Consider the following 53,667-nt stretch of genomic DNA (forward strand, 5'->3'; position numbering starts at 1 on the left):
GCTCCATGCGGGGCTCTTTGTATCTACTGAACCCCCTCAGAATCCCCTGATATCCAGCCGCCACGGAACATGGCGGCATGGATATCGAAGCCCCCAAGCGCCCCCTGCGCCACGCCAGCGACTACGCCCAGGCCATCGTCGATGCCTACCCGGACGTCGCCCGCCAGCGTGAGATCTTCGCCCGCTGCCCGATCGAACTCCGGCCCATCGCGCGGACCATGGCCAAGGACGGCATCGCCCGCATCGAGGCGCGCCGCAATGCCGTCAAGGCGCACCGTGAGCTGCACCGCAAGGCAGCCGCCGCCGACCCGGCGCCGCTGAAGCCGACCCGCCGCATATCCGAACTCAAGCAATCCGCCCCCGAGGTCGGCCGCGCGCGCCTGGCCGAGCTGCGGGCGGCCATCGGCCACAAGGAGTCCGCATGACCCGCCCGAGCCCCCGCGGCATCCGCAACTACAACCCCGGCAACATCGAGCGCAACGGCACCCGCTGGCAGGGCATGGCGCTGGACCAGTCGGGCGACGCCCGCTTCATCGTCTTCAGCCATCCGGTGTGGGGCATCCGCGCCATTGCCCGCACGCTTATCACCTACCAGGACGCCCGCCGCGCCCGTGACGGCAGCCGCATCGACAGCGTCCGCGAGATCATCGAACGCTGGGCGCCGGCGCACGAGAACGACACCGCCGCCTATGCCAAACAGGTCGCCATGGCGCTCGGCATCGGCCCCGACGACGAGACGGTCGACGTCTACGACTTCGCCACCATGCACGCCCTGGTGCAGGCCATCGTCCGTCATGAGAACGGCCCCGGCCCGTTGCCCGGTGGCCACTGGTATGGCGACAAGCTGATCGCCGAAGGCCTCGCCCTGGCCGGCATCCTGGAGGGCGTGCGCCATGGCTGAGTGCAAGCACTGGAGCCGCAGCCGCACGCTGTGGGTCAACGCCATCGCGGCCGGCCTGGTCGCCCTGGAGGCCGGCACAGGCCTGCTGCAACCGCACCTGCCGGTCAGCCTGTACACCGCCGTGGCCGTCGGCCTGCCGGTGCTCAACGCCGTGCTGCGGGTGATGACGCACCAGGCGGTGCGCGCATGATCGCCCGCCTGCTGCGCTTGCTGGATGGGCTCTTTGGCACCCCGCGGCTGTGGGTACCCAGCTGCCGCTACCTCGTGCCCTTTCCGCCGGAGCGGCCGGGCAAGTCCGGCGTCGCCGCGGCGCGCCGTGCCGCCCGCAAGGCCCGCCGCCAGCGGAGGGCGCTCCATGTTTGAGCGCCTCACCAGCCTGCCGACCGGCGTGCTGCTCGCCCTGCTCGGCTGCCTTATCTGCGGTGCCGCTGGTGGCGGTATCGGCTACGGCTTCGGCTTCCGCCACGCTGAGGCGCTGGGCAACGCCGCCCTGCAGAACGAACGCACCACCCAGGCGCAGCAGGCGCTTGCCGCCGAACAGCAGGCCCGCATCGAGCTGCAGCAGCAGGTCACCCGCGCCAACGCGGCCGAGGCGCAGCTGCTCGCCGACCAGGCCACCCACGCCAAGCAAGTCACCGAACTGGAGGGCCGCATCGCCCATGTCTCCGCTCAATACCGCCGCACGCCCGGTCAGGCACCTGAGCCTGTGCCTCATTGCGTGTTCACTGTTGGCTGGCTGCGCGACTACAACGCCGCCCTCGGCGTGCCCGGCGCCCTGGCAGGCCCCGTTGCCAGCCGCTACGGCACAGCCCCCTTCGCCGCCCCCGGCACTGACGCCGAACTACTCGAAAGCGGCGTCAGCCCCGCCGACATCCTCGCCCACGCCCAGGACTACGGCCGCTGGGCCCGCGGCCTCGCCAGCCAGGTAACCGCCCTGCTCACCCTCCGCAAGGACGCCACCCCATGATGCTCCAGATGGAACTCAGCCAGCTGATCGGCTGGGCCGCCGCCCTGCTCAGCCTGTTCGCCACCGTCGTCACCGCCCTGGTCAAGCTCCTGCTGGCCCAGTTCGAGAAGCGCCTGGCCGATCGCTTCGCCGCCCAGGACGCCGCCCGCCAGAGCGCCAGCCGCCATTGGGAAGAAAGCTTCGCCAAATTGCTCGACCGCCAGGACAAGGAGGCCGAGACGGTCAAGCAGCTGGAGCGCGCCCTGATGCGCTTCCAGGCCGACCTGCCACTGGAGTACGTGCGCCGCGAAGACTTCGTGCGCAGCCAGTCGGTGATCGAGGCCAAGCTCGACGGCCTGGCCCTCAAGTTCGAAAACGTCCTGCTCAAAGGAGCGCGCCATGATTGATGCCGACAAGGCCCGCCGGGAAACCCTGCGCTGGTACATCCTGCTGACCCTCAACAAATCCCGCCCGGTAGACCCGCACGAGGCCGTGGTGCTGGCCACCATCCAGGGCATCTACCCCGACGCCACCGCCCTGGAGCTGCGCCGCGAGCTGGACTACCTCGCCGACCGCAGCCTGGTCACCCTGAAGAAGGAGCCTTCCGGCGTGTGGATCTGCGGCCTGACGCACTACGGCGTGGACATCGCCGAGTACACCGTCGAATGCCGCCCCGGCATCGCCCGCCCGGAAAAGTACTGGAGCGCCTGACATGCCCCCGCGCAGCAAGGTCGCCACGCTCCCGGCCGAGGTCAAGGCCTGGCTCGACCAGGCCCTGGCCGAGAACAACTTCAGCGACTACGAGGCCCTGGCTCAGGAGCTAACCGAGCGCGGCTATGCCATCAGCAAGTCGGCGCTGCACCGCTACGGGCAGAACTTCGAGGAACGCCTCTCGGCGCTGAAGATGGCCAGCGAGCAGGCCCGCGCCGTGGTCGCCGCCGCGCCGGACGAGGAAGGCGCCGTCAACGAAGCGCTGATGCGCCTCGTCCAGGAACACCTGTTCAAGCTGCTGATGAGCGAAGGCGACCAGATCGACCTGCCCAAGGTCGCCAAGGCTGTCGCCGAGCTGGGCAAGGCCAGCATCGCGCAGAAGAAGTGGCAGGCCGAGGTGCGCGCCAAGGCCGAAGCGGCTGCTACCGAGGTGGAGAAGATCGCCAAGAAGGGCGGCCTCGATGCCGAGACCGTCGCCGAGATCCGCCGGGAGATTCTGGGGGTGGCGGGGTGAAGTCAGATGTCGTTCTTGGTTCGTACAAAATGCGAGCATTTAGGGCAGACGAAACCATAGGCGCGCGGCTGCAGGATAGCTTTTGTGCCGCCATCCCAGCACGTACAGCAAAGATAGTGCTCCGGCTGCTCGACCGAAATCAGGGATGGCTTCAGCCGATATGCATAAGACCCAGTTTCAGGGAACTGGTAAAGAGCGTATTGCTCTTGAAGCTCCCGCTTCTGTTCGTTTTCTCGCCTTTCAGCTTCAAGCGCCTGCACTTTCTGAACAAGCTCCATCTGTTCAATTTGCGCCCTCATCAATTGCTGTTGAAGGTCCATAAGGCTGTTGGTCAGTTCAAAAACCCGGCCGCGAATCATCTCTTCGTCGCGAAGGGTCATCAGGCTTTTGCTGATCTCCTTGGCAGCGTTGGCGCTTGCTACAGCTGTCGAAAACCATTCGAACATCGGCACAGTCCCTCGCAGGTTATTTGGCACCGCGAGCCTACCACCGCGAGGCTTGCCGCATGAATATGCCACCAGTGCTGGACAACACTGCCGCCCTCGACATCCCCGCCGTCCTGCTCGCCTACCAGAAGAACTGGATCGGCCTGCGCGCCCCGCTCAAGGTCGGCGAGAAGTCGCGCCGTATCGGCCTCACCTGGGCCGAGGCTGCGGATAACGTCCTGGTCGCCGCCTCGGCGCGCAGCGCAGGTGGCCAGACCGTCTACTACCTCGGCTACAACCAGGACATGACGGTCGAATATATCCAGGCCTGCGCCATGTGGGCGCGCGCCTTCAACTACGCCGCCAGCGAGATCGAGGAAGGCATCTGGCCCGACGAGGACCCGGACAAGCACATCAAGACCTTCACCATCAGCTTCCCGTCCGGCTTTCGCATCGTCGCGCTCACCAGCCGGCCGTCCAACCTGCGCGGCCGCCAGGGCGTGGTGGTGATCGACGAGGCGGCGTTCCACCAGGACCTGCGCGAGCTGCTCAAGGCGGCCCTGGCCCTGCTGATCTGGGGCGGCGAGGTGCACGTCATCAGCACCCACGACGGCACCGACAACCCCTTCAACGAGCTGATCGAGGAGATCCGCGCCGGCAAGCGCAAGGGCATGCTGTTCCGCTGCACCTTCAAGGAGGCCGTGGCCGACGGGCTCTATCGCCGCGTCTGCCTGCGCAAGGGCATCGAGTGGACCGCCGAGGAAGAAGCCGCCTGGGTCGAGAGCGTCTATGCCTTCTACGACGACGCCGCCGAGGAAGAGCTGGACTGCGTGCCCAGCCAGGGCGGCGGCGCCTACCTCTCCCTGGCGCTCCTGGAGCAGCGCACCAGCCGCGACGTGCCCGTGCTGCGCCTGGCCTACCCCCAGGGCTACGAAACCATCGCCGAACACCTGCGCCTGGCCGACTCGCTGTCCTGGTGCGAGCGTGAGCTGCTGCCGCTCCTGGAGCGGATGCCACGCGAGGCGCGCAGCTTCTATGGCATGGACTTCGGCCGCAGCGGCGACCTGTCCGTCATCGTGCCGCTGCTGCAAGAGCAGGACCTGCGCCGCCGCCAGGCCTTCCAGGTCGAGCTGCGCAACGTGCCGTTCAAGCAGCAGGAGCAGATCCTCTTCTTCATCGTCGACCGGCTGCCCAACTTCCTCGGCGGCAAGAACGACGCCCGCGGCAACGGCCAGGCGATCGCCGAGGCCGCCGCCGTGCGCTACGGCCACACCCGCATCGAGCAGGTGATGCTCACCGAGGGCTGGTACCGCGACAACATGCCCCCGTTCAAGGCCGCGCTCGAGGACGGCACCCTCTACGACCTGCCGGCCGACAAGGACACCGTCGACGACTATCGCGCGCTCAAGGTCATCAAGGGCGTGCCCCGCGTACCGGACAGCCGCACCACCGAGAAAAGCGGCGGCAAGCGCCACGGCGACGCCGCCGTCGCCGGCGTGCTGGCCCATGCCGCCAGCCGCACCCCGGCCGCCCCCATCGAATACACCCCCGCCCCGCCCAAGGCCGACCGCTGGGCCGGTGGCGACGACGATCAACCCGGCAACTGGCAAGGCGCCTGGTAGGAGCATCCATGGCAATCGTAGACATCCACGGCAGGCCCTTCGAGAAGGAGGTGCTGCGCGAACAGCAGACCTCGCGCTTGGCCCAGCTGCACGCCGAATACGCCGAACACCCCTCCAGCGGGCTGACCCCGCCGCGCCTGGCGAGCATCCTGCAGGCAGCCGAGCGCGGCGACATCAAGGCGCAGTGCGAGCTGTTCCAGGACATGGAAGAGAAGGACGCCCACCTGCTCGCCGAAATGGGCAAGCGCCGCCGCGCGCTGACCACCGTCGACTGGACGGTGCTGCCGCCACGCGACCCCAGCGCCGCCGAGCAGGCCGAGGCCGGCTGGCTCAACGAAGTGCTGCAGGACCTGCCCGACTTCGAGGATCTCTTGTTCGACCTGCTCGATGCCATCGGCAAGGGCTTCGCCTGCATCGAGCTGGACTGGCAGCGCCTCGGCCGCGAGTGGCTACCCGCCGCCTTCAACTACCGCGAGGCGTCCTGGTTCCAGCTGGACATGGCCACCCGCAACGAACTGCGCCTGCGTGACGGCTCGGCCGAGGGCGAGGCGCTCAACCCCTTCGGCTGGATCGTCCACCAGCACAAGGCCAAGTCCGGCTACGTGGCGCGTGGCGGCCTCTACCGCGTGCTGGCCTGGCCGTACCTGTTCAAGAACTACGCCGTGCGCGATCTCGCCGAGTTCCTGGAGATCTACGGCCTGCCGGTGCGCCTGGGCAAGTACCCGGCCGGCGCCTCCGGCGACGAGAAGGCCACCCTGCTGCGCGCCGTGGTGAATATCGGCCACAACGCCGCCGGCATCATCCCCGAAGGCATGGCCATCGACTTCAAGGAAGCGGCCAAGGGCACCCATGACCCGTTCGACTGGATGGTCCAATGGGCGGAAAAGAGCATGTCCAAGGCCGTACTCGGCGGCACGCTCACCAGCCAGGCCGACGGCAAGAGCAGCACCAACGCCCTGGGCAACGTGCACAACGAAGTACGCCACGACCTGCTCAAGAGCGATGCCAAACAAGTCGCCACCACCCTGCGGCAGTACCTGCTCTATCCGCTCCTGGTGCTCAACCGCGGCGGCGACCGCGACCCGCGCCGCCTGCCGCGCTTCCAGTTCGACCTGGTCGAAGCCGAGGACATGGCCACCTACGCCGACGCCCTGCCCAAGCTGGTCGAGGCCGGCATGCAGATCCCCGTCGCCTGGGCCCATGAGAAGCTGCGTATCCCGCAGCCGGGTCAGGGTGATGCCGTGCTCGGTGCGCCTACAGCCGAGCCCAAACCGACCGCCGCCGCGCGGGTCGCCGCGCTCAAGGCCACCCCAGAGGTCGACCCGCTCGATGACCTGGCCGAGCAGCTCGCCGGCCAGTGGCAACCCGTTGCCCGCATGGCCGAGCCGGTGCAGCAGTTGCTTGCCCAGTGCAAGAGCCTGGAGGAATTCCGCGAGCGCCTGCCCGAGGTCATCCCCGACCTCGATGCCGGCCAGCTCGTCGAGCTGATCGCCCAGGGCATGTTCGCCGGCCACCTGGCCGGCCGGACTGGAGCCGTCTGATGGTCGAGCTGCAGGCGCTGCCACCCGAACAGGCGATCGCCTACTTCCGCCAGAAGGGCTACGCCGTCGGCTTCGACTACCGCGACGTCTGGCAGGCCCAGCATCAGGCCGCGTTTACCGTGGCCAAGGCCATGCAGCTGGACCTGCTCCAGGACATCCGCGCCGAGGTCGATCGCGCCCTGGCCGAAGGCACCACCCTGCAGGAGTTCCAGAAGCGTCTCATCCCCACCCTGCAGCAAAAGGGCTGGTGGGGCCGGCAGACCCGGCAAGACCCACTCACTGGCGAGGCGCGTGACGTCCAGCTCGGCAGCCCGCGCCGGCTCAAGGTCATCTACGACACCAACCTGCGCACCGCTCACAGCGAGGGCCAGTGGGAGCGCATCCAGGCGCGCAAAGCCACTTTTCCATACCTGCAGTACGACGGCGGCAACTCCGAAAATCCGCGCCTGCAGCACAAGGCCTGGGACGGCTTAGTCCTGCCGGTGGACGATCCCTTCTGGCAGAACCACATGCCGGTCAAGGAATGGGGCTGCAAGTGCCGCGTCTTCGCCCTGACCGCCGCGCAGTTGCAGCGCCGCGGGCTGGAGGTGGGCGAGTCGCCCAGGGTGCCCACCACGCCCTACGTCAACGCCCGTACCGGCGAGGTCCAGCAGATCCCGGCCGGCGTGCATCCCGCCTTCCATTACCCACCGGGGGGCCGACGCGGCAGCCTGGTCCAGCACCTGGTCGACAAGCTCGAAGCCGCCCCGGCAGTCGTTGCCCGCTCGGCCATCGCCGACCTGGTGCAGGGCGAGGCCTTCGCCGAGTGGTACCGCAAGCCGGCTGGGCGCTTCCCCTTGGCCCACCTCAACCCAGCCGGCCTCCAGCAATTCGGCACCCAGGCGGCAGTCGTGCTGCTGGCCGAGGCGGTCCTGCTCGACCAGTTGGCCAACCAGCCCAACGTGTTGATCGAGGACTACGCCCTGGTGCAACAGATCCTCGACACTGGCACGCCGATCCGGCAGGCCGAAGGCAGCCTCCTGTACCGCTTGGAACAGACAGATGGCTCGGCGCTTCTGCTGACGGTCGAGCGGTCAGGGGCGGCTGTGGTGGTTCGCAGTTTGGTGCGGTTGCTTCGGTAGAAAGCGATAACTCCTGCGAGCGCGCTGGTGGGGCGATTAGCGCTGCACGGCTACCGTGGGGAGGAATTAAGCGTTTGAGACGCGTAGCGGAGCGGCTAACGGGCTTCTAACGGTGCAAGCTCTTTGCAGTAGCAAGGCAGAACGGACGGTCATAGCCTTTTTTGGGCGTTAGCCTACTTTTCTATTGCTCGCCCAATACGCCATCATTACGCTTAGCGCGCCCGTTAGACGCCGAGCCAGGCTCACCGGGCCAGTGGCAACGGGACGTGCCAAGGGGGAGCCATGATCAATGATGATATTCAATACGTCTTCACCATAGACGTTCTTAAGCCAAGCACGGCCCCTATGCTTCGCGTCGCTCAGTACATGGCAGAACTCGCCAAACTGCTCGGGAGCGAAGCTGATGTTCACATCAATGAGATCCGCGAAAGCAGCCTCCGATATCATGTTCTCTCGGAACATGATGCTATCCCTCTAATTGACGATCGGCTGAAGACGGCCGAAATGAAGGGTTCGGAAGCTAACAAGCATTTCAACATCATCAACGTAATGCTACGAGCCGATAAGGCGGTCGCTCGCCTTGATCGCGTTTCGCCCACTCGCACCGCGCAGATAATCCAGTTTCCCGGCAGAGAGCTTCCCGTACCACGTACGTTTAAGGTCCGCCAGGAAGGCACTCTAGATGGATATGTGGTGAAGATCGGAGGCAAGGACAAGACCGCGCATGCGACCTTGGATGCCGGCAACGGCCGGTATTGGCGCTGCACGTTGGACCGAGAACTCGCGGCTGACCTCGCCCAGCATCTGTTCAAAACCCCTGTACGCGTTAGTGGCATATGCAGTTGGCTGCGTGACGAAGAAGGCGTCTGGACACAAGACTCGGATTTTCACGTGCGCGAGTTCCAGGTGCTGGTGGACGAGTCGTTGCCTGAGGTTTTAGACAAGCTCCGCGAAATAAATACGGATTGGACTGAGCCGGAAGTGCTCGCAGGCGGGATGCCCGCGTCGGGAGGTTCGAGTGATTTTGATTGATACGTCTGTACTGGTGTTCCTCATCAACCCGGATGCACGTCCACCGGTAGATGTGTCGACTGGCCAGCAAGTGACTCGTTGCAAGGAGCGAATTGAGTATTTCATCAAGCAGAACCGGAAAAGGAAAATCCTAATTCCGACCCCCGCTTATGCGGAAATTCTCGTGCGGGCAGGTTCAGAACTGGATCAAGTGATGTCCATCCTCAGCTCGTCAAGCGTCTTCAAAATCGAGCCATTCGACGAGTCGGCTGCTATCGAATGTGCCCTTCTTCAGCAGTATCAGGCGAAATGCGGGCCACGCATTCCAGTGGACGAAGCCGAAACCTGGGCGAAGGTGAAGTTCGATCTGCAGATCCTGTCAGTCGGCATTCGTCACGGGGCAAAAGAGATGTTTAGCGACGATAAGAAACTACGTCGAAAAGCCATGAAGCTGGGGATAGAGGTTAAAGGTATTGCGGACATGCCATTGCCTCCCGAAGATCCGCAACTTCGGATCGTCTATCAGGAAGCAGGGGCCACGGCAGGGCAATTCAGCTGATACGGCTCACGCCGTTCCGTAGCTAAACCACTGAACCCCCTCACTCTGCACTAGCCAAACCATGCCGCCGACACTGGCGGCATGAAGACCAAAGCCTCCCCCACCGCCGCGATCGCCGCCTGCATCTTCGAGATCCAGGCGGAAGGTCCGGCCATCCAGCTCTTCCCGGTCGGCGCCTTCAAGGCCCGCGACGGTCGCCCGCGTGATGTGGCGGCCGGCGCCTGGTTCATCGACGCCCAGGTCGCCCAGCGGCTGATCGCGAAAGCCGCAGCCCGCGCCACCGACGTCGTCATCGACTACGAACACCAGACCCTCAACAGCGCCGAGAACGGCCTGCCGGCTCCGGCCGCCGCCTGGTTCTCCGGTAGCGGTCTGGAGTGGCGCGAGGGCCAGGGCCTGTTCGCCACCGGCGTGCAGTGGACCGACAAGGCCAGCGCCATGCTGGCGGCGCGCGAATACCGCTACCTGTCCCCCGTCTTCACCTACGACAAGCAGACCGGCGAGGTCCTGGAGCTGCTGCACGTCGGCCTCACCAACTACCCCGCACTCGACGGCATGGCCTCCCTGCCGGCGCTGGCGGCTGCCCGTTTCGAACTGGCCATTCCGGCCGCCCCTTCCGCACAGGAGAACCAACGTGTGAACCGAGACCAACTGATCGAGGCGCTGGGCCTGTCTTCGGACGCCAGCGATGAAGACATCCAGACCGCGCTCACTGCGCTGAAGGCCAACGCCACCAAGGCGGACGACCTGCAGCAGTCGCTCGCAGCCCTCAAGGCCGAACGCAAGCCGGACCCGGCCAAGTTCGCCCCGATCGAGGTCGTCGAGTCGCTCAAGCAGGACATCGCCGCGCTCAAGGCCACCCAGGTGGAAGGCGAAGTCAGCCAGCTGGTGAAAGCCGGCTTGGAAGACGGCCGTCTGCTGCCCGCGCAGGAAAGCTGGGCGCGTGAGCTGGGCCAGACCAACCTCGCCGCGCTCAAGGGCTACCTGGAGAAAACCCCCGCGATCGCCGCGCTCAAGGGTCGCCAGACCGACGGCCGCCAGCCGCAGGACAACCCCCACGGCCTCTCCGACGTGGAGCTGCAAGCCGCCGCGCTGACCGGCCTCTCGCCCGAAGCCTTCGCCAAAGCCAAAGGAGCCTGATAGATGGCCGTCATTACCCCCGCCCTGCTGGTCGCGCTGCGCACCGGCTTCCAGGCCAGTTTCCAGGGTGCCCTGGAAGCTGCGCCGAGCGAGTTCAAGAAGCTCGCCACCGTCGTCAACTCCACCTCGGCCAGCAACACCTACGGCTGGCTGGGCCAGTTCCCGCAGCTGCGCGAGTGGATCGGCGATCGCGTGGTCAAGGACATGGCCGCGCAGGGCTACCAGATCAGCAACAAGCTGTTCGAGTCCACCGTCGGCGTGAAGCGCACCGACATCGAGGACGACAACGTCGGCATCTACAGCCCGCTGTTCGCCGAAATGGGCCGCGCTGCCGGCTCCCACCCGGACGAGCTGATCTTCGCGCTGCTCAAGGCTGGCCATACCAGCCTGTGCTTCGACGGCCAGAACTTCTTCGACACCGACCACCCGGTCTACCCGAACGTCGACGGCACGGGCGTCGCCGCCACCGTGGCCAACAGCTTCGCCCCGGCGGCCGATCCGGGCCCGGCCTGGTACCTGCTGGACACCAGTCGCGCACTCAAGCCGCTGATCTACCAGGAACGCACCAAGCCCGAATTCACCAGCATGACCAAGCTCGACGACGAGCAGGTCTTCACCGCTGACGAATTCCGCTACGGCGTGCGGGCGCGCAATAACGCCGGCTTCGGCTTCTGGCAGATGGCCGTGCGCTCCACCAAGCCCCTGGACGCCGCCAGCTTCCAGGAAGCCTACGACGCCATGCGCGGCTTCAAGGCCGACGGCGGGCGCCCGCTCAACCTCAAGCCGACCGTGCTGGTGGTGCCCACCAACTTGCGCGCCGCAGCCAAGGAAGTGGTCGGTACCGAGCGCCTGGCGGGCGGCGCCACCAACCCCAACTACGGCCTGGTCGAGATCCTCGACAGCGCCTGGGTGAACTGATCGCCACTGCCACGGATGGCCACTTTGCAGGAGATTTGACACATGGCCGCGAAGAAACCCGCTGCCCCGAAGGCCTCGCAATCGGCGCCCGTCACCGAGCCGCAGCCGTCTTCGACCGTACAGGAGATCCCGGAAACCACGCCGGGCTCGACGACCGAGTCGCCGGCACCCGTACCGGGCACCGAGCAGCCGGCTGCCACCGCGCCAACCACCGCTACCGAAGCCCAGGCTCCGGCTCCGGCTCCGGCTCCGGCTCCGGCTCCGGCTCCGAGCGAGTCTGCCGCACCCTCCGGCACCGACAAGCAGCCCGAGGCAGCAACCGAGGTCGAGGGCGTCTACGTGCGTGCCACGGTCGGTCGCCGCTGCCGTGCCGGCTTCTGCTTCGACCAGGGCGGCCAGGGCTTTGCCAAGGGCGTGCTGAGCGACGAGCAACTCGCCGCACTGGAAGCCGACCCGCTGCTCAAGGTCGAGCACTGCACCTTCTCGGCTGAAGAGTAACTGCCATGCCTTACGCCAGCGCCCTCCAGCTGCTCGCCCGCTACAACGCGGACGAGATCGCCCAGCGTGCCGATGCCAGCCTGCCGCCCCTGGTGGACGGCGAGCTGCTGCGCATCGCCGCTGCGGCGGGTGACCTCTCCAGCTTCACGGCTGAAGAGCAGGCCGCGGCTGCCGCGGCGCTGGCCAAGGTCGAGCGCGCCCTGGGCGACGCCGAGCAAACCATCGACACCTACCTGGGCGGCCGCTACCAGCTGCCGCTCAGCCAGACACCCGATGTCCTGGAACGCATCGCCTGCCAAATCGCCCGCTTCGTGCTGTTCGACGACGCCGCACCCGACCAGGTGAAGGCCCTCTACCAAGACTCCATCCGCTTCCTGGAGCACGTCGCCGCCGGCAAGGTCCAGCTGGGCCTGGCCAGCGACGGCAGCACCGCGCAGCCCTCGGCCGGCGCCGAGATGGTCAGCGGTGCCCTGGTGTTCGCCCGCGACAACAGCCGGGGGTTCATCTGATGGCCGTCAGCATTCGCATCAGCCACAACCTGCCGCAGGTCCAGCGCCTGTTCCAGCAGATCCGCCGGCTCGGCGGTGACCCGCAGCCGCTGCTCCAGGACATCGCCTTTCTCGGCGAGAACAGCACCCGCGAACGCTTCCGCAGCCAGACCGGCCCGGACGGCGAGCGCTGGAAGCCGAGCCTGCGCGTGCAGCTCAGCGGCGGCAAGACGCTGACACGCGACGGCCACCTGGGCGACTCCATCGGCAGCTACGCCAACGAGCGTTCGGCCGTATGGGGCGTCAACCGCATCTATGCAGCCATCCACCAGTTCGGCGGCACCATCCGCGCCAAGTCCTCGCGCGGCCTGCGCTTTCGCATCGGCGATCGCTGGTCGACCAAACGCCAGGTCAGCATCCCGGCGCGGCCGTTCCTCGGGATCTCCGAAGGCGATCGCCAGGACATCCTCGACCTGGTCGAGAACCACCTCGCCAACCTGGTGCGCCAGCGCGCGCCGGGAGGTGCCTGATGCTCGGCCATCTTGAAAGCCACCTGATCGACCTGCTCAAGGCCAGCCCGCTGGGCTCGCGCCTGCGCGCCGTCGACAGCCTGCCGGACACCCCGGACAAGGACCTGGTCAAGCGCTGGGGCGTGGACGCACCGGCCGCCTACGTGGTGGCCATGGACGGCACGCTGAGCCAGGCCCTGGCCACGCCGCAGTTCGTCGTCGTGCTGGTGGCGCGCAACGCCCGCAGCCACCAGGCCGCACGGCATGGCGACGGCAAGACCATCGGCCTCTACGAGATGCTCGATGCCGCCATCGCCGAGCTGCACGGCGGCGTCGCCGGCGATGCCAGCTGGGAGGTCACCCGCTACCAGTTCATGCAGGACGACGCCCTGCGCGACCAGGGCCTGCACGTGGCCCTGGTGCTGATCCAGGCCGACGTCGACCCGCCGCAGAAGGACGCTGTGAACCTCGGCGACTTCCTGGAGTTTCACGCCGACTTTGACATCCAGCCCTTCGCCACCGCGGCCGATCGCCAGCGCTGGGCCGCTGAAGACCACGCAGAGCCCGCGCCGGATCTGCACTCGCACATCAACCCGCAGGAGGGCTCATGAGCCAACCCGTATTCCTGGTGCCCGCCGAGGGCCTGAAGGTGCGCCACCCGCTGGGCGGGCACCTCAAGCCCGAGGGCGACTTCGTCGTGCTCGACAGCTACTGGCGCCGCCGCATGGCCGACGGCTCGGTGGCCACCGGCACCCCACCCACCCGCAAGCGCCAGGCCGCGCCGAAGGAGTAAGCCATGGCTGAGAATGTCAGCTTCAACGAGGTGCCCGATAACATCCGGGTACCGGGCATCTACATCGAGATCGACCCGAGCAAGGCGGTCAGCGGCGGCGCGGTGATGGAGCGGCGCCTGCTGCTCATCGGCCAGCGCCTGGCCAGCGGCACCGCCCCGGCCGGCGTGGCCATGCGCCTGGGCAGCCAGGCCAGCGACCAGGCCGCGCAGGCGTTCGGCCAGGGCAGCATGCTGCACGGCATGGCCAAGGCCGCACGTGGCGCCAGCGACTACGTCGACCTCTGGGCCATTGCCCTGGACGATGACCCGGCCGGCATAGCCGCCACCGGCAGCATTACGCTGACCGGCAGCCCGACCACCAGCGGCACCCTGGCGCTCTACATCGGCGGCAAGGTCGTGCGCGCCATGGTCGTGGCAGGCGATGCCGCCAGCGCGATCGCTTCGCGCCTGGCCGACGCCATCAATGCCGATGCCGACCTGCCCGTCACCGCCGCGGCCGAGCTGGGCGTGGTGACCCTGACCTGCCGCTGGAAGGGCGAAACCGGCAACGACCTGGACCTGCGCCTGAACTACTACGGCGAGCAGACCCCGGCCGGGCTGACCGTGGCGATCGCTGCCATGACCGGCGGCACAGCCAACCCGTCGGTCCAGCCGGTGCTCGATGCCATCGCCGGCACACAGTACTACAGCATTGCCTGCCCCTACCTGGACGGCGCCAACCTCACCGCCCTGGAAGGCGAGATGGCCGCGCGCTTCGGCCCGATGGACGTGCTCACCGGCCACGTGTTCAACGCCAAGGTCGGCAACCACGCCGCGCTCACCACCTGGGGCAGCGAGCGCAACTCACCGCACCTCAGCACCCTGGGCCTGCACGACATGCCGACCGCGCCGTGGGTGGCCGCGGCCGTCTGGGCGACGGTCGCAGAGTTCTCCGGTGCCAATGATCCTGCAAGACCGTTCCGTAGCCTGGCGCTGCCGGGCGTGCTGCCGCCGCCGGAGAAGAGTCGCTTCACCCGCGCCGAGCGCAACCTGCTGCTGTTCGACGGCATCAGCACCTTCACCGTCGATGCCGGCGGCCAGGTGCTGATCGAGACCATCATCACCAACTACCAGGTCAACAGCTTCGGCCTGCCGGACATCGCCCTGCTGCGCCTGGAAACCAAGTGGACCGCGGATTTCATCCGCTTCCGCTTCAACGCTGCGGTGGCCCGCGACTACCCGCGTCACAAGCTGGGCGACGTGGCCATTCCCGGCCAGGCCTACGCCACCCCGACCACGGTGCGCGCCACGCTGATAGCCGAAGCCGAGAAGCTGGCCAAGGAAGACGGCGTGCTCGAGGACCTGGAAGGCTTCAAGCGCGACCTGATCCTCAAGCGTTCCACCCAGAACCCCAACCGCATGAACGCCGTGCTGACGCCGAACCTGGTCAACCAGTTCGACATCTTCGCCGCGGCCGTGCAGTACCGCCTGTAAGGAGGCTCCATGCAGCATCACGGCCGCGCCACCATCACCTACAACGGCAAGCGCCTCTCCACCCGCGAGGGCGCCACCCTGAACCTCGGCGGCGTCGCCCGGACCCCGGAGGCGCTGGATGACGGCACCGTCGGCTATTCCGAGGCCACTGCCGCGCCCGAACTCAACTGCACCGCCCCGCTCAAGCAGGACCTGGACATCGAGGAGCTGCGCAACCTCACCGGCGCCAACGTCGTGTTCGAGTCCGACACGGGCAAGGGCTGGGTCATCCGCGATGCCTTCACCGTCGACGCCGTCAGCGTCGGCAAGGACGTCGCCCTCAAAATCAGCGGCCAGCCGGCCGTGCAACTGTAAGGAGCACACATGCAGCAGCTCACCACCAGCGGCAGCTTTCCCCACGGCCTGGTCATCGCCGGTACCACCTACATCCGCTTCGAAATGCGCGAGGCCCTGCTAGCCGACATGATCGAGGCGGAGGTCGAGTCCGGCGGGCCAACCAACGCCATCCACTACAGCGCCCAGCTCGCCGTGCGCCAGCTGACCCGCGTCACCAACGACCAGGGCGACGAGTTCAAGGGCCCGTTCGTGGTGGCGATGGTCAAGAAGCGCGGTGACTTCACCGCCCTGCGCCAGGCGCAAATCAAGCTCGACGACATGGGAAACGGCGCAACGGACGGCTCCGCCATCACTGGGACGCCGTCCAGCTGATCGCCCTGCGTCACGGCTGGTCGCGCGAGCAGATCCTCGCGCTGCCGCCGGCTGAGTTCCTCCACTACCTGGGCAACCTGACCAAGAAAGCATGAGCAACCGCGACCTCAACCTGGCCCTGCGCCTGACCGCCGATGTCACCCGCCTGATGGGCGGGCTGAGCAAGGGCGAGACAGGCCTGAAGAAGTTCGGCGCCGCCGCTAAGGGCGAGCTGGACGCGCTCGGCCGCTTCGCCGGGTCGGTCGAAGGCAAGCTCGCGCAGCTGGGCGTGGGGGTTTCTGCCATCGCGGTGGGCCTGCAGTCGGCCCAGCTGGACAAGGATCTCAAGCAGCTGCAGCTCACCGCCGGCGCGACCGCGGCCGAGGCCGATCTGCTGCGCCAGAGCCTGCTCGATGCCCAGATCGCCACCGGCCAGGGCGTGGATGAACTCAAGGGTGGCGTGGACGCGCTGATTGCCGGCGGCCTGGGCATTGCCCAAGCCACCGCCACCGTCGCCCCCATGGCCGAGACGCTGGCCGTCTCCAAGACCAACGCCGATGCGCTGGCCAAGGCCATGGGCGTGGCCGCCACCCAGTTCGACATCGACCTCAGCAAGACCGAAGAGGCCCGCCTGCTGCTGGACAAGATGGTCGTCGCCGGCCGCGCCGGCAACGCCGAACTGGAGAACCTGCCGGACATCTTCGCCCGCGTCGGCAGCAGCGCCAAATCCTCCAACCTGAGCCTCGACCAGACCCTGGCCCTGGTCGAGACGCTGTCGCTGGTCGAGCCCAACGCCGAGCGCCTGGCCACGCTCACCGACAGCACCCTGCGCGTGTTCACCAACGCGAACTACATGAAGTCCGCGTCCAAGGCGACCGGCGTCAAGTTCTTCGACAAGGACGGCTCGCGCCGCGATGCGCTGGAAGTCATCCAGGACATCAAGGCGCAGTACGACAAGCTCGATACAGATGCCAAGCGCTTCAAGTTCATCAACGCCGCGTTCGGCAAAGCCGACCTGGACACCCAGCGCGGCCTCAAGACCCTGCTCGATGGCGACTCGCTGGGCAAGCTGGACCAGGTCTTCGCCGAAGTGCGCGACGCCAGCGGCACCATTGCCCGCGACCTGCCGGACGCCATCGGCAACGCCGTCGACCAGACCAACCGCCTCAAGGGCGCGCTGCGCGAAGCCGCCGACGACTTCGCCGAGCCGGTCAATGACACCCTGAGCGGCCTCATCAAGTGGGGCATGGACAGCAAGGAAAACGGCGGCCTCGGCCTGGACGGCAAGGACATGTTGCTCGGTGGCGCCATCGGCGCGGCTGGGCTGTTCGGCGCCGCACGGTACGGCGGCAAGGCCATCTCCGGCCTCGCCGGCAAGCTCGGCGGCACCGCTGCCGGCGTGGCCACCGGCAAGGCTCTGGAAGAGGCTGCAGGCGTGCAGCCGGTCTACGTCGTCAACATGCCCGACAGCCTCGGGAACAAGCCGGGCACGGCCGAGCAACTGCTCGACGCCGGCACCGACCTGGTCGGCCCCAAGACCTTCAGCAAGCTCAAGACCACGCTCGGCCTGCTCGGCAGCACCTCGCTCAGCGCCTTGCCGGCGTTCGGAGGTGCCGCCATGGCCACGGCCGGCGCGGCCGTGGCCGGCGCCGGCGCGGCGGGCTACGGAGCCGGCACACTCATCAGCGACTACCTGCTCACCGATCAAGGCCCCTTGGGCAGCAGTTTCGGCGCCAGTCTCGCCGACGGTATCGGCGAGAGCGTGGCCATGTTGCTGTCCCCCTTCAGCGAAGAGGCCCGGCAGGCGCTTGAACGCAACCGTGCCGCCGATGACGACCTCGCCCTTCGTCCCGCCGCCCCCGAAAACCTCACCGCCCCGGCTGAGCGGCTCGGCCAGAATGCCCAGTTGGGTGTGGCCGCGTCGCTACCAGGCGCGCCGCCGCTAGCGGCGACAGGGCCACTGGCACAGGGCCCGGTGATTCCTCACGAGGCCCTCCAGGAGGCCGCCCGCGGCCTGACCGAACACGTCCGGTCGGCCATCAGCAGCGCGCAGCCGCTGCCAGCCGAGGTGACCGGGCGCATTGAGGTTCAAATCAACAGTGACGGCCGTCCGCGCGTCAGCCTGCTGCAGGCTGACGGCGGCGTCGACTTGGCCGCCTACACCGGCCGAACCGGGGCAGGTGGCTGATGGCGTGGCGCGACGAATACCGCCCCGGCGCCTTTCGCGGCGTGCCGTTCCACCTCAAGAGCAGCAGCTCCACGGGCGGCCGGCGCACGGTGCTCAACGAATTCCCCCTGCGCGATACGCCCATGACCGAGGACATGGGCCGCCGTGCGCGCCAGTTCAACCTCACCCTGACACTGATCGGCCCCGACTACATGGCCCAGCGCGATCGCCTGATCGAGGCGCTGGAGACCTTCGGCCCCGGTACGCTGATGCACCCGTTCCGGGGCGAACTGCTGGTGGCCGTGCTTGGCGACTACAGCTGCGAGGAAAGCACCGAGCAAGGCGGGCTAGCTCGCATCAGCGTGACCTTCGTCGAAGCCGGTGAGGCACCGCGACCGGACAGCACCGTGGTCCAGGGCATCGCCGGCAACGAGGCCGCCGACGCGCTGCAGGAGGATGCGCTGGCCGAGTTCCTCGACCGCTTCGCCGTGGTCGGCTGGATCAGCTCCGTCGCCGAAGAAGCGCAAGGCGTGCTTGGCGAAGCGCTCGCCGCCGTGGGCGACGCCATCGGCTATGCCGAGGGCCTTGCCAACGACGCCATCGGTTTCGCCCAGGAGGCCACCGACGAGCTACTCAGCGCCGGCGGGCTACTGGACGGAGCCGGCAGCTTCGGCACGCTGTTTCGCCGGCTCACTGGCAACATCCAGCAACTGCTCCTCTCCCCTGGCAACCTGGGTGCTGGCCTGCTTGGGCTTGTTCGCAGCATCAGCTCGGGGGCAGGCAATCCGCTGCTGGCCCTCAAGGCGCAGATGTCTTTGTTCGGCCTCGGCGACCGGGCCAAGCGCATCAGCGTGCCGTCAGCGCTGCGCACGCCGGCACGCACGCAGATGGCAGCCAACCAGGCGGCGATCTACACCCTGATCGAGCGCGCAGCGCTTGCCGAGGCGGTGCGACTCGCCGTGAGCAAGCCCGCCAACAGCCCAGCTGCAGCAGGCGTAGCACGCGGAACGGGCGTAGCGTCTGTCTCGGGCCGCTCATCGGCCGCCGGCAGCAGCTCCGCAGGCGGCACGCCGACCTCCGGCACCGGCAGCCGGCCCTCCACTGCCACCGCCCTGCCGGCCCGCTCCGGTGTGACGGGAGCCAACAGCACGGCGGTTCATCGGGTCGAGGGCGTTGCATTCGACAACCGCAACCAGGCGGTTGAGATCCGCGATCAGCTACTGGTCGAACTGGACCGTCAGCAGCTCAGCGCTGCTCCGGAGCGCTACCGCGAGCTGACCCGCCTCAGTGCGCAGCTGGTGACCGAGATGAACCGTACCGCTGCCAGCCTGGTCCCCCTCACTCGAATCACCACCGCCCAGACCCAGCCCGCCCTGGTCATGGCGCACCGCCTGTACGGCGACGCCCGCCAGGCCGAGCAGATCGTTGCCCGCAACCGCCTTGCCCATCCCGGCTTCGTGCCCGGCGGCGCAGAGCTGGAGGTGCTGAAAAATGCCTGAGATCCGCCTCACCGTGGACGGCAATGACTGGGGCGGCTGGCAGAGCTACCGCATCAGCCTGGGCATGCAGCAGCTGGCCGGCAGCTTCGAGCTGCGCCTGACCGAGCGCTGGGTCGGCCAGGCAGGCCGCCGCGCCCTGCGCGTGGGCGCCCCCTGCACCCTGCACTATGACGGGCAACTGCTGATCACCGGGTACCTGGACAGCGTATCGCCCAGCTACGACGCTGAGCAGCACAGCCTCAGCGTTTCCGGGCGCGACGCGACGGCCGATCTGGTCGACTGCTCGGCACCGCCTACCCAATGGATCGGGCGCAGCCTGGCCGATGTTGCCCGCGAGCTTTGCGCGCCGTTTGGCATTGGCGTCATCGACCAGGCAGGCGCCAACGCACCGTTTCGCAGCCTCAAGCCCAACGATGGCGAAACGGTGTTCGAGATGCTCGACCAGGCCGCCCGCACCCGCGGCGTGCTGCTCATTACCGACGGGCGCGGCAACCTGCTCATCACCCGAGCCGGCCAGGCGCGCGCCGACGATGCCCTGGTACTCGGCCAGAACGTGCTCACCGGTTCGGGCAGCTTCGACCTGCGAGATGTCTTCAGTAGCTACACGCTCAAGGGCCAGCAGGCCGGCGACGACTTCACCTTCGGCGCAACCGCATCGACCGTCATGGCCGCCGCGCGAGACGCCCGCGTGCAACGCCACCGGCCGCTGACGCTGATCGCCGACGGCCCGCTCGACGCGGCTGGCGCGCGCGAGCGCGTCACCTGGGAACGCAACGTGCGTTGGGGCCGTTCGCAGTCGATTGCCTACACCGTCCAGGGCCACCGCCAGAGCAACGGCGTGCTGTGGCGCCCGAACATGCTCGCCAGCGTGATCGACGCCTACCAGTACATCGGCGGCCAACTGCGCCTGATCACCGACGTCACCTACAGCCTCGACGACCAGGGTGAGCGCACCGCCTTGACGGTGATGCCACGCGAAGCCTTCGACCTCATCCCGCAGCCCGAACCGGAGCCCGCCGATGCCACCTTCTACTAGCCGCCTGCTCGGCCCCATCCAGCGACGCCTGGCGCACCTGGTCGCACGTGCCGTGGTCACGCTGGTCAACGATGCCACCCGGATGCAGGCCCTGCAGCTTGGCATCCTCGCCGACGAGCCGCTCGATAACGTCGAGCACTGGCAGCCCTACGGCTACACCTACAAACCCCACGCCGGCGCCGAGGCGCTGGTGGTGGCGGTCGGTGGCCACCGTGCCCATAGCGTGGTCATCGCCTGCGCCGACCGGCGCTACCGCCTGGCCAGCCTCGAGGACGGTGAAGTGGCGCTCTATGACGACCTCGGCAACACGGTCCAGCTGCTGCGCGACAAGGTGCAGGTCACCGCAGTCCAGACGCTGGAACTCAACGCCCCGCACGTAACCATCAACGGCAACGTCGCCATCACCGGGACCGTCACCAACAACGGCCGGAACATCGGCAGCACGCATACCCATCCTGGCGATAGCGGTGGCAGCACCGGGGCCCCGCAATGAGCGATCTGGCCCTGATCTACGACGGCCACGGCTGTGACCTGGCCCTCACCGACACCGACCTGCAGCTCGACGATGGCCTGGGCACCGCCATTCTCATCAGCCTGTTCAGCGACCGCCGGGCCCGGCCGGACGACGCCTTGCCCGCCGGCACCAGCGATCGCCGCGGCTGGTGGGCCGATGCCTACCCGCAATTGGACGGCGACCTGATCGGCTCGCGGCTGTGGCTGCTCTCGCGTGAAAAGGAGCTGGCCGAAACCCTGCGCCGCGCCCGCGACTATGCCCAGGAGGCGCTGGCCTGGCTGCGCGAAGACGGCATCGCCGCCGAGGTTGTGGTCACGCCCAGCGTGCTGCGTCGCGGGGTGCTGCGCCTGGCCGTCGACATCCTGCGCGCCGACGGCGGCCGCGAGAACCACCAATACGACGTCTTCTGGGAGTCCCATTAATGGCCTTCGAACTCGACAGCCTGGAGCAGACCCGCCAGCTGATCGCCCGTGACATCGAAACCCGCCTCCCCGGTACCGGCGCGCAAACGCGCCGCACCGCTGCGGGTGTCATCGCCTTTGCCCAGGCCGGCGCCGTGCATGGCCTGCATGCCCACATCGCCTATCGCGAGCGCAACTTCCTGCCGGATGAACGTGCCGATGCCGAGGGCGTCGAGCGCTGGGCCGGGCTCCTGGGGCTCTGGTATCGCGAGCCGACCTACGCCGCCGGTAGCGCTGAATTGAGCGGCATCGCCGGCGCCCTGCTGGCGGCCGGTACCGTGCTGCAGTCAACGCAAGGCGTGCTCTACGTCACCCTGGCTGATGCCACCCTGGCGGGCGCGACCGCCAGCGTCACCATCCGGGCCCAGGAAGCCGGTGCGGCCGGCAATCTGGAGCCGGGCGCCCGCCTCACTCTGCTCAGCCCGACACCTGGCGTCCAGTCCACGCTCAGCGTCGGTAGCGCGGGCCTGACCGGCGGTGCCGACGCCGAATCGCTCGACGGCCTGCGCACACGGGTGCTCAACCGCCTGCGCAACCCACCACGCGGCGGCTCCCTGGCTGACTACAAGACCTGGGCGCTGGATGCTCACCCGGCCGTCACTCGCGCCTGGGTGACCGAATACGAACAGGGTGCCGGGAGCGTCACCGTGCGCCTGGCCTGCGACAACGAGGCTACGCCGATTCCCTCCCAGGAGGTGCTGGACGCCGTAGCCGCCTACATTGACCAGCGCCGGCAAGCCGGCCGCAAGTCGGTCTATGTGCTGCCGCCGGTCGCTGCCGAGGTGCTCTACCGCATCCAGCTCAAACCGGACACCGCGGCGATTCGCCTCGCCGTCGAGGCCGAGCTGCGCGACCTGCATCGTCGCACCAGCGCTCCCGGCTCGACCCTGCTGCTCAGCCATATCCGCGAGGCCATCAGCACTGCTGCCGGTGAACTCGACCATGAGCTTCTAGCACCGCAGTCCGACCTCACCCACGGCGCGGGCGTGATGCCCGTCTTTGGGGGCATCGAATGGCTATGACGGCAGAGGCCTATGGCCAGCAACTCAGTCAGCTGCTACCGCCTGGAGCGGCCTGGACGCAAGATCCCGAAAGCCACCTGCAGCGCCTGCTGCTGGCCCTGGGCGAAAGCCTCGCCCGCGCCCACCAGCGCAACGACGACCTGTTCAGGGAAACCGACCCGCAGCAGGCCGCCGAGCTGCTCGACCGTTGGGAAGCGGCGCTCGGCCTGCCCGATGCCTGCAGCGTCCAGGGCAGCCAGACCGTTGTCGAGCGCGTCCAACTGGTGGTCGCCAAGCTGATCAGCGCCGGTGGGCAAAGCCGTCCCTACTTCACCGCGCTGGCCATCGCTCTCGGCTATCCGGCCGTCACCATCACCGAGTACCAGGCCCGACGCCACGGCCGCGCCCGCATGGGCGACCGCTACGGCGGTGAAGACTGGGAAGAGGCCTGGCAACTCAACCTTCCCGAACAGCAGCCGGGCGACACCCGCCTGGAATGCATCGTCAGCCGCGACAAGCCGGCTGGCTCCATCGTCCTGTTCAACTACGGAGCAACCTGACCCATGGACTATCCCCGATCAGTTCCCGGCGTGAGCCTGCGCGACGGGCGATTCACCGATGGCAATCCGCTGCTCGGCATTCCCGCCTCACTCGATCCGGCCCAGTGGGCCAACGCCGTCACCGACGAAATCCTCACCGTTATCCGCGCGGCCGAACTCATCCCCGATGAGGTCGACAATACCCAGCTGCTCGAAGCCATCCGCCGCGTCGCCACGCCTCGCCCCTGGGCCGTCGCACCCAACGGCCACACGGCCCAGCCGTGGGACCGCCTCATGCTCAACAACCGCGTCGCCACGCCAACCCTGTACCTGCCCGCCGACCCGCGCTACGGCCAAGAGGTGCAGCTGATGCCATACCCCTTCACCCAATACAGCCGCTTCCCGGTCACCCTGGACGGCAACGGGCACCCGATCATGGGGCTCAACGAACCGATGCAGATCAACGAGGACAACGTCATGTGCGCCTGCAAATTCCTGGGCCGGCTGAAGGGCTGGATCATCGAACGCATGGGCTACTCCGGCAACTCGTTCACCATCAGCAGCTACAGCGCCCAGCCCTACGGCCCGAACACCGTGCAGAAACTCGACGCCCGCATCGTCCGGGGTGCGCCGCTGGTGATGATGGTTCACGGCGGCGGCTGGGTGGCCGGCGACCGCAACGCGGCCAACCTGGCCGGCGGCGCCTACGTCCAGCAGTTCCCCGAGAAATACGGCGTCGGCTTCGCCTCGATCGACTACCGCCTGGCCACCGCCAGCGAAAAGAGCTACCCCGGCGCCGTCGACGACGTAATCGCCGCAGCGGTCTACCTCAAGGGCTTGGGCGTCACCGACCTGCACATCCTCGGCACCTCGGCCGGCGCCAACCTCGCCGCGCTGGCAGTCATCGCCCGCCCGGACCTGTTCACCTCGTTTATCGGCTATTACGGCGCGTACAACCTGACCCAACTCGCCCAATTCTCCGCCGACGTGCAGGCCAATATCGGCCAGTACACCGCCGACCCGGCAGCGGCCAGCCCGACCCTGCAAGCCGCCGCCTGGTCAACCCCCGCGCTGCTGATCCATGGCGATGCCGATACCACCGTCGCCGCCCAGCAGAGCGCCGACTTCGGCGCCGCCATCGGCGTGGCCCCCATCAGCGTGGCCGGTGCCGGGCACGCCTTCACCATCTTCGGCGACCCGGCGGCGGCACTGCCGAGCTACGCCAAAAGCGTCTTCAACTTCATCGACGGAGTGACCGAGCAGTGAGCCAATTTAGCCAGTTCTTCAACCAAGCCGCCGGCGCCGCAGCGGGCCAGGCCGGCAACATCTTCGCCGGTATCCGCCCGCCGAAGTTCGCCACCTTTGGCAACAGCCAGAACTATTCGGTGGCTAACACCTGGAAAACCGAAAACTTCGGTATTCCTAACAAGCCCGGCTATATCCTGGGCATAAACTTCGGCGTCAAGGTCAGCGTGGCCACCTGGAACAATACGCTGGTCTGGTCGGCCACCGATGGCGTCACCGGCTCCGGGTCTGTCGTCAATGCGCTGATCTACAACCAGGTGCTGGACAAGTGGTATTTGGCTACCACCGTGACGGGTGCCGGGGTCTATGAGATCAACATCCTGACCGGCGCGCGCACGCTGATCACGGCCACAGTGCCGGCGTTCCTGTCGCAGGCGTTCCGTAACTATGCGTGCCTATCGTACTGCACGGCGGACGGGCTCTATGAATGGCGCGACGGCGACACTATCCGCCTCTACAACCAGAACTTCGTCGAGGTGCGCCGTCGCAGCTTCGTCGCTACGAACAACGTCAATGCGGCGGAGTGGTACTACACCGAGGACTGTCGGATCAGGGCGCGCGCGATCACCTCATGGAAGGGGCAGGGCTCCGCGAGTGCCAACGCCATCACACCGGATCGGGTTCAATTGCTGATCGAACGCTACGGCAGCCGCCGGCTGGTCGAGCTGACTGCCGAAATGGTGTTCAGTGCTCACAATGCGAACAGCTACGCCCTGGCCGCTACCGCACAGACGCCGATGGCCCCAACCATGACCGGCAACGAAGGCTGTTATATCGGCAATGCCGTGCGCCTGGGGAAAAATACCCGTGACACGGTTCATATCGCTGACCCCTACCTGCTCGACCGCGCCGACTACGACCGCTGGCTGAGCGACGTTGCCGACGCCCTCGGCATGCCGGCCGCCCCTGCGTTCTATGGAGATTGGGTCAATGTCTAAATTCGTTGCGTTTCCCCTGCGGCTAGACGACGTGCGGGTGGTCTATCCGGACGATATGGCGCTGTTCGCCGACGTGGTCATCGAGGGCGACACCGTGCACGCGCGCTACAGCGGCGAGCTGGACCTGCCACCGTCCGACCACTACCGCCAGCAACTCGCCGCCGCCGCAGTGCAGGCGATCAAGCAGGCCGCGTTCCAGGCCATCAGCGAACTCGACGGCGCCAACGGCTGGCGTCGCCAGCGCGCCGAGGATAAGCGGGCCCTGGGCGACCCGACCCTGTTCGACGAGCTACTGGCCCGCCGCGAGGCCGTCCGCACCCGTTCCAATGAGCTGGAGGCGCAGTTGGCGGCCATGACCTACGACGAGCTGGACACGTTCGACCCGCTGCCGCTGTTGCGTGAGGCGGGCGGGCTTTGATGGCGCGCTCGCTGACAGCCTCAGCTCATCTGCTGGCGGTGGGCATGGTCGCGCAAAGGCCTGAATGGAAGGTACGGAGCAAGGGAGGCGTTTAGCTGAGCCAGGCACGTTCTGAGTGCGTTGGCTCGCTGCTCGGTTTCACCTTGCGCCAGCACATCAAGCGCCTCGGCCAGCTCTAAAGGGGTTGGCTCGCATATCAGCAGGCCGTGGCGAACGCTTATCTCGCAGCCCTTATAGGAAAGCTGCAGGGGCTCGCGCGAGGTGATTATCGCTCCGTCTAGCAACTGGGCGTGAACGTGATTGCGCAAGGCGAGGGATTGGCGGCGATCCTTTCCGCAGTAAGTCATGTATAGCTCCATTATCTAACCAGCCGATAATGGTGACACACATCACATTTGATGACATCATATGGCCATCACCTGTACCCACCCCCGCTGGGCACAGATGTGAGTTCCGGAGCCCGCCCAGTGCGGGCTTTTTTTTGCTCGAATGAACCAGCCATTACCCGGCACAGTGCCAAACCACGCGCAACCCGCGAGTGCCAAACCAAGTGCAAACAAGTGCCAAGTCTGGCGCGCGCTTACATCAAGACCGAGCGGCAGCGCGAAGCGGCACCCTTGCCGTTCGATCTCGGCACGCTGCAGGAAGTCTGCTCGAAGAAGCTCGGCCTCGGCGCCCAGGAAACCCTCGACATCGCCCAGGCGCTGTACGAAACGCACAAACTGATCACCTACCCGCGCAGCGACTGCGGCTATCTGCCGCTGAGCCAGCACGGCGAAGCGCGGGCCATCGTCGCGGCGCTGATGCAGGCCGACCCGGCGCTCGCGGCGCTGCAGCCGCATCTGGACCTGTCGCGTCGCTCGCGGGCCTGGAATGACGCCAAGGTCGGCGCCCACCACGGCATCATTCCCACCGCCGCGGCGCGTGGTCTGGAACGCCTGGCCGGGCGCCCGCGCGCGGTGTATGAGCTGATCCGTGCGCGCTACCTGGCGCAGTTCCTGCCCAACCACGAGTACGACCGCACCCAGGCCGACTTCGACTGCGCCGGCCAGGCCTTGCGGGCGGTGGGCAAGCGCGTCGTCGAACCGGGCTGGAAACGCGCCATGCCCGAAGCGCTGGCGCCGGCACGGGGCAATCTCGAGGCACATGCGCCGCAAAGCCTGCCGGCGCTGCAACAGGGCGGGGATTACGCGGTGGGCGAGATCACACTCAAGGACCAGCAGACACAACCGCCGAAGCCCTTCACCGAAGGCGACCTGATCAAGGACATGAAGAACGTCGCCAAGCTGGTGAATGACCCGCGGCTGAAGCAGAAACTCAAGGACACCACCGGCATCGGCACCGAGGCGACCCGAGCAGGGATCATCCAGGGCCTGCTCGACCGCGGCTATCTGGTTCGCCAGGGCAAGGCGCTGGCGGCTACACCGGCGGCGTTCAGCCTGATCGACGCCGTGCCGCGGCCGATCGCCGACCCAGGCACCACGGCGATCTGGGAGCAGGCGCTGGACATGGTGCAGAGCGGCGAAATGCCGTTGGAGGAATTCGTCGCCAAACAGTCGGCGTGGATGAGCAAGCTGGTCGAACGCTGCGCCGGGCTGCGCATGACGATCAGCGGTCCACCGGTGGCCGCCGGCCGAGGCGGCAAACCGTGGAAGAAGAAACGCAGCGCCACGCCACGCAAAGGGAGCGGCGCTCGGACGAGAAAACCGCGCGCGGCCGATTGAGCGGGCTTTTGCGCCATGCCCCACAGCCCCCGTTGAAACCTACTCACCCCATAGGGCGGGCTTTAGCCCAACACCCCGACGCGAATGCGCTCGGTGGGCTGAAGCCCACCCTACATAGCCGGCGCTACACGATCCGCAACGTCCTAGCCGTTGCCAACGGACCCGTAGGGTGGGCTTTAGCCCACCGCCCGCCACACCAATGCCTTTGGTGGGCTGAAGCCCACGCCACATAACCGGCTCTAGGCGATCTGCAGCACCTCGTAGCGCTGCAGCTGGCCATTGACCCGCAGCTCCACCTCATCTCCTACGTCACGGCCGAGCAGCCCCTGTCCCAGCGGCGAACGCGCCGTGATGACCAGGATTTCCCGCCCGTCATGCTGCAGCTTCAACCCCGCCGCATCCGGCCCGAGAAAGAACCAGCGCTCGGCGCCGTCGTGATCCAGGCAGAGCAGCGCACCGACCCGCGCCCGGCCATCCACGCTCGCACCGGGCTGCAGGTTGCGATAGGCGGCCAGCGCCGTCTCGATCTCGTGCAGGCGGCGGCGCTGGCCATCGGCAAGATAGGCCGCCTCCAGCCCGCGGGTGTCGTACTTGTTCTCGGCTTTGCTCTCGGCATGGGTGGCGGCCTCGTGGGTCGCGGCCAGCACGGACTTGGCGACCTCGCGGTCGGCTTCGAGGGTGGCGATGATCTGCTGCTGAAGGGCGCTCTTGTTCATGGGCGAGGCTTATAGCCCGACGGCGTGCCGAAGGGAATGGCGGCGTCGCCCGCAGGCGCCGAGCCGGGTTCGATCACCTCGTCGGCGAGCCAGGGATTGCGTCCCTCGGCGATCCATTCCAGCGACTCGCGCCAGAAGCCGTTTCGATGCCGGTCGTGGAACAGACCGAAATGGCCGATGCGCTCGAAGCCCATCGCGCGAGGATTGAGCTGCACCAGCTGGCGCGGGCTGTTGCAGAAATAGCCGAGGCCCCGGCGCATGGCCGCCGGCGTGGCGAATTCATCGTCGCTGGTACTGACCGCCAGCATCGGGGCCCGGATCGCACCGAAACGGCTGAACAGCAGTTCGTGCTCGTCAGGCGGATAGCTGTCTTCCAGCCGTGCCCCGCGCCGGGACCACTCCAGCGCGACGCCCGCTGGCAGATCTTCCAGCCAGCCAAGGCGGCGCCCCGGAAAATAGCCAGCCAGGCGGGTCACCGCGGGCATGAACAGGTGCCACTTGGCGTACATGCGCAGGCGCTGCTCGGCGGCGTAGTCGCGCCAGTAGGCATACTGCCCGGCCACGTTGAGGTAGCGGTCCACCCCGCTGGCGGCCTCGGCAAAGCCCGGCATGAAGCCACCGGCACTGTGCCCCACCGCCACCAGCAGCCCGTGCGGATCACGCTCACGCATATAGCGCACCGCGGCGTCGAAGTCGTACTCGCCCCAGTCGCGCCAGCGCATTTGCATGTCGCGCAGGCGCTGCGGTCGCGAGCCGCCGATGCCGCGAAAGTCGTAGGTCAGTGCAGTGAAACCGTGCTCGTTGAGAAAGCTCGCATAGCGCGCGTAATAGCGCGACAGCACGCCGGTGGCGCAGCTGATGATCACCGCGCCGCGCGCCGGACCTTGCGGGTTCCACAGCTGCGCAGACAGCGCATAACCATCGCGGCAACACAGGGCAACGGACTCGGGCATGGCAAGGACCTTTCGAATTGTTGTGCCGCCACCTTGCCCCGCAGCGCACATTTTTGCCATAACCTGCTGGCACCTTTGCGCAGCAGCTGCAGTCTGTTTATGACAGCCGCATTACCCCTGCAGGCAGGTGGCCTGCAGCGCAATACCTCATCGTGGTTTCCACTGGCATTACCGCCCCAAACTACAGCGCCGACGCGCTGCGGGTTCCTGGCGGCTCGGAGAAAAGTACATGACCGGCGAACAGCTGATCGTCTTTGGCGTACTGGCGGCAACGCTGGTGCTGTTCGTCTGGAATCGCTGGCGCTACGACCTGGTCGCACTGGGTGCGCTGCTCGCCTGCGCACTGACCGGCGTGGTGCCGGCGGACGAGGTGTTCGCCGGTATCGGCCATCCGGCGGTGATTTCGGTGGCCGCGGTATTGGTGCTCAGCCGCGGCCTGCTCAATGCAGGCGTGGTGGACAGCGTGGCGCGGCGGCTGATGCAGGTCGGCGATCGGCCATGGGCACAGGTCGCCGCGCTGACCGGGATCGTCGCGCTCAGCTCGGGCTTCATGAACAACGTCGGCGCGCTGGCGCTGTTCATGCCGGTGGCGATCTGGATGTCACGCCAGAGCGGGCGCTCCCCGTCGTATCTGCTGATGCCACTGGCGTTCGGTTCGCTGCTCGGCGGCACCCTCACGCTGATCGGCACCCCGCCCAACCTGATCATCGCCGGCTACCGCGCCGAGGCCGGCGAGTCGCCCTTCGGCATGTTCGCCTTCCTGCCGGTGGGCGCCGCGGTGACGGTCGCCGGCGTGCTGTTCATTGCCCTGCTCGGCTGGCGGCTGGTGCCGCGGCGCCAGGAACAGGAAGGCAACGGCGACCTCTTCGAGATCAGCGCCTACCTCACCGAAGTGCGCGTGCCGGAGGGATGCAAGTACGCCGGGGGCACGCTGCACGCGCTGATCGGTGCGGTGAAGGAGGAAGCCGACGTGCAGGTGATCGCCCTGGTCCGCGGCGACGAGCGCCAGCGCATGCCGTCGACCTACGAGGTGCTGCGCGAAGGCGACATCCTCTTGGTAGAAGCCGACTCCGACAGCCTCAAGGCGCTGCTCGACGTAACCGGCGTCGAACTGGCCGCCAATGTCGACGAGCATGACGATGAGGCCCGCGAAGAGCGGGACACCACCGAGCAAATCGTCGAGCAAGAGAAAGCACGCAAGAGCCACAAGAGCCGGCACGGCGAGCTGACGCTGGCCGAAGCCATCATCTCCCCAGGCTCGATACTGGTGGGCACGACCGCCAGCGGCCTCGATCTGCGCGAGCGCCACGGCGTCAACGTGCTAGCCGTCGCTCGCCAAGGGCAGCGGCTGCGCCAGCGGCTCGGCAAGATCCGCTTCGCCACGGGCGACATTCTCCTGCTGCAGACCCGCGAGGATGCTCTGCAGTCGACTCTCAACAACCTGGGTTGCCTGCCACTGGCATCGCGCGGCCTGAGTATCACCACCCCGCGCAATGTACTGCTGGCCAGCGCGGTCTTCGCCATCACCCTCGCAACCATCGCCTTCGGCCTGCTGCCGGCTGCCACCGCGCTGGTCACCGGCGCGCTGGTGATGATCCTGGTCGGGTTGATTCCCGTCGGACGCATCTACGAGAGCATCGACATGCCGGTGATCGTGCTGGTGGCCGCGATGCTGCCGGTAGGCCAGGCGCTGGAGACCAGTGGCGGCTCGCAACTGATCGCCGACGCCCTGCTCTCGGTCGGCCAGTCACTGCCAGCAGCAGCGACGCTGGCGCTGCTGATGGTGGCGGTGATGCTGATCTCCAACGTGGTCAACAATGCCGCCGCCGCGGTGCTCGCCGCACCCGTGGCGATCAGCCTGGCACGTGGGATGGACGTCTCGGCTGATCCGTTCCTGATGGCCGTGGCGATCGGTGCCTCCTGTGCCTTCCTGACGCCCATCGGGCATCAGTCAAACACGCTGGTGATGGCGCCGGGCGGCTACCGCTTCGGCGACTACTGGCGGCTGGGCCTGCCGCTGTCGATTCTCGTGGTGCTCTGCGCCGTACCGGCGATTCTCTGGATCTGGCCGCTATGAGCAGCCAGTGGCACCGGAGCTCAGCGTCCGTGGGCACTCAGACTACTACCAAGGCGGAAGGGAAATTAGCCCATTGAGCAATGGCAGTACACGCAGACAGATCCGACGATGGCTGCCAGAATCGCGTCGACCCTACAATGCGCACCCTGCTTTGCGTGCGACGCCTGCAACACGAGATCGCTGATGATCCGCCAACGCCTCAAGACCCCGCTGGTATCCGCACTGCTCATCGCCATGCTGATGGGCTGGGGCGGCCATGCGCTGTCGTGGCTGAACGGCGCGGCTCAGCACGGTGCTGGCGCCCACTGGCACGACGATCACCATCACCACGCTCCCAGCCATGAATGGCAGCCCGGCAACTGCACGCTGTGCCAGCTGCAACACGTGCACGTGCTTGGCGATCACATCCACGAAACACCCCACCCCATGCTTCTGCTCAGCCTGTCTGCGCAGCCCGAGCGCGCGGACCTACCAGCCTGGCCACGGCGCGCGCTGCCCGAAGGGCCGGTGTCACGCATCGAGCGTCCACCTCGCGCCTGATCCTGCTGCGACCGCGGTCGCCTCAGGCGACCTCTTTTCACCAGCTCAGGACCATTCCATGCATTCGCAATCCCTGCGCGGGCTCGCTGCGTTTTACGCACGCCTGCGCCACTCGCTGCTGCCGGTTTTCGGCATGCTGCTGTTCTTCCTCGTGCCCGACGCACTCGCCCATGGCGTGGCCGAAGGCGACAAGGGCTTCATCCAGGAAAGCTCCGGCGTGATGCTGCTGCCGTTCATTTACATGGGCGCCAAGCACATGATCACCGGCTACGACCACCTGCTGTTCCTCTTCGGGGTGATCTTCTTCCTCTATCGGCTCAAGGACGTCGGGCTCTACGTCACCCTGTTCGCAGTGGGCCACTCGGTCACCCTGCTGCTCGGCGTGCTGATGGAGATCAGCGTCAGCGCCTATCTGATCGACGCCATCATCGGTTTCTCGGTCGTCTACAAAGCACTGGACAACCTCGGCGCCTTTCAACGCTGGTTCGGCTATCAGCCCGATACCCGCGCCGCGACGCTGGTGTTCGGCCTGATCCATGGCTTCGGCCTGGCGACCAAGATTCTCGAATACGAGATTGCCGCCGATGGTGTGATCGCCAACCTGATCGCCTTCAACGTCGGCGTCGAGATCGGCCAGCTGCTGGCGCTGAGCACCATCCTCATTGCCATGGGCTACTGGCGGCGCACCGCCGGCTTCTGGCGCCACGCCTACACCGCCAACGTCGCCATGATGAGCGCCGGTTTCCTGCTGATGGGCTACCAGCTCACCGGCCTGGCCCTGTCTTCGTAAGGAATTTTGCCCCATGTACAAGAACCAACGTCCCGACCTGAGCGAGCTGCCCAGCAGCGGCCAGCTGCTGCGCTCCACCCTCATCGCCCTGATCGCCGCCGGCGTGCTGCTGGTAACCGTGGTGATGCCCGCCGAGTACGCCATCGATCCGACCGGTGTCGGCCGACTGCTGGGCCTGACCCAGATGGGCGAACTGAAGCAGACCCTGGCCGAGGAAGCCGCGACCGAAGCGCAGCCGCCGGCCGAAGCCGCTCCAGCCGAACATGCCGCAACAACGCCGGACAAGGAGGAACCGGTGGTGGCACAGGCCGAGCCAGCCCCGGCGGCAGCGCCAACGCATGCGCAACCGGAGCCACCAAAAGTCGCCACCCAGCAGCACGAGGTGAACCTGACACTCAAGCCCAACCAGGCCACCGAGATCAAGCTGGAAATGAAGGAAGGCGCCAAGGCGAACTTCCACTGGACGGCCAATGGCGGGCGCCTCAACTACGACACCCACGGCGATCCCTATAAGGCACCGAAAGGCTTCTACCATGGCTATGGCAAGGGCAAGAATGCGCCTGAGCTGCAGGGTGAACTGGTCGCCGCGTTCGACGGCAAGCACGGCTGGTTCTGGCGAAACCGCACCAACGAGACGGTGAAACTCACCCTGCGCACCGATGGCGAATACATCACCATCGAACAGGTGTTCTGAGTTTCGTTTTCGGCGTAACCACCGCAGCACTGGCCAAACTCGGCCAGGGCTGCGGCTCGTACGGGAGAAACCCATGTCCTGGATCATTACCAAATACGCGCTGACCGCTGCCATGGTCGTGCTGGTATCGGAGGTGGCCAAGCGTAGCGACAAGCTCGGCGGCTTCATTGCCGCGCTGCCGCTCATCACCCTCCTCACGCTGATCTGGCTGTACCTGGAGAAGCAATCGCCGGAGAAGATCGCCAACCACGCCTGGCATACTTTCTGGTATGTCCTGCCGACCCTGCCGATGTTCCTGGCGTTTCCGCTGCTGCTGCCACGGCTGGGGTTCTGGCTGGCACTGCTGGCCAGCGCAGGCATCACGGTCGTCTGTTTCGGGCTGTTCGCGCTGCTCATGCGCCCCTTCGGCATAGAGCTGCTGTGACCGCCTGGCGTTAAGGCCGACGGCGCCACGTGGCGCCGTCGCTGCACACGTGCTCAACTCGCCTTGAAGCGGCTGACATTGTCCAGCAGGGTACCGGCCAGGTCACTCAGGCGGCTGGCGGTGTGGTGATTGCTGCCCACCGCTTCACCGTTTTCCTCGGCCATGCGGGCGATGGTGGTGACTTGCTGGGCGATCTCGGCCGATGCCGCGCTCTGCTCGCGCAACGCATTGGAAATCTCCGCCACGGTGGACAGCACCTGGTTGGCCGCTTCGCGAATGCCGCCCATGGCGTCGCCGGCGCGCTGGGCCCGGGCGACGCCCTCGTTGACCTTGGCCACACCCTGCTCCATGCCCTGCACCGCGCCCTCGGTGCCCTGTTGGATGGCCGCCACCATCTGCGCGATTTCCTTGGTGGAGTTGGCAGTGCGTTCGGCCAGCTTGCGCACCTCGTCGGCCACCACGGCGAAGCCGCGGCCCTGGTCGCCGGCACGGGCGGCTTCAATCGCCGCATTGAGCGCCAGCAGGTTGGTCTGTGCGGCGATGTCGCCGATCACCCCGACGATCGCGGATATCTGTCCGGAGCGCTCGCCCAGTTCGGCCACCGTGCGCGCCGAATCGCTCACCGAGACGGCGATCTGGCTGATCTCCTCGACCACCGCGGCCACGATCTCGCCACCCTGGCGCGACAGTTCGCCGGAGCGATGGGCCAGAGCATCGGCTTCACCGGCGTTGCGCGCGATGCTCTCGATGCCCACGGTCATCTGCTCTACTGCCGCCGCCATGCTCGAGGCCGCATCGCTCTGGCACTGCGAGGCCACATGAATCTGCCCCGAGGCAGTGACCAGGCTGCGCGCCGAGTCGGCGACGTGATCGGAATTGTCCTTGATGCTGCCGATCAGCCGGCGCATGGCCTCGGCCATGTCGTTGAAGCTGCCGGCCACGTAGCGCAATTCATCGCGTGCAGCCAGGTCGATGTGTGCCGTGAGATCCCCTGCGGCGAGTCGTTCACTGCCTTCGCGCAAACTGCGGATGCTGGTCATCACCGACAGGTAGGCACCGATCGAGAGATAGCCGATCACCGCCAGTACCACCAGCAGGACGGCCAGATTGCCATGAAGCATCAGCCGGGCATCGTCGATCCGCTGCTGCAGCAGGCTGTCCAGGCTGGGCAGCAGGACGTCGCGCATCTGTGCGTAGCCGATGTTGATCGCGTCGGTCGCCATGTCGAAGAACTGCGCCGATGAGGTGCTGGTGAAATCTCCACGCATGACCATGGCCTGCACCACCGCATCGATCGCTTCACCGCGCTCGTGCATGGTGGCGACTGCACGGCTCAGTTGCCCCTGGAGTTCAGGCCGCTGGGCGATGACCTTGGCGATGCTGCGTTCCATGTCCGCAGTCGCCGACCTGATCTCCTCGGTCAGGACGATCAATGCGGTACGTTGCTGATCGCTCATCTCACCCTTGGCCAGCACCGCCGAGGCACTGCCGCGCAAACGGCCCAGATACTCGACCAGAAACGGCATGCGGTTCACTGCCGTGGTCATCAGGTAGTAGGTCTGCGGCTCCGGATCGAAGGTCAGACCGTAGGCATCCGAAAGCAGCGTCTGGAATGTCAGCAGCTCGCCGATCAGCGCGGTATGCGCCTGAAAATTCTCGACCTGAGTCCAGTTCAGGCCGGCGCGCTTGATCTCCTCCCAGCGGCGGCCGATGTCTTGCCACTCGCGCAGCGTGCGCTTGTCTTCGGCGAGCGCCCGCTCCATTTCCGCCAAGGCAGTCGCGACGCTGGTCTGCAGCGCATCGCGACGCGCAGCCACGGTGGCGTTGCCGCCCAGCAGCATCGACGAGACGCCGCGGTGCTGCTGGGTCAGCTCGATCAGGCGGGACAATGGTCGTGCCAGCGAGGACGCCACCAGCTCGCTTTCCGCACGCTCGATGGTGCGATTCAGCTGACCGGCAATGGTCAGCATCAGACTGGCGAAGGCAAGAAACACAAGCAGGCCGATCACACCGAACTTGACTGGATAACTGAGCCGATTCATCAGCAGCTCGGCAGGCGAGAAGAGGAATTTCATGGGGAGGTTCCTGGGCGGTACGAGGCACTGCACGAAGCCGTTCGACGTCGTGTCGCTCCAAGTGCTGGAGCCGCTGCCGGCCACATGATTTTCTGGAGCTGGTTCGCAAAATACTGAGCCGACCTGGCGGTCACCCTGACCAGAATCAAGATCATCGTCAGAATCAAGGCGCCAGCCGAACGTCCAGAGTTACGCCTCGATTCTCCGACTGACGCACCGCTCCCTTGGCGAACTCCGGCGCGCGGATGCAATCCCACCACCCTGTACATCTCCTTCTTCGGCGGTATGGCTTTACCTGCGCCCGCAGGCGTGAATAATGCCGCCCCTTTTCGACGCAACGAGGTAACCATGACGGCGCCAGCCACCGCAGCGACTCCGCCCCTGTCCGCCCGTGCCGTACTGCTGATCGAACTGGCGCTGGCCATGGGCGGCTTCGCCATCGGCACCGGCGAGTTCGCCATCATGGGCCTGATGCCCAACGTCGCAGCGGGGCTGGGCATCAGCGAACCCCAGGTGGGTAACGTGATCAGCACCTACGCCCTGGGCGTGGTGGTGGGTGCGCCGCTGCTGGCGATCCTCGGCTCGCGGCTGTACCGCCTACACCTGCTGCTGTTGCTGATGGGCTTCTTCGCCCTGGGCAACTTCGCCAGCGCCCTGGCACCGGACTACGCGACGCTGATGATCGCCCGCTTCGTCACCGGCCTGCCTCACGGGGCCTATTTCGGCGTGGCAATGCTGGTGGCAGCCTCCATGGTGCCGCCGGACAAGCGCGCCCAGGCCGTGGCGCGGGTGCTGATGGGCCTGACCGTGGCGATCCTGATCGGCAACCCACTGGCCACCTGGCTCGGCCAATGGCTGAGCTGGCGCTACGCCTTCGCCCTGGTCGGCGCCATCGCCCTGCTGACGGTACTTCTGGTGGCGCTGTTCCTGCCGCTCAACCGCGACGAGCCGCGAAGCAGCCCGCTGCATGAGATCCGCGCGTTCAACCGGCCGCAGGTCTGGCTGGCCCTGGCGATCAGCTCGATCGGCTTCGCCGGCATGTTCTGCGTATTCAGCTACATGGCGCCAACGCTGCTCGAAGTCACTGGTGTCAGCGCCGGCTGGATTCCCTTCGCCCTCGCCGCCTTCGGTCTGGGCGGCATCGTCGGCAATCTGGTCGGCGGCTGGCTGTTCGACAAGCTGCGTTTCAAGGCCGTCGCCTGGCTGCTGCTGTGGAGCGCACTGGTGCTGCTGATGTTCCCGCTGGCCGCGCACTCGGTGTGGACGATCTTTCCGGCGGTGTTCGCAGTGGGCACCATGGTTTCGCTGTCGCCGGCGCTGCAGACCCATCTGATGGATGTCGCAGCGGACGCGCAGACCCTCGCCGCGGCTTCCAACCACGCCGCTTTCAACATCGCCAATGCGCTCGGCCCGTGGCTGGGCGGACTGGCGATCACCGCCGGTTTCGGCTGGACCTCCACCGGCTATATCGGCGCCGCCACCGCCGTTGGCGGCCTGCTGGTGTTCGCCTGGGCCTGGAAGATCGAGCGCGCGGTGCAGGACGCCGACGCCAGGCCGGCGACCTGCTGCTCCTGAGGCCGTAGCCGACCGTCCGCCGGCGGCGACAATGGCGCGCAACATGCAGTAATCAGTGAAGCGAGGAGCCGCCTTGCAGATCGTTCGGCAAGCGGGTCCTATCTACGATTCCTGATTTCGAGACCCTCACCTTGCAGCACTTCTTCCTGTTCCGCAGCAAAGCCCGGCGGATTTGCCTGTTGCTTATTACCCTTTTCGCCGTCGGCCTGCCGGTCGGCTGCTCGGTGCTCGAGCAGAAGGAGCGCGAGCTGGTGTTCCGCATCGAGCCGGGCAACGCGTCCTGGTTCAGCGGCCTGCCGCGCGGCGTCGAGGAGCTGCAGCTGACCGATTCGGCATTCGGCGACGAGCAGAACATCCATGCCTGGTGGTGGCCGGCGGCTGAAGTCGACGCACCGGCGCTGCTCTACCTGCACGGCGTGCGCTGGAATCTCACCGGCCATCTGTTCCGCCTCGAGCAGCTGCGCAAGCTGGGCTTCTCGGTGCTGGCCATCGACTACCGAGGCTTTGGCCAGAGCCTTGGCGACCTGCCGTCGGAGCGCAGCGTGTATGCCGACGCGCGCATCGGCTGGGAACGCCTGAAGGAATTGCAGCCGGATCCCAGCAAGCGCTTCATCTACGGGCATTCCCTCGGCGGCGCGGTGGCCGTCGACCTGGCCGCCGAACTGGGTCAGCAGGCCGAACGCGACGAAACACCCGCCGAGGCGCGCGCGCTGATCATCGAGTCGACCTTCACCTCGCTGGCCGATGTGGCGACGGCCGTGTCCGACACCACGCTGCCGGTGCGCTGGCTGCTGTCGCAGAAATTCGATTCGCTGGAGAAGATCGACCAGATCGGCATGCCGCTGCTGGTGGTGCACGGCAGCGATGACCGCTATGTACCGCCGCGCTTCAGCGAGCAGCTGTATGAGGCCGCGCGCCAGCCCAAGCAGTTGCTGCTGGTCGAGGGCGCGACCCACAACAACAGCCTGCGCGTAGCGCTCGGCGCCTATGGCCGTGCCTTGCAGGCGCTGCTGGAATCCGGCGAGCAGCGCCTGGGAGCCGCACAGGCGCCCCAGGCAAACGCTGCGGAGCGCGGCTGATCGGCCTTAGCGCTTGGCCTCCAATCCTTCGAGCAAGGCACGGTGAAACGCTTCCGGCGCCTCGACCTGGGGTGAATGCCCCAGATCGGGGAAGGCCACCAGCTTGGCATCGGGAATCATCGCGGCCGCCTGCCGACCCAGCTCGGGGTAGTTGCCCAGGCGCTTGGCGACATCCGCCGGTGCACGGTTGGCGCCCGGCGCGGTGCGGTCCAGCCCGCCGATCAGCAGCAGGGTCGGCATCTCGAGCCGCGAGAACTCATGGATCACCGGCTGGGTGAAGACCATCTCCGAAGTCTGTGCCTGATTCCAGGCGACCTGCTCCTTGCCATCTCCGGCGTACATCCCAGCGAGCATTTCCACCCAGCGGTCGTACTCCGGCTTCCAGTCGCCGTTGTAGTAGAACTTCTGCTGATAGGCCTTGATGCTGTCGAAATCGGTCTTGAGCTCCGACTGGTAGAGCTGATCGATGGAGGCATAGGGCACGCCCTCGGCCTGCCAGTCCTCCAGACCGATGGGGTTGACCAGCACCAGCCGCTCGACTCGCTGTGGGTGGTTCAGCGCCAGCCTAGCGGCCAGCATGCCGCCCATGGAATGGCCGATCACGGTGACCTGTTCGATGTTCTCCTGTTCCAGCAGCGCCTGGGTGTTGTGCGCCAGCTGGGCGAAGCTGAACTGGTAGCCCTCGGGCTTGCTGGAGCTGCAGAAACCGACCTGATCGGGGGCGATGACCCGGTAGCCGGCCTTACTGAGCACCTCGATGGTGCGCTCCCAGGTCGCCCCGCAGAAGTTCTTGCCATGCAGCAGCAGCGCCGTGCGGCCATTGGCCCGGCCGGTCGGCGCGACGTCCATGTAGGCCATCTCCAGCGCCTTGCCCTGGGACTCGAACCGGTAGTGCTCAAGCGGGTGCGGATAGCTGAAGCCTTCCAGCTGCGGGCCATAGACCGGCCGGTCTTCAGCCAGCAGCGGCAAGCTCAGGGTAAGACCGGCGGCAAGCGCCAGGGCGGACACGGCAGTTCTCACGTGCGACTCCTCGTTTGGTACGGATCGGGACAAAGCTCCGTACATAGGAATGCATTCGTGCTGCCGGGTTCGCGGCCGGAGTGCGACAACACATGTCCCGACCGCGTCCGACGAGCCGCTTCAGAGACGGAAGCGCCCGACCAGCTGGTTGAGCTGGGTGGCCAGGCGCGCCAGCTCGTCGCTGGCCACCGAGGTCTGCTGCGCGCCGGTGGCGCTCTGTTCAGAGATGTCACGGATGGCCACCAGGTTGCGGTCCACTTCCCGCGCGACCTGCGCCTGTTCCTCGGCGGCACTGGCGATCACCAGGTTCATCTCGTTGATCTGCCCGACCCGCTCGGCGATCAGCCCCAGCGCGTGGTCGGCCTCACCCGCCATACGCTGGCTGCGCGCGGCAAACTCGCTGCTCTGCTGCATGTCGCGCACCGACTCTTCAGTGGCACCCTGAATGGCGCCGATCATGCGTTCGATCTCCTGGGTCGAGCTCTGCGTGCGCTGCGCCAGATTTCGCACCTCGTCGGCGACCACCGCGAATCCGCGTCCGGCCTCGCCGGCCCGCGCCGCTTCGATGGCCGCGTTGAGCGCGAGCAGGTTGGTCTGGTCGGCGATCGCACGAATCACATCCACCACCTGCCCGATGCTCGCCGCCTCTTCGGCCAGATGGGTCACGGTCGCTGCGGTCTGCTGCAGCTTGTCACTCAACTGGTCGATGGTCTGGCGCGTGGCGGTGACCTGCCGGCGTCCGTCGTCGGCGACTGACTCGGCATCGCGCGAGGCATCGGAGGTGCGGTTGGCGTTGCCGGCCACTTCGTCGACCGCCGCGGACATCTCGGTGACCGCGGTGGCAGCCATCTGCACTTCCTCGTTCTGCTGATGGATGCCCTGAGCGGTGTGCTGGGTGACCGCGTGCAGCTCCTCGGCGGCTGATGCCAGTTGGGTCGCCGAGCCCTGGATGTCCTGCAGCGTATCGCGCAGGGTCTGCTGCATCTGGCGGATCGACCGCTGCACCTCGGTGATTTCGTCACGCCCGCGGCACTCGATGGCGCGGCTCAGATCGCCCGCGGCCACCGAGGCCGCCGCCTGCTTCAGCTCATCCAGCGGCCGGCTGATGCTGCGCAGCATGACCGTCGCGAACAGTCCACCACCTACCAGCAGCGCCAGCAGCAGGCCGATATTTAGCAGGCGATTGCGCTGATAAAGCGCCTGCGCCTGCTCGTACTCGGCCTTGGCCTCGCCGAGCTGCAGTTCGATCAGCTGGTTGAAGCCTTCGGAGATAGGGTCGATCAACGGGTACAGGTCGTTGATGACGAATGCCGCCAGGCGTTTCTCACTGTGGCGGTCCAACGTACGCTCGAGGGCGTCGAACGGTTCGTCGGCGGCTTTCATCAGGGTCTCGATACGCGATGCCAGCTGGCGCTCGGCATCGATCAAACGCGTGTTCAGGTACGCGCTCCAGAGACGGTTGATCTCGGCGCGGGCGTTGCGCACCTCGTCGCGCGCCTGGCCATAGCTGAGCATGCCGCTGCGAGTCTTGTGCGTGGTATCGACGATCTTCACCGCGTACAGGTCGGCGATCAGCTTGAGATCGCGCAGCGGCACCACGCGATCCAGGTACACGGTGTTGAGACCGGCGACGCTGCGCTGCTGCGCGTTCAGCCCGGTCAGGCCGATGACCAGGCAGGCCGCGAGCATGGCCCCGACCAGCATCAGCAGGCGGGCTCGGATAGTCAGTTGCTGCATCATTCGTTCTTTTCCATATGGCGTGCCGTCCGATGGATCGGCAATTGGCAAAGGCATGAGGTTCGAATCGGCAGGCCAGACGACAGGCCGTGCCGCATGGTCCTGTTGCAGGACGCGTATCCAAGAGACGGAGCAGATGCGTGGCGAATTGTTGTTGAGCCCCCGCAGGTGCCGGCGGCCATCAAGGCCATATGCCAGCAAGCGAACTGCTATCGGCCGAGGACTTCCCGGCTTTAGCGAAAAGATCGTCGCAATAGGCATGCCAGAGCGGCCGGCGTGTCACGACAAGCGGAACTTTCGCGCCCGTGGTCGGCCGCCTCGGTCTTTTCCCAAATCGCCGTGGCATCAGCAGGACAGAAGTCCGCGCGACCGCACCGCCAGCCAATCAGCAGGCGCATGCGACTAATGGCGCAGCGCAGACTGTGCGCTGCCACACATCGTCCGGATGAGCAGGTGATACCTTCGCGCCCGACATTTTTCCAGCAAGGGATCTTTCGTGAAAACGCTCATCCGGACCGCCGCCCTGGCGCTGACCACTCTCGCCACCGGCCATGTGCTGGCCGACGCACAGCCGTCGCGCAACCTGGCCGAAGCGGTGAAGAATTTCTCCGACTACAACTCGCGCCTCGAACAGGCTCTGGCGCAGGGCCAGACGCCGGAAAACATGGCGCACATCCACGAGCTGACCTACACGTTGAAAGCGGCCCTGGAAAAGATCGTCGAGGAAATGGATGGCCTGAACGACACGCTGGAAGAGATCCACATCGCCTCGGAAGCCGAGAATGCCGACGACCTGAAGAGCTACGGCGCCGACTACCTGAAGACCGCGCGGACGGTGATCAAGTAACCGAGCTCGTTCCGCCGCCCGATCAGCGCTCGACCGGCACGATATCGAAGCCGATGCGGTTGTCGCTGATGACGCGGTACTCCAACACCTGCCCCGCTTGCACCTGCGCCAGCTTCTCGCGGCGCAGGCTGAGCTTGCCGCACAGGGTGTCATCCAGCGGATCGGTGCCGATGCTGACGATCCGCGCACCGGCCGGCACCTGGAAGCGCACCATCTCACCGACATGAATGCGCGCCGCCAGCTGGCGATCGATCAGCACGGCGATGTAGCAACCGCCACCACGCAGGCCGAAGTCCCGCGTCACCACCACCTCGCCGGCGTTTTCCAGCGGCTGCTGGTAGGCCAGCACCCGCTCGGCCGGCACCGGCTCGATATCCTCGGCGTCGGGCTGCCAGGACGAGCAGCCGGCCAGCGAAAGCAGTGCGATGAAGACAAGCAACGGGCGCATGTGAACTCCTTGTTCGGAAGACGAAGCGGCGAGCCGGACGATCGAGCATGCCAGAGCGGCGGATGATTGCTAGAGTCAGACCCCTGTTTCGTATCGATGACGGCAGGCGCAACGTGAATAACCCGGACGACGATCAACCCCGCTTCTGGCGCGACCCGGCCCTGCCGTTCCTCGAAGTGCGCGCCGTCGCCGACGGGCGCAAGGTCTGCTATGCGCCGCACTGTCACGAGACCTTCTCCATCGGCGCGATCACCGCCGGCGCCAGCACCTACTTCAACGGCGACGCCCGTGAACGGGTCGCCCGCGGCACCCTGGTCTTGATCAACCCGCAGACCGTACATGCCTGCAACCCCATCGACGGCCAGCCCTGGTCGTACCTGATGTTCTATGTCGACAGCCGCTGGCTGGGCGCCCTGCAACACGAACTGGGAGCGAGCCCCGACGGGACGTTCGTGCCGTACGGCCCCATCCAGAGCACCGACCCACTGCTTTTCAGCGCGCTGAGGCAACTTCACGCCACCTTGCTCGATCCGCACTCCGACACGTTGCACAAGCAAAGTGCAGCGGTCGAATCCTTCACCCTGCTGCAGCAGACCCTGGCTCCGTCTGTCGCCGGGCGCGGCATAGAACCGATCGAGCAGCTGCGACGGGCGGCCGACTACATCGCCGAGCACTGCACCCGCGCGTTGCGGCTGGAAGACATCTGCCAGGCCGCCGGATTGTCGCCTTCCTACCTGATTCGTACCTTCCGCCAGCACTACGGCATGACGCCGCATGCCTACCTGCTCAACCGTCGAATCCAGCGCAGCCAGCACTGGCTGCGCCAGGGCCGTGATCTGGCCGATGTGGCGCTGGCCGCCGGTTTCGCCGATCAGGCGCATTTCCAGCGCACCTTCAAGCGCCAGCTAGCGGCAACCCCCGGCCAATACCGCGACCGCCCGGCGTCATCGGCGCGCCGCTAGCCGACCATGAGATACAGCGCACTGCCGATCAGCAGCACGGCCATTGACCGGTTCAGCCAGCGCACTCGCTGCGGCTCCTGCAGGTAGCGCGCGAGAAAGGCACCGGCGCCGGCCCAGCAGGCGATCGAGGCGTAACAGATCACGAAGTACAGCCCGGCGAACAGCCAGACCCGCAGTACGTCACCGCTCGCGGCGAACAGCCCCATGCCGGCAACCGACGCCAGCCAGGCCTTGGGGTTGAGCCACTGCATCAGCGCGCCGGCGAACAGCGAAGGCCCACTCGTGGCGCCTTCAGGCTGCAGCCGCCCGTCATCGGCCGCCAGACGCCAGGCCATGTAGAACAGAAACGCCACCCCGCCCCACTGGATCCCGCGCAGCAGTATCGGGGCGCGTTCCAGCAGTTCGTACAGACCGAGGCCGATCAACAGCAACAGCAGTGTGAAGCCGATGGTGGCACCGGCGACGTGACGCGCGCTGGCGCGAAAACCGAAGCGCGCGCCGCAGCTCAGCGCCATCAGATTGACCGGCCCCGGCGTGATCGAAGAGGCCAGGGCAAACGCGGCCATTGAAAGATAAGGGTCCATTAGTACTCTGCTCGCCAGTCCGAAGATGGCTGCAGGCTACCGGCGTCGGCAACTCGCCTTATTGAAGGAAATTGCCCTACCGCCTCAGAGGTGGTGACTACCCGGATAGGGCCGCTCTTCCTCCAGCTCGCCGTCACGCCCGATGACTTCCACCGAAGCCGTGCGCCCCTCCATGAACGCATCCAGCGCGCTGTACATCTCGTCCTTCGTGAGGGTGCGCAATACCGTCTTCTGCGTCTGCTGGTCTTCAAGCTCCCAGCCGATCGCGGTAGGCCTGACCTGATAGATATCCATGATGACGCCTCCTGGCGCGAACTAGCCGCCGGCCGGCGGGCACAAAATGACCATTAGCTCGGCTCGTCGGAACCGTCCTGGCCGAGGATATCCGGATCGTTCGGAAGCACTTCAGGCTCGTCCGGATTGTCCAGGCGCGACGGTTGTTCGTCGTAATCAGGATCTTCGCCGGCGTTCTTCTCGCCGCCGTCGGTCATGGTGACGTCAGGCTCATCGCCGGTCTGCGGGTCGTTAGCGTTCATGATCGCCTCGGCTTGCGGTGGTGGCTGTCATTCGATTGGAGGCGGCAAACATCACCGCGTTCGGCACGACAGGCACCGGCCGTCCGAACGGTGGACAGCATTGCCGCGCCCGACGCCCTCGGCAGGCGCGACCATGCAACCGATTGCGCTGCCTGTGCGGCTACACCACACTGGCCACTCACACCCCACCGCAGTCGGAGATTCCATGCAGACACTCACCCCACAATCCCGCGCGGCCATTCTCGAAAACCCGGACGCTCTGGAATGCACCCTCTACCGCCCCGACGAATATGACGAGGAAGCGGAAGAGCAGGATCTCGGAGACGCGCGCATCGTCATCAGCGGCCCTTTCCAGGCGCCGACCGAATGGGATGCCAAGGATCGCGACGACTACTTCGACGGCACCGCGCCGGAAGCCTTCGTCGTCGCCCGCATCGCCTGTCAGGCGGCACCCGATTCCGGGGTCTATTTCACCGCCGTGCCCGGCGACTATGCCGCGGTGACGGAAAGCCCAGGCAAGATCTCGATGTTCTACGTCTGGGACTGCCTGAACGACGCCGAAGGCCAGTACGTGCTGATCCGCGAGGAAGAAGACGAGGTCTGATTCACAAGGCAACGCCCACCTCACGGCTTCATGAGAACCGTAGGGTGGGCTTCAGCCCACCAGAATTACCGCAGATTCAGCGGTGGGCTGAAGCCCCACCCTACAGCTGGCCCGCGAAAAGGAGCGGTCCGCCCTGCGTCGACCGACCTCGCACCCCTGCTTCGCTGTCTACTGCACACTAGCCCACCATCGACACGAGGAACCGCATGCGTTCGCTGATCAGCGCCTGGCAGTCACCGGTTTCGCGAATGAAGCTGGTCGCCGGCCTTCTGTTGCTGTTGGCCGCCCTGCTGTACATCGTCGCGACCCGTTTCGAGACCGTTCACCCGGCCTGGGGCTATGTCGCCTCTTTCGCCGAGGCTGCCATGGTCGGCGCGATCGCCGACTGGTTCGCCGTCACCGCCCTGTTCCGCCACCCGCTCGGCCTGCCGATTCCGCACACGGCGATCATCCCGCGCAGCAAGGCGCGCATCGGCCGCAACCTGTCGAGCTTCATCACCACCCACTTCCTCGCCACGCCGCTGGTACTGGCCAAGCTGCAGGAGCTGGACCTCGCCTCGCGCCTGGCCGGCTGGCTGCGCCATCCGCGTAATGCCGAAGCGGTCGGTCGCCGGCTCACCGGGGTCGCGCATTTCGGCATCGCCGCGCTGCATGACGACCGCGTGCGCGCCTTCGTCGAAGCCAAGGTGATCGGCCGCCTGCGCAAGTTCGACCTCGCCCCGCCGCTGGCCCAGGCGTTACGCGTATTGACCAGCCAGGGCCGGCATCAGGCGATGCTCGACGAACTGCTGATCCGCCTCGACTCGATCATGCAGGACGAGGAAACCCGCGCGCTGGTCGCCGATGCCATCAGCCGGGAAATCCGCACCCTGCGCTACCTCGGCCTGAGCCGGCCGGTGAGCGGCTGGTCGGCGAACAAGTTCGTCGACGGCCTGTCCGCGCTGATCGCCGAGATCGCCGCCGACCCCGAGCACCTGATCCGCCAGCGCTTCGACGAGCATGTCGGCGAATACATCGAGCGCCTGGAACAGGACCCGCACTACGCCCTGGAGGTCGAGCGCATCCTCGCACAGCTGCTGGAACACCCGGCCACCAGCGCCTATTTCGGGAATCTCTGGCAGGAACTGACGGCCTGGCTGGAAAGCGACCTGGCCAGCGACGACTCACGCATCGGCCGACGTATCGTCGCGCTCTGCCGCGGCCTCGGCGACGGCCTGGCCGCGGACGAGTCCATGCGCAACTGGATCAACGAACAGCTGCTCGCCGCCGCCCCCGGCCTGCTGGAACGCTACCGCGGGCAGATCGGCGCCTATATCGCTCAGCGCGTGGAGAACTGGGAAAGCCGTGAACTGGTCGAGCAGCTGGAACAGAGCGTCGGCAAGGACCTGCAGTACATCCGCATCAACGGCACGCTGGTCGGTGGCCTGGTCGGGCTGGTACTGCATGCGCTGACGCAGCTCGTGGCCGGCTGAAGGGCTCAGGCGCTCCGCAGCGGCACGCCGATCCGGCTGCCAACCGTCAGCGGCTCATCGCAGCGCAGCGTCGCCGGACGGCCGGAGAGCCACCACCGGCGGTTGGCCAGTTCCTCGGCATCGCGCGGGTCATGGGTCACGCAGATCATGGCCATCCCGGGATGCCGATCGAGCAGCTGCGCGATCAGGACGCGCAGCTCGGCGGCGCGTTCGGCATCCAGCGAAGCGAAGGGTTCGTCGAGCAGCAACAGATCCGGCTCGATCGCCAGACAGCGCGCCAGTGCCGCCCTGCGCGCCATGCCCAGCGAGAGCTGATCCGGCAGGCTGTCGGCCGCGCCACTCAGCCCCACCTCGGCCAATAGCCGCTCGATGTCGGCCGGGCTGGCGCCGACCAGTGCCAGGTTCTGCCGCACCGTACGCCAGGGCAGCAGGCGGTGTTCCTGGAACAGATAGCCGACGCGCAAGCCGGCGCGCTGCTCGATCATCGGCCGCAGCTGCGGATCGAGCCCGGCGATGCCGTTGAGCAGCGTCGTCTTGCCGACACCGGACGGCCCGAGCACACAGATGCGATCGCCGGCGCGCACCTGCGCCTCGATCACACCGAGCACCGGGTGACGGCCATCCAGGCGCAGCTCAAGCATGGCGCACACCCGCTTCGCGCCAGGACGATGCACGACGCTCCAACGGCTGCAACAGCGCCAGTTCGATCAGCTGCACCACTGCGATGAACGCCAGGCTGTAGGCGAGGATGCTGGCCACGTCGAATATCTGGAAGGCCATGTGCAGCTGGAAGCCGATGCCATCGGAGCGCCCGAGCAACTCCACCACCAGCACGATCTTCCAGATCAGCGCCAGCCCGCCGCGGGTCGCCGCCATCAGGTAGGGAAACAGCTGCGGTAGCCAGACATGCCTGATCCGCTGCCAGCGCGTGAAACGGTAGACCATAGCCATCTGTTCCAGCTTGGGATCGATACTGCGTGCGCCTTCGCGCACCGTCACCGCCACGTTGGGCACCTTGTTGACCACCACCGCGAGCACCGCCGCCGCTTCCACCAGGCCGAACCAGACGTAGAGCAGGATGATGGTGACCAGCGCAGGCAGGTTGAGGAACAGCACCAGCAGCGGATCGAGCAGCGCGTTGGCCAGCCGCGAACGGCCCATCCACACACCGAGCAGCGTGCCCAGCGCCATGGCCAGGGCGAAAGCGATCAGCACCCGGCGCAGGGTCACCAACAGATGCTCGGGCAGCTCGCCGCTCTGCAGCGCCAGCCAGAAAGTCTCGAGCACGGCGGCGGGTGTGGGCAGCAACGGCGTCTTCACCACCAGTGCGATGCCGGCCCAGAGCAGCAGCGCCAACGGCAACGCGACCCAGCAGGCCCAGCGCGAGCCGTTCATGGTGCGCTCTGGAACAGCGCGGCCGGCATCAACTTGGCCGAATCGCTGCCGGTCAGCACCAGCAGCCGCTGCAGGTCGGCGATACGTGCCGCGTCCAGCGGCTGCGGAATGCCCGCGACGAAGCTGTCGCGCAGCGCGGCGAACACTGCCTCATCGTCGGCGCGCATGAGCGGACGGATTGCTTGCCAGTACGCCGGCTCGGTGGCGAGCTCGTGCTTGCTCTGGCGCAGCGCGCTGGCGAAGCGCTGCAGCAGCACCTCGTTGGCCTGCGCCCAGGGTTCGGGAAACAGATAGCCGAGTACCGGCAACTGCGCATCGAGTTGCAGATCGTCCAGCAAGTCATCCAGGCCGAAGGCAGCCTGCACCCCGCCCTCGCCGCGCATGCGCGCGGAAAAGTGCCAGAAGGTCAGCAGCGCATCCAGCTGGCCGCGTCGTAGCGCCTGACCCAGCAGCGGCGGCGCGGCGTATTGCACGCGGGCCTCCCTGGCGAGATCGATGCCCTGCTCCGCCGCGGCACGTTGCAGCAGCCGCCAGCCGAGGCCGTCCGGCCCGCCGGCGACGCCGATACGCTTGCCGCGCAGATCGGCCAGGGTGCGGACTCCGCTGCCGGTCGGCACCAGCACTTCACCGAGCTGCGAGGAAAACGGCAGGTAGCGATAGCTGCTGCCCGCCTCATGCCGCGCCTGCGCCCAGGGCAGGTCGCTTACCGCGCCATCGACGCTGCCGCTGGACAATGCCAGGCGCGACGCCGGCACGTCGGCCGCCAGGCGCACCTTCAGTTCGAAGCCGTTGGCGTGGTCCAGCTGACGTCGTTTGAGGTGTTCCAGCTCCCAGTGCGGCGTGCCGAACTGCAGCACGCTCAGGGTGAGCACCGGCAACGCCTCGGCGCGGGCGCACCAGGGCAGCACGACGATGCTCAGCAGAACGCCGAACCGCAGCCACCTGCTGCAGGCGCTGAAGGCATGCTGTATACGGCGAACGAGGACGAGCGTGGGAGGCATCATGCCCGCAGGGTACGAAGCCCCCCGGCGGGCACGAATTGTACTTTGGTGCCTGTTTGCTGCTGCGATGGTCGCGAAGCGCGCCGGCCGCCGACATGGCCGGCGCCGCGATCAGGCCTGGGTGGCGATGCGTTGCAGCAGGCGCGCCTGCAGCTTCTCCAGCTCCGCGGGATCGGCCTTGCCCGCCGCGTGGATGCCCAGCCCTTCACCGGCGTAACGCGGCACGATGTGCATGTGGATATGGAACACCGTCTGCCCGGCCGGCGCGCCATTGAACTGGGCGACCTGCACGCCGTCGGGCTCGAGCTCGGCGACGATGGCCCGGGTCAGCTTCTGCACCACCTTGATCACCTTGGCCAGCGCCTCGCTGTCCACGTCGAGGATGTTGCAGGCCGCCGAGCGCTTGGGGATCACCAGCGTGTGGCCGAAGGACTGCGGGAACAGATCGAGAAAGGCGAGCACGTCGTCGTCCTCGTAGAGCTTGTAGCAAGGGGCGTCGCCGCGAATGATCTGGGCGAAGATGTTCTGCGGATCGTAGGTCGTGGTCAGGGACACCTGGTGTTCTCCGGCGAATGGAAAAGGCTGACCTTAGCATTCTCCAGGCGCCGGCGAAGCGAGCAAGGGGCCTGCCGTCACGCTGCAACGCGCGACGGTGCAGCCCGAACGGCATCGGCGAGTTGTGCGCGGGCAGCAGCACCGCGGCGCTGAACACGCGCCAGACGGCCACGCGCTGCGGCACAATCGGCGCTTCGCCAGCCGCCATCTGCAAGGAGCCCCGCATGCAACTGGCCAGGATCGAACAGCTGCTCGTCGGCAAAGCCGTGCCCTTCACCCGTCCCGGCAGCCACAGCGCCATCGCCAAGCAGCCCTTGAGCGGGCCGATGGCGGTCGGCAGCGAAGGGCTCACCGGCGACGAACAGGGCGATCGCCGTGTGCATGGCGGCATCTACAAGGCGCTGCATCACTACCCGTTCGAGCACTATCACCACTGGCGTGCTCAGCTCGGCCATTCGCCGCTGCTCGAGCGGCCCGGAGCCTTCGGCGAGAACATCAGCACCACCGGCCTCGGCGAGGCCGACCTCTGCCTGGGCGACGTGCTGCGCTGTGGCGACGTGCTGCTGCAGGTGGCGCAGACCCGCCAACCCTGCTGGAAGCTCAACGACCGCTTCGGCGTTCCGGATATGGCCTTGCGTGTGCAGCAGAGCGGGCTGACCGGTTGGTATTACCAGGTGCTGGAGCCCGGTCAGCTGCAAGCCGGACAGATGCTCGTGCTCGAGCAGCGCCCCTTTCCAGGCTGGCCGCTGACACGGGTAATGGACGTGCTGTACCGACGCACGCTGGACCGCGCCGAGCTCCATGCACTGGCCGAGCTGCCGCTGGTGCCGAACTGGCGCAAGCTGGTGGACCGCAGGCTGGAAAGCAATGCGGTGGAGGACTGGAACAAGCGGCTACAAGGTCTTGCCGATGCCTGACCGGTCCGTAGCGGGCACACCAAGGCAGTAGGCGAAATCCGGCGGCACAGGTATCTTCGCCAACCTCTCAACACAGGACCGCCCGCTCGATGCTTCGCCTCGCCACCCTTTGCGCCCTGGCGCTGTTCGCCTGCACCGCCCACGCCAAGGTCGAGGTCCTGCCGCTGGAGCACGAGGACCAGGGGCTGGTGCTGGTGGCGCGGGTCACCGAGCAGATCGCGCCGGGCGACTACGAGGCGTTGCTCAAGGGCATCATGGCTCATCCCGGCAAATACGCGCGCAAGCTGCTGATCCTCGACAACATCGGCGGCAGCGCGCCGGAGGCCATGCGCATGGGCTACCTGCTGCGCGAAACCGGCTTCGATGCGCTGGTGCCGGCGAGCGCGGTCTGCCAGGGCAGTTGCATCTACCTGCTCGCGGCTGGCCGGCAACGCACGATACGCGGGCATGTCGGCCTGCATCGGCCGTATATCGCCTACGGCGAGTCGGCACTGTCCAGCGGCCAGCGACCGCGGCGCACGCCAAAGGCGTACCTGCGCGACATGGGCGTCAACCCGCGGCTGGCCGACGACATGCAACTGATCGATCCGTGGCGCATGCGCGTACTGACCCACCGTGAGCTGGCGCGCTATCGGCTGCAGTGACATGCGCACGGCACTGCCCTACGGCCTTCCTCTCACCGCGCTGCTGGGCGGCCTGGCACTCGGCCTGATCGAGCCGATCGGGGCGCTGCTCGTGCTGGCGTTCGCCGGCTGGCTACTGGCCGAGCCGCACCTGCCACGGCTGCCGTGGCTGGCAACCACCTTGATTGGGGCCCTCCTGCTTGCCGCGCATCTGCTGCCCGGCTTCAACCCGCTGCCCCTGGGGCCGCCGCAGGACCTGGGCGGTGCGGCGCCCTGGCAATTGCGGCTCAGCCCCGACAAGGCGATGGTCGCCGCGCTGCTGCTCGCCTGGTGGCTGGGCCAGCCGCGCGCAGCCTGGCGCTCGAAGCGCTGCACATGGCTGGTCTCGGTCGCGTGCCTGGCATCCGTGCCGCCACTGGCCGTGGCCGGCGGCGTTCTCGCCTGGCAGCCGAAGTGGCCGGCGCAGTTGCTGGCTTGGCTGGCGGTCAACCTGGCCGTCACCTGTCTGGCCGAGGAGCTGATCTTCCGCGGGCTGTTGCAACGCGAGCTGGTCGCCCGCTTTGGCGCGGCCATCGGCATCGGCCTGGCGACAACCCTGTTCGGCGCGGCGCATCTGCCCTTCGGGGTCGGCTTCGCCCTGCTCGCCAGCGTGGCCGGGTTGGGCTACGGCCTGGCGTTCCACTGTGCCGGCGACCGGCTGTGGGTGGCCGTGCTGCTGCATGGCGCACTCAATTGCCTGCATCTGCTCCTGCTGAGCTATCCGCTGCGCTGATCGGAAATTTTTCAACGCCCTGTCGATTCGTCCCGCGCTCGTTCGACCAGTGATCGGAGCCGGCGGAAATCTCGACAACCCCGTCTAGGCTCCTTTTCCATCCAACGAAGGAGTCGACCGATGCGTTTCATGGTGATGATCAAGGCCACGCCGCAAACCGAAGCCGGCGAGATGCCCAGCGAGGACGTGCTTGCGGCCATGGGCCGTTACAACGAGCAACTGGCCGATGCCGGCGTACTGCTCGGCGGCGAGGGTCTGCAGCCGAGCAGCAAGGGCGCGCGGGTGCGCTTCGAGGGCGAGCGCTGCAGCGTCATCGACGGCCCGTTCGCCGAGACCCGCGAGCTGATCGCCGGCTTCTGGCTGTTCCAGACCGCTTCGCTGCAGGAGGCGATCGACTGGGTCAGGCGCTGCCCGCCGTCCGCCATCGGCGAGGCGGAGATCGAGATCCGCCAGGTCTTCGAAGCGGAGGACTTCGGCGCCGAGTTCACCCCCGAACTGCGCGAGCAGGAAGAACGCCTGCGTGCGCAACTCAACCACTAACAGCAAGGAGCACGAAGATGAAGCTTTCCACCTACCTCACCTATGACGGCAATGCCCGCGAGGCCTTCACCTTCTACCAGCAGGTGCTGGGCGGCAACCTGGAGCTGATGACCTTTGCCCAGGCGCCTGAGGCCGAGCAGTTTCCCGCCGAGTACCACGAGCGGATCATGCACGCCTGCCTCGACCTCGGCGACAGCACGCTGATGGCCTCCGACACGCTGCCCGGGGACACCTGTGGCGGAGGACCGTACGAAGGCATCAAGGGTTGCTCGATCTCCCTGCATCCCTCCAGTGTGGCCGAGGCCGAACAGCTGTTCGCCGCCCTGGGTGAAGGCGGTACGGTGATCATGCCGCTGGAGAAGACCTTCTGGGCCGAGCGTTTCGGCATGCTGACCGACCGCTTCGGTTTGTCCTGGATGGTCAACTGCGAGTAACGCCCGCCTCACCCCCCGCGCCCCTGTCGCCCCCCGAGGCAGCACAACGGCGCGCGGGACGGACAAGCGTTTGGATGCACGGCACTTTTGTTATAACGTATCGCACCTTTGCCGGGCGCCACCGTTGCCAGGTCATGTGAGACATCGCGTCCACCTGGCCGCGCGCCCGTTGTCCGCGAACTTCTGCCATGAGCCGTGCATGCCCGCCCCCGACCTGACCTCGCCCGTTGCGGCGCGCCTGCAATCCATCGACGCGCTGCGCGGCCTGGTGATCCTGTTCATGCTGCTGGACCATGTCCGCGAGACCTTTCTGCTGCATATGCAGGTGCCGGACCCGATGGACGTGGCGGTCACCGAGCCCGCACTGTTCTTCAGCCGCACCCTGGCGCACCTGTGCGCACCGGTGTTCATCTTCCTGACCGGGCTCTCGGCCTTTCTCTATGGCGAAAAGCATCAGGGTCGCCGCGCCGTGTCGAGCTTCCTGCTCAAGCGCGGGCTGTTTCTGGTGGTGCTCGAGTTCACCCTGGTCAACTTCGCCTGGACCTTCCAGTTCCCGCCGCAAGTGATCTACCTGCAGGTGATCTGGGCCATCGGCCTGAGCATGCTCGCGCTCTCGGTGCTGCTCTGGCTGCCGCGCCTGTGGCTGGTGCTGCTCGGATTGCTGATCATCGGCGGGCACAATCTGCTCGATCCGCTGCACTTTCCCGTCGGATCACCCATGCACCTGCCCTGGGCCATCCTGCATGATCGTGGCTGGCTCGAGGTCTCGGACAGCCTGCGCCTGCGCACCTCCTACCCGCTGCTGCCCTGGATCGGCGTGATCGCCCTGGGCTACGCC

General features: G+C 66.8%; 65 protein-coding genes and 2 pseudogenes (1 of these 67 only partly in view). 51 read left to right on the forward strand and 16 right to left on the reverse strand.

What is annotated here, in order from left to right; all coding sequences use genetic code 11:
- Positions 1-77 precede the first annotated feature (77 nt).
- Genes HZR81_RS13970 through HZR81_RS14005 form a run of 8 tightly spaced genes read left to right on the forward strand, consistent with a single transcriptional unit; the run spans position 78 to position 3,072 of the window.
- The gene (locus tag HZR81_RS13970; protein ID WP_500128464.1) at positions 78-425 is read left to right on the forward strand and encodes a hypothetical protein; all 348 of its coding nucleotides are present in this window, start codon (positions 78-80) and stop codon (positions 423-425) included.
- Positions 422-901, forward strand: coding sequence for a structural protein (locus HZR81_RS13975; protein WP_500128465.1), 480 nt, complete (start codon positions 422-424; stop codon positions 899-901). The genes HZR81_RS13970 and HZR81_RS13975 overlap by 4 nt, the downstream gene beginning before the upstream one ends.
- The gene (locus HZR81_RS13980) at positions 894-1,091 is read left to right on the forward strand and encodes a hypothetical protein (protein ID WP_500128466.1); all 198 of its coding nucleotides are present in this window, start codon (positions 894-896) and stop codon (positions 1,089-1,091) included. The genes HZR81_RS13975 and HZR81_RS13980 overlap by 8 nt, the downstream gene beginning before the upstream one ends.
- Positions 1,088-1,264, forward strand: coding sequence for a hypothetical protein (locus HZR81_RS13985; protein ID WP_500128467.1), 177 nt, complete (start codon positions 1,088-1,090; stop codon positions 1,262-1,264). Before HZR81_RS13980 ends, HZR81_RS13985 begins: the two co-directional genes overlap by 4 nt.
- The gene (locus tag HZR81_RS13990) at positions 1,257-1,868 is read left to right on the forward strand and encodes a lysis protein (protein WP_500128468.1); all 612 of its coding nucleotides are present in this window, start codon (positions 1,257-1,259) and stop codon (positions 1,866-1,868) included. The genes HZR81_RS13985 and HZR81_RS13990 overlap by 8 nt, the downstream gene beginning before the upstream one ends.
- On the forward strand, positions 1,865-2,254 hold the full coding sequence (locus tag HZR81_RS13995) for a hypothetical protein (RefSeq protein ID WP_143494298.1): 390 nt from the start codon (positions 1,865-1,867) through the stop codon (positions 2,252-2,254). The genes HZR81_RS13990 and HZR81_RS13995 overlap by 4 nt, the downstream gene beginning before the upstream one ends.
- Positions 2,247-2,558 carry a hypothetical protein gene (locus HZR81_RS14000; protein WP_143494297.1) on the forward strand — a complete coding sequence of 104 codons (312 nt, stop codon included), beginning with the start codon at positions 2,247-2,249 and terminating at the stop codon, positions 2,556-2,558. The genes HZR81_RS13995 and HZR81_RS14000 overlap by 8 nt, the downstream gene beginning before the upstream one ends.
- A 1-nt stretch (position 2,559) precedes the next feature.
- Positions 2,560-3,072 carry a DUF3486 family protein gene (locus HZR81_RS14005; RefSeq protein ID WP_230484357.1) on the forward strand — a complete coding sequence of 171 codons (513 nt, stop codon included), beginning with the start codon at positions 2,560-2,562 and terminating at the stop codon, positions 3,070-3,072.
- A 2-nt stretch (positions 3,073-3,074) separates the two neighbouring features.
- Here the strand turns inward: HZR81_RS14005 and HZR81_RS14010 are convergent, their stop codons facing one another.
- Entirely contained in the window at positions 3,075-3,518 is a 444-nt protein-coding gene (locus HZR81_RS14010; protein ID WP_332823223.1) for a hypothetical protein, read from the reverse strand.
- A gap of 59 nt (positions 3,519-3,577) precedes the next feature.
- On the opposite strand from HZR81_RS14010, the gene HZR81_RS14015 reads away from it, so the two are divergent.
- The 25 genes from HZR81_RS14015 (at position 3,578) to HZR81_RS14135 (ending at position 25,735) form a co-directional block, all read left to right on the forward strand.
- The gene (locus tag HZR81_RS14015; protein ID WP_500128469.1) at positions 3,578-5,119 is read left to right on the forward strand and encodes a hypothetical protein; all 1,542 of its coding nucleotides are present in this window, start codon (positions 3,578-3,580) and stop codon (positions 5,117-5,119) included.
- A gap of 8 nt (positions 5,120-5,127) precedes the next feature.
- Positions 5,128-6,660: a DUF935 domain-containing protein gene (locus tag HZR81_RS14020; RefSeq protein ID WP_500128470.1), complete on the forward strand. Its 1,533-nt coding sequence runs from the start codon at positions 5,128-5,130 to the stop codon at positions 6,658-6,660.
- A complete protein-coding gene (locus tag HZR81_RS14025; protein WP_500128471.1) occupies positions 6,660-7,781 on the forward strand; it encodes a phage head morphogenesis protein in 1,122 nt (373 codons plus the stop codon). The genes HZR81_RS14020 and HZR81_RS14025 overlap by 1 nt, the downstream gene beginning before the upstream one ends.
- Before the next feature lie 282 nt (positions 7,782-8,063).
- On the forward strand, positions 8,064-8,813 hold the full coding sequence (locus HZR81_RS14030; protein ID WP_200628529.1) for a hypothetical protein: 750 nt from the start codon (positions 8,064-8,066) through the stop codon (positions 8,811-8,813).
- Positions 8,800-9,351, forward strand: coding sequence for a type II toxin-antitoxin system VapC family toxin (locus tag HZR81_RS14035; protein ID WP_200628530.1), 552 nt, complete (start codon positions 8,800-8,802; stop codon positions 9,349-9,351). Before HZR81_RS14030 ends, HZR81_RS14035 begins: the two co-directional genes overlap by 14 nt.
- A gap of 81 nt (positions 9,352-9,432) precedes the next feature.
- Entirely contained in the window at positions 9,433-10,491 is a 1,059-nt protein-coding gene (locus tag HZR81_RS14040; protein ID WP_500128472.1) for a phage protease, read from the forward strand.
- A gap of 3 nt (positions 10,492-10,494) precedes the next feature.
- Positions 10,495-11,409, forward strand: a complete 915-nt coding sequence (locus tag HZR81_RS14045; RefSeq protein WP_200628532.1) for a Mu-like prophage major head subunit gpT family protein — start codon at positions 10,495-10,497, stop codon at positions 11,407-11,409.
- Positions 11,410-11,451: 42 nt separating this feature from the next.
- Positions 11,452-11,907, forward strand: coding sequence for an HI1506-related protein (locus HZR81_RS14050; protein WP_500128473.1), 456 nt, complete (start codon positions 11,452-11,454; stop codon positions 11,905-11,907).
- Positions 11,908-11,912: 5 nt separating this feature from the next.
- Positions 11,913-12,416, forward strand: coding sequence for a gp436 family protein (locus tag HZR81_RS14055; protein ID WP_500128474.1), 504 nt, complete (start codon positions 11,913-11,915; stop codon positions 12,414-12,416).
- Positions 12,416-12,925 (forward strand): phage virion morphogenesis protein, encoded by a 510-nt coding sequence (locus HZR81_RS14060; RefSeq protein ID WP_500128475.1) that lies wholly within the window; start codon positions 12,416-12,418, stop codon positions 12,923-12,925. Before HZR81_RS14055 ends, HZR81_RS14060 begins: the two co-directional genes overlap by 1 nt.
- On the forward strand, positions 12,925-13,515 hold the full coding sequence (locus HZR81_RS14065; RefSeq protein ID WP_500128476.1) for a phage protein Gp37: 591 nt from the start codon (positions 12,925-12,927) through the stop codon (positions 13,513-13,515). The genes HZR81_RS14060 and HZR81_RS14065 overlap by 1 nt, the downstream gene beginning before the upstream one ends.
- Complete coding sequence (locus HZR81_RS14070) at positions 13,512-13,697, forward strand: DUF2635 domain-containing protein (protein WP_143495880.1); 186 nt, start codon at positions 13,512-13,514, stop codon at positions 13,695-13,697. The genes HZR81_RS14065 and HZR81_RS14070 overlap by 4 nt, the downstream gene beginning before the upstream one ends.
- Positions 13,698-13,700: 3 nt before the next feature.
- Positions 13,701-15,170, forward strand: a complete 1,470-nt coding sequence (locus HZR81_RS14075) for a phage tail sheath subtilisin-like domain-containing protein (RefSeq protein WP_500128477.1) — start codon at positions 13,701-13,703, stop codon at positions 15,168-15,170.
- A 9-nt stretch (positions 15,171-15,179) separates the two neighbouring features.
- Positions 15,180-15,524 carry a phage tail tube protein gene (locus HZR81_RS14080; protein ID WP_500128478.1) on the forward strand — a complete coding sequence of 115 codons (345 nt, stop codon included), beginning with the start codon at positions 15,180-15,182 and terminating at the stop codon, positions 15,522-15,524.
- 9 nt (positions 15,525-15,533) lie between these two features.
- Positions 15,534-15,878, forward strand: a complete 345-nt coding sequence (locus HZR81_RS14085; protein WP_500128479.1) for a phage tail assembly protein — start codon at positions 15,534-15,536, stop codon at positions 15,876-15,878.
- Positions 15,879-15,969: 91 nt separating this feature from the next.
- Positions 15,970-18,045 (forward strand): phage tail tape measure protein, encoded by a 2,076-nt coding sequence (locus HZR81_RS14090; RefSeq protein WP_500128480.1) that lies wholly within the window; start codon positions 15,970-15,972, stop codon positions 18,043-18,045.
- On the forward strand, positions 18,045-19,523 hold the full coding sequence (locus HZR81_RS14095; protein WP_500128481.1) for a DNA circularization protein: 1,479 nt from the start codon (positions 18,045-18,047) through the stop codon (positions 19,521-19,523). Before HZR81_RS14090 ends, HZR81_RS14095 begins: the two co-directional genes overlap by 1 nt.
- On the forward strand, positions 19,516-20,559 hold the full coding sequence (locus HZR81_RS14100) for a phage baseplate assembly protein (RefSeq protein ID WP_500128482.1): 1,044 nt from the start codon (positions 19,516-19,518) through the stop codon (positions 20,557-20,559). The genes HZR81_RS14095 and HZR81_RS14100 overlap by 8 nt, the downstream gene beginning before the upstream one ends.
- A complete protein-coding gene (locus HZR81_RS14105; protein WP_500128483.1) occupies positions 20,543-21,052 on the forward strand; it encodes a phage baseplate assembly protein V in 510 nt (169 codons plus the stop codon). The genes HZR81_RS14100 and HZR81_RS14105 overlap by 17 nt, the downstream gene beginning before the upstream one ends.
- On the forward strand, positions 21,049-21,495 hold the full coding sequence (locus HZR81_RS14110; RefSeq protein ID WP_500128484.1) for a phage GP46 family protein: 447 nt from the start codon (positions 21,049-21,051) through the stop codon (positions 21,493-21,495). Before HZR81_RS14105 ends, HZR81_RS14110 begins: the two co-directional genes overlap by 4 nt.
- A complete protein-coding gene (locus tag HZR81_RS14115) occupies positions 21,495-22,556 on the forward strand; it encodes a baseplate J/gp47 family protein (RefSeq protein WP_500128485.1) in 1,062 nt (353 codons plus the stop codon). Before HZR81_RS14110 ends, HZR81_RS14115 begins: the two co-directional genes overlap by 1 nt.
- Positions 22,547-23,095, forward strand: a complete 549-nt coding sequence (locus HZR81_RS14120; protein WP_500128486.1) for a YmfQ family protein — start codon at positions 22,547-22,549, stop codon at positions 23,093-23,095. Before HZR81_RS14115 ends, HZR81_RS14120 begins: the two co-directional genes overlap by 10 nt.
- Positions 23,096-23,098: 3 nt before the next feature.
- Positions 23,099-24,340, forward strand: a complete 1,242-nt coding sequence (locus HZR81_RS14125; RefSeq protein WP_500128487.1) for an alpha/beta hydrolase family protein — start codon at positions 23,099-23,101, stop codon at positions 24,338-24,340.
- Complete coding sequence (locus HZR81_RS14130; protein ID WP_500128488.1) at positions 24,337-25,317, forward strand: hypothetical protein; 981 nt, start codon at positions 24,337-24,339, stop codon at positions 25,315-25,317. Before HZR81_RS14125 ends, HZR81_RS14130 begins: the two co-directional genes overlap by 4 nt.
- On the forward strand, positions 25,310-25,735 hold the full coding sequence (locus HZR81_RS14135) for a hypothetical protein (protein WP_500128489.1): 426 nt from the start codon (positions 25,310-25,312) through the stop codon (positions 25,733-25,735). Before HZR81_RS14130 ends, HZR81_RS14135 begins: the two co-directional genes overlap by 8 nt.
- A gap of 20 nt (positions 25,736-25,755) precedes the next feature.
- On the opposite strand, the gene HZR81_RS14140 is transcribed toward HZR81_RS14135, so the two are convergent.
- Positions 25,756-26,082, reverse strand: a complete 327-nt coding sequence (locus HZR81_RS14140; RefSeq protein WP_500128490.1) for a hypothetical protein — start codon at positions 26,080-26,082, stop codon at positions 25,756-25,758.
- 174 nt (positions 26,083-26,256) lie between these two features.
- Here HZR81_RS14140 and HZR81_RS14145 point away from each other — a divergent pair.
- A pseudogene (locus HZR81_RS14145) lies at positions 26,257-27,459 on the forward strand (DNA topoisomerase); the annotation flags it as partial.
- Between the two features lie 239 nt (positions 27,460-27,698).
- Here HZR81_RS14145 and HZR81_RS14150 read toward each other — a convergent pair.
- Positions 27,699-28,175, reverse strand: a complete 477-nt coding sequence (locus tag HZR81_RS14150) for a GreA/GreB family elongation factor (protein ID WP_500128491.1) — start codon at positions 28,173-28,175, stop codon at positions 27,699-27,701.
- Positions 28,172-29,128 (reverse strand): alpha/beta hydrolase family protein, encoded by a 957-nt coding sequence (locus HZR81_RS14155; RefSeq protein ID WP_500128492.1) that lies wholly within the window; start codon positions 29,126-29,128, stop codon positions 28,172-28,174. Before HZR81_RS14155 ends, HZR81_RS14150 begins: the two co-directional genes overlap by 4 nt.
- A 229-nt stretch (positions 29,129-29,357) precedes the next feature.
- Here HZR81_RS14155 and HZR81_RS14160 point away from each other — a divergent pair, with 229 nt between their 5' ends.
- From HZR81_RS14160 to HZR81_RS14180, 5 genes are all read left to right on the forward strand, one after another.
- Positions 29,358-31,205: an SLC13 family permease gene (locus HZR81_RS14160; RefSeq protein ID WP_500128493.1), complete on the forward strand. Its 1,848-nt coding sequence runs from the start codon at positions 29,358-29,360 to the stop codon at positions 31,203-31,205.
- A 183-nt stretch (positions 31,206-31,388) separates the two neighbouring features.
- A complete protein-coding gene (locus tag HZR81_RS14165; RefSeq protein ID WP_399868379.1) occupies positions 31,389-31,745 on the forward strand; it encodes a hypothetical protein in 357 nt (118 codons plus the stop codon).
- 58 nt (positions 31,746-31,803) lie between these two features.
- Complete coding sequence (locus tag HZR81_RS14170) at positions 31,804-32,535, forward strand: HupE/UreJ family protein (RefSeq protein ID WP_500128494.1); 732 nt, start codon at positions 31,804-31,806, stop codon at positions 32,533-32,535.
- Between the two features lie 13 nt (positions 32,536-32,548).
- The gene (locus HZR81_RS14175) at positions 32,549-33,229 is read left to right on the forward strand and encodes a transmembrane anchor protein (protein WP_200599385.1); all 681 of its coding nucleotides are present in this window, start codon (positions 32,549-32,551) and stop codon (positions 33,227-33,229) included.
- A 73-nt stretch (positions 33,230-33,302) separates the two neighbouring features.
- The gene (locus HZR81_RS14180; protein WP_014821149.1) at positions 33,303-33,653 is read left to right on the forward strand and encodes a DUF3147 family protein; all 351 of its coding nucleotides are present in this window, start codon (positions 33,303-33,305) and stop codon (positions 33,651-33,653) included.
- A 53-nt stretch (positions 33,654-33,706) separates the two neighbouring features.
- Here the strand turns inward: HZR81_RS14180 and HZR81_RS14185 are convergent, their stop codons facing one another.
- Positions 33,707-34,573, reverse strand: coding sequence for a methyl-accepting chemotaxis protein (locus tag HZR81_RS14185; RefSeq protein ID WP_500128523.1), 867 nt, complete (start codon positions 34,571-34,573; stop codon positions 33,707-33,709).
- Positions 34,568-35,728: pseudogene (locus HZR81_RS14190) on the reverse strand (HAMP domain-containing protein); the annotation flags it as partial. The pseudogene HZR81_RS14190 and the gene HZR81_RS14185, both read right to left, overlap by 6 nt.
- A gap of 348 nt (positions 35,729-36,076) precedes the next feature.
- On the opposite strand from HZR81_RS14190, the gene HZR81_RS14195 reads away from it, so the two are divergent.
- Together HZR81_RS14195 and HZR81_RS14200 are read left to right on the forward strand one after the other, a co-directional pair.
- Positions 36,077-37,303: an MFS transporter gene (locus HZR81_RS14195; RefSeq protein ID WP_500128495.1), complete on the forward strand. Its 1,227-nt coding sequence runs from the start codon at positions 36,077-36,079 to the stop codon at positions 37,301-37,303.
- Positions 37,304-37,434: 131 nt separating this feature from the next.
- Complete coding sequence (locus tag HZR81_RS14200) at positions 37,435-38,382, forward strand: alpha/beta hydrolase (RefSeq protein WP_500128496.1); 948 nt, start codon at positions 37,435-37,437, stop codon at positions 38,380-38,382.
- Positions 38,383-38,388: 6 nt separating this feature from the next.
- Here the strand turns inward: HZR81_RS14200 and HZR81_RS14205 are convergent, their stop codons facing one another.
- Positions 38,389-39,402, reverse strand: coding sequence for an alpha/beta fold hydrolase (locus HZR81_RS14205; RefSeq protein WP_500128497.1), 1,014 nt, complete (start codon positions 39,400-39,402; stop codon positions 38,389-38,391).
- Positions 39,403-39,522: 120 nt separating this feature from the next.
- Positions 39,523-41,142, reverse strand: a complete 1,620-nt coding sequence (locus HZR81_RS14210; protein ID WP_500128498.1) for a methyl-accepting chemotaxis protein — start codon at positions 41,140-41,142, stop codon at positions 39,523-39,525.
- A gap of 493 nt (positions 41,143-41,635) precedes the next feature.
- On the opposite strand from HZR81_RS14210, the gene HZR81_RS14215 reads away from it, so the two are divergent.
- Entirely contained in the window at positions 41,636-41,986 is a 351-nt protein-coding gene (locus tag HZR81_RS14215; RefSeq protein ID WP_102839943.1) for a DUF6746 family protein, read from the forward strand.
- Positions 41,987-42,008: 22 nt separating this feature from the next.
- On the opposite strand, the gene HZR81_RS14220 is transcribed toward HZR81_RS14215, so the two are convergent.
- Complete coding sequence (locus HZR81_RS14220) at positions 42,009-42,434, reverse strand: 3-isopropylmalate dehydratase (RefSeq protein ID WP_500128499.1); 426 nt, start codon at positions 42,432-42,434, stop codon at positions 42,009-42,011.
- Positions 42,435-42,547: 113 nt separating this feature from the next.
- On the opposite strand from HZR81_RS14220, the gene HZR81_RS14225 reads away from it, so the two are divergent.
- Positions 42,548-43,396 carry an AraC family transcriptional regulator gene (locus tag HZR81_RS14225; protein WP_500128500.1) on the forward strand — a complete coding sequence of 283 codons (849 nt, stop codon included), beginning with the start codon at positions 42,548-42,550 and terminating at the stop codon, positions 43,394-43,396.
- On the opposite strand, the gene HZR81_RS14230 is transcribed toward HZR81_RS14225, so the two are convergent.
- From HZR81_RS14230 to HZR81_RS14240, 3 genes are all read right to left on the reverse strand, one after another.
- On the reverse strand, positions 43,393-43,980 hold the full coding sequence (locus HZR81_RS14230) for a LysE family translocator (protein WP_500128501.1): 588 nt from the start codon (positions 43,978-43,980) through the stop codon (positions 43,393-43,395). The genes HZR81_RS14225 and HZR81_RS14230 overlap by 4 nt on opposite strands.
- Before the next feature lie 84 nt (positions 43,981-44,064).
- A complete protein-coding gene (locus tag HZR81_RS14235; protein ID WP_063542643.1) occupies positions 44,065-44,274 on the reverse strand; it encodes a hypothetical protein in 210 nt (69 codons plus the stop codon).
- Between the two features lie 53 nt (positions 44,275-44,327).
- Positions 44,328-44,516 (reverse strand): hypothetical protein, encoded by a 189-nt coding sequence (locus HZR81_RS14240; RefSeq protein ID WP_500128502.1) that lies wholly within the window; start codon positions 44,514-44,516, stop codon positions 44,328-44,330.
- A 205-nt stretch (positions 44,517-44,721) separates the two neighbouring features.
- Here HZR81_RS14240 and HZR81_RS14245 point away from each other — a divergent pair, with 205 nt between their 5' ends.
- Positions 44,722-45,120 carry a hypothetical protein gene (locus HZR81_RS14245; protein ID WP_063542639.1) on the forward strand — a complete coding sequence of 133 codons (399 nt, stop codon included), beginning with the start codon at positions 44,722-44,724 and terminating at the stop codon, positions 45,118-45,120.
- Between the two features lie 206 nt (positions 45,121-45,326).
- Positions 45,327-46,592: a DUF445 domain-containing protein gene (locus HZR81_RS14250; RefSeq protein ID WP_500128503.1), complete on the forward strand. Its 1,266-nt coding sequence runs from the start codon at positions 45,327-45,329 to the stop codon at positions 46,590-46,592.
- Between the two features lie 5 nt (positions 46,593-46,597).
- Here HZR81_RS14250 and HZR81_RS14255 read toward each other — a convergent pair whose 3' ends face one another.
- The 4 genes from HZR81_RS14255 to HZR81_RS14270 all read right to left on the reverse strand — a co-directional run bounded on the left by HZR81_RS14255 (position 46,598) and on the right by HZR81_RS14270 (position 49,543).
- Complete coding sequence (locus HZR81_RS14255; protein WP_500128504.1) at positions 46,598-47,233, reverse strand: ABC transporter ATP-binding protein; 636 nt, start codon at positions 47,231-47,233, stop codon at positions 46,598-46,600.
- A complete protein-coding gene (locus tag HZR81_RS14260; protein WP_063542633.1) occupies positions 47,226-47,987 on the reverse strand; it encodes an ABC transporter permease in 762 nt (253 codons plus the stop codon). Before HZR81_RS14260 ends, HZR81_RS14255 begins: the two co-directional genes overlap by 8 nt.
- Entirely contained in the window at positions 47,984-48,991 is a 1,008-nt protein-coding gene (locus HZR81_RS14265; protein ID WP_500128505.1) for an ABC transporter substrate-binding protein, read from the reverse strand. The genes HZR81_RS14260 and HZR81_RS14265 overlap by 4 nt, the downstream gene beginning before the upstream one ends.
- A 108-nt stretch (positions 48,992-49,099) precedes the next feature.
- The gene (locus HZR81_RS14270; protein WP_013983560.1) at positions 49,100-49,543 is read right to left on the reverse strand and encodes an HIT family protein; all 444 of its coding nucleotides are present in this window, start codon (positions 49,541-49,543) and stop codon (positions 49,100-49,102) included.
- Positions 49,544-49,767: 224 nt separating this feature from the next.
- Between HZR81_RS14270 and HZR81_RS14275 the strand changes: the two genes are divergently transcribed.
- The 6 genes from HZR81_RS14275 to HZR81_RS14300 form a co-directional block, all read left to right on the forward strand.
- Positions 49,768-50,460: an MOSC domain-containing protein gene (locus tag HZR81_RS14275; RefSeq protein ID WP_500128506.1), complete on the forward strand. Its 693-nt coding sequence runs from the start codon at positions 49,768-49,770 to the stop codon at positions 50,458-50,460.
- Between the two features lie 89 nt (positions 50,461-50,549).
- Positions 50,550-51,104, forward strand: coding sequence for a COG3904 family protein (locus tag HZR81_RS14280; RefSeq protein ID WP_500128507.1), 555 nt, complete (start codon positions 50,550-50,552; stop codon positions 51,102-51,104).
- 1 nt (position 51,105) lies between these two features.
- Entirely contained in the window at positions 51,106-51,855 is a 750-nt protein-coding gene (locus HZR81_RS14285; RefSeq protein ID WP_200629654.1) for a CPBP family intramembrane glutamic endopeptidase, read from the forward strand.
- Positions 51,856-51,975: 120 nt separating this feature from the next.
- A complete protein-coding gene (locus tag HZR81_RS14290; RefSeq protein ID WP_500128508.1) occupies positions 51,976-52,395 on the forward strand; it encodes a YciI family protein in 420 nt (139 codons plus the stop codon).
- Positions 52,396-52,412: 17 nt separating this feature from the next.
- Positions 52,413-52,829 carry a VOC family protein gene (locus HZR81_RS14295; protein ID WP_125868147.1) on the forward strand — a complete coding sequence of 139 codons (417 nt, stop codon included), beginning with the start codon at positions 52,413-52,415 and terminating at the stop codon, positions 52,827-52,829.
- Positions 52,830-53,028: 199 nt separating this feature from the next.
- A protein-coding gene (locus tag HZR81_RS14300) for an acetyltransferase domain-containing protein (RefSeq protein ID WP_500128509.1) crosses the window boundary here: on the forward strand, positions 53,029-53,667 show its 5' portion. The gene runs 525 nt beyond the window's last position; 639 of the gene's 1,164 nt are visible here — the first part of the coding sequence; it begins with the start codon at positions 53,029-53,031; the stop codon falls past the right edge of the window.

The organism is Pseudomonas sp. LM13 (genome assembly GCF_041381355.1).
In the GTDB taxonomy this organism is placed as follows: Bacteria; Pseudomonadota; Gammaproteobacteria; order Pseudomonadales; family Pseudomonadaceae; genus Stutzerimonas; species Stutzerimonas frequens.

Coding starts and splice junctions, on each gene's coding strand:
- HZR81_RS14245 (WP_063542639.1), top strand. CDS start 44,722: ATGCAGACACTCACCCCACAATCCCGCGCGGCCATTCTCGAAAACCCG.
- HZR81_RS14110 (WP_500128484.1), top strand. CDS start 21,049: ATGAGCGATCTGGCCCTGATCTACGACGGCCACGGCTGTGACCTGGCC.
- HZR81_RS14160 (WP_500128493.1), top strand. CDS start 29,358: ATGACCGGCGAACAGCTGATCGTCTTTGGCGTACTGGCGGCAACGCTG.
- HZR81_RS14140 (WP_500128490.1), bottom strand. CDS start 26,082: ATGACTTACTGCGGAAAGGATCGCCGCCAATCCCTCGCCTTGCGCAAT.
- HZR81_RS14235 (WP_063542643.1), bottom strand. CDS start 44,274: ATGGATATCTATCAGGTCAGGCCTACCGCGATCGGCTGGGAGCTTGAA.
- HZR81_RS13975 (WP_500128465.1), top strand. CDS start 422: ATGACCCGCCCGAGCCCCCGCGGCATCCGCAACTACAACCCCGGCAAC.
- HZR81_RS14275 (WP_500128506.1), top strand. CDS start 49,768: ATGCAACTGGCCAGGATCGAACAGCTGCTCGTCGGCAAAGCCGTGCCC.
- HZR81_RS14125 (WP_500128487.1), top strand. CDS start 23,099: ATGGACTATCCCCGATCAGTTCCCGGCGTGAGCCTGCGCGACGGGCGA.
- HZR81_RS14030 (WP_200628529.1), top strand. CDS start 8,064: ATGATCAATGATGATATTCAATACGTCTTCACCATAGACGTTCTTAAG.
- HZR81_RS14260 (WP_063542633.1), bottom strand. CDS start 47,987: ATGAACGGCTCGCGCTGGGCCTGCTGGGTCGCGTTGCCGTTGGCGCTG.
- HZR81_RS14240 (WP_500128502.1), bottom strand. CDS start 44,516: ATGAACGCTAACGACCCGCAGACCGGCGATGAGCCTGACGTCACCATG.
- HZR81_RS14170 (WP_500128494.1), top strand. CDS start 31,804: ATGCATTCGCAATCCCTGCGCGGGCTCGCTGCGTTTTACGCACGCCTG.
- HZR81_RS14115 (WP_500128485.1), top strand. CDS start 21,495: ATGGCCTTCGAACTCGACAGCCTGGAGCAGACCCGCCAGCTGATCGCC.
- HZR81_RS14075 (WP_500128477.1), top strand. CDS start 13,701: ATGGCTGAGAATGTCAGCTTCAACGAGGTGCCCGATAACATCCGGGTA.
- HZR81_RS14150 (WP_500128491.1), bottom strand. CDS start 28,175: ATGAACAAGAGCGCCCTTCAGCAGCAGATCATCGCCACCCTCGAAGCC.
- HZR81_RS14015 (WP_500128469.1), top strand. CDS start 3,578: ATGAATATGCCACCAGTGCTGGACAACACTGCCGCCCTCGACATCCCC.
- HZR81_RS14000 (WP_143494297.1), top strand. CDS start 2,247: ATGATTGATGCCGACAAGGCCCGCCGGGAAACCCTGCGCTGGTACATC.
- HZR81_RS14120 (WP_500128486.1), top strand. CDS start 22,547: ATGGCTATGACGGCAGAGGCCTATGGCCAGCAACTCAGTCAGCTGCTA.
- HZR81_RS14290 (WP_500128508.1), top strand. CDS start 51,976: ATGCGTTTCATGGTGATGATCAAGGCCACGCCGCAAACCGAAGCCGGC.
- HZR81_RS14230 (WP_500128501.1), bottom strand. CDS start 43,980: ATGGACCCTTATCTTTCAATGGCCGCGTTTGCCCTGGCCTCTTCGATC.
- HZR81_RS14175 (WP_200599385.1), top strand. CDS start 32,549: ATGTACAAGAACCAACGTCCCGACCTGAGCGAGCTGCCCAGCAGCGGC.
- HZR81_RS14250 (WP_500128503.1), top strand. CDS start 45,327: ATGCGTTCGCTGATCAGCGCCTGGCAGTCACCGGTTTCGCGAATGAAG.
- HZR81_RS14085 (WP_500128479.1), top strand. CDS start 15,534: ATGCAGCAGCTCACCACCAGCGGCAGCTTTCCCCACGGCCTGGTCATC.
- HZR81_RS14090 (WP_500128480.1), top strand. CDS start 15,970: ATGAGCAACCGCGACCTCAACCTGGCCCTGCGCCTGACCGCCGATGTC.
- HZR81_RS13995 (WP_143494298.1), top strand. CDS start 1,865: ATGATGCTCCAGATGGAACTCAGCCAGCTGATCGGCTGGGCCGCCGCC.
- HZR81_RS14100 (WP_500128482.1), top strand. CDS start 19,516: ATGCCTGAGATCCGCCTCACCGTGGACGGCAATGACTGGGGCGGCTGG.
- HZR81_RS14280 (WP_500128507.1), top strand. CDS start 50,550: ATGCTTCGCCTCGCCACCCTTTGCGCCCTGGCGCTGTTCGCCTGCACC.
- HZR81_RS13970 (WP_500128464.1), top strand. CDS start 78: ATGGATATCGAAGCCCCCAAGCGCCCCCTGCGCCACGCCAGCGACTAC.
- HZR81_RS14005 (WP_230484357.1), top strand. CDS start 2,560: ATGCCCCCGCGCAGCAAGGTCGCCACGCTCCCGGCCGAGGTCAAGGCC.
- HZR81_RS14220 (WP_500128499.1), bottom strand. CDS start 42,434: ATGCGCCCGTTGCTTGTCTTCATCGCACTGCTTTCGCTGGCCGGCTGC.
- HZR81_RS14210 (WP_500128498.1), bottom strand. CDS start 41,142: ATGATGCAGCAACTGACTATCCGAGCCCGCCTGCTGATGCTGGTCGGG.
- HZR81_RS14040 (WP_500128472.1), top strand. CDS start 9,433: ATGAAGACCAAAGCCTCCCCCACCGCCGCGATCGCCGCCTGCATCTTC.
- HZR81_RS14265 (WP_500128505.1), bottom strand. CDS start 48,991: ATGATGCCTCCCACGCTCGTCCTCGTTCGCCGTATACAGCATGCCTTC.
- HZR81_RS14010 (WP_332823223.1), bottom strand. CDS start 3,518: ATGTTCGAATGGTTTTCGACAGCTGTAGCAAGCGCCAACGCTGCCAAG.
- HZR81_RS14095 (WP_500128481.1), top strand. CDS start 18,045: ATGGCGTGGCGCGACGAATACCGCCCCGGCGCCTTTCGCGGCGTGCCG.
- HZR81_RS14135 (WP_500128489.1), top strand. CDS start 25,310: ATGTCTAAATTCGTTGCGTTTCCCCTGCGGCTAGACGACGTGCGGGTG.
- HZR81_RS14060 (WP_500128475.1), top strand. CDS start 12,416: ATGGCCGTCAGCATTCGCATCAGCCACAACCTGCCGCAGGTCCAGCGC.
- HZR81_RS14180 (WP_014821149.1), top strand. CDS start 33,303: ATGTCCTGGATCATTACCAAATACGCGCTGACCGCTGCCATGGTCGTG.
- HZR81_RS14025 (WP_500128471.1), top strand. CDS start 6,660: ATGGTCGAGCTGCAGGCGCTGCCACCCGAACAGGCGATCGCCTACTTC.
- HZR81_RS13990 (WP_500128468.1), top strand. CDS start 1,257: ATGTTTGAGCGCCTCACCAGCCTGCCGACCGGCGTGCTGCTCGCCCTG.
- HZR81_RS14285 (WP_200629654.1), top strand. CDS start 51,106: ATGCGCACGGCACTGCCCTACGGCCTTCCTCTCACCGCGCTGCTGGGC.
- HZR81_RS14065 (WP_500128476.1), top strand. CDS start 12,925: ATGCTCGGCCATCTTGAAAGCCACCTGATCGACCTGCTCAAGGCCAGC.
- HZR81_RS14105 (WP_500128483.1), top strand. CDS start 20,543: ATGCCACCTTCTACTAGCCGCCTGCTCGGCCCCATCCAGCGACGCCTG.
- HZR81_RS14185 (WP_500128523.1), bottom strand. CDS start 34,573: ATGGCCGAGGCCATGCGCCGGCTGATCGGCAGCATCAAGGACAATTCC.
- HZR81_RS13980 (WP_500128466.1), top strand. CDS start 894: ATGGCTGAGTGCAAGCACTGGAGCCGCAGCCGCACGCTGTGGGTCAAC.
- HZR81_RS14295 (WP_125868147.1), top strand. CDS start 52,413: ATGAAGCTTTCCACCTACCTCACCTATGACGGCAATGCCCGCGAGGCC.
- HZR81_RS14045 (WP_200628532.1), top strand. CDS start 10,495: ATGGCCGTCATTACCCCCGCCCTGCTGGTCGCGCTGCGCACCGGCTTC.
- HZR81_RS14165 (WP_399868379.1), top strand. CDS start 31,389: ATGATCCGCCAACGCCTCAAGACCCCGCTGGTATCCGCACTGCTCATC.
- HZR81_RS14070 (WP_143495880.1), top strand. CDS start 13,512: ATGAGCCAACCCGTATTCCTGGTGCCCGCCGAGGGCCTGAAGGTGCGC.
- HZR81_RS14255 (WP_500128504.1), bottom strand. CDS start 47,233: ATGCTTGAGCTGCGCCTGGATGGCCGTCACCCGGTGCTCGGTGTGATC.
- HZR81_RS14050 (WP_500128473.1), top strand. CDS start 11,452: ATGGCCGCGAAGAAACCCGCTGCCCCGAAGGCCTCGCAATCGGCGCCC.
- HZR81_RS14020 (WP_500128470.1), top strand. CDS start 5,128: ATGGCAATCGTAGACATCCACGGCAGGCCCTTCGAGAAGGAGGTGCTG.
- HZR81_RS13985 (WP_500128467.1), top strand. CDS start 1,088: ATGATCGCCCGCCTGCTGCGCTTGCTGGATGGGCTCTTTGGCACCCCG.
- HZR81_RS14080 (WP_500128478.1), top strand. CDS start 15,180: ATGCAGCATCACGGCCGCGCCACCATCACCTACAACGGCAAGCGCCTC.
- HZR81_RS14055 (WP_500128474.1), top strand. CDS start 11,913: ATGCCTTACGCCAGCGCCCTCCAGCTGCTCGCCCGCTACAACGCGGAC.
- HZR81_RS14195 (WP_500128495.1), top strand. CDS start 36,077: ATGACGGCGCCAGCCACCGCAGCGACTCCGCCCCTGTCCGCCCGTGCC.
- HZR81_RS14155 (WP_500128492.1), bottom strand. CDS start 29,128: ATGCCCGAGTCCGTTGCCCTGTGTTGCCGCGATGGTTATGCGCTGTCT.